Source organism: Morganella psychrotolerans (genome assembly GCF_965118875.1).
Lineage (GTDB): Bacteria > Pseudomonadota > Gammaproteobacteria > Enterobacterales > Enterobacteriaceae > Morganella > Morganella psychrotolerans_C.
Genome location: NZ_CBCPJD010000017.1, coordinates 1 through 56,949, shown reverse-complemented (window position 1 = coordinate 56,949; position 56,949 = coordinate 1). Strand labels below are relative to the sequence as shown.

Sequence of the window (56,949 nt, the reverse complement as noted above, 5' to 3'; positions counted from 1 at the left end):
CTTTACCAGGCAGCGATGATATCAGCCGGGCGTATGAAGAGGGCTGGATTGGTAAGGACGGATATATAAAACCTGATGGTACACATCAGCGCCGGGCTATCGCGTTTATCGGTGATACGCTGGCTGATAATGGCGATGTCATCCCGGAAATCTTCCGTCTTGATCTGCCGGAAGCTGCCGGGGATTATGCAAAGCCCGGTTCGTCCCCTCTTGAGGGCACAGAGTATACAATGCCGGCACCACCGGCAGGCGTGACTCAGACCCGCCTGACATTTACTCATGACCGCGTATATCCCGGGCTGGCAAAGCGTCCGCGGTTCTGGCTGCGCAGTTCACCGCAGGGTGATAAAATCGCGTTTCTGATGCAGGACGGGCAGGGTGTGGCTCAGCTCTGGACACTCTCTCCTGATGGCGGCGATATGCATCAGATAACCTCCGGGGCAGAGGGTATTGGATCGGCTTTCAACTGGGACAGCAACGGAGAGTATCTGACTTTTATCCGGCAGGGGCAGGTGGTGGTGTGCTGTGTTGAAACAGGAGTATGCCGGGCAATTACCGCACATTCAGAGGCACGAATTTCCGGTGATGCAGTGGTATTTTCACCGGATAACCGGCAGGTGGCTTTTTTGCGAAACACTGATGGCTGGCAGCAAATCTGGGTGGCAGATACCGGGTTGCTGTAACCGGTACAGTATCAGAACCCGGTGGCAGGATATTATATTTATCTCTGGCAACTCCGGGCTGTTTTAGTCCTGCACCGGCTGCGCATCAGTCTGATGCTGTGCTGTTTTCGCGGCTTCAAGTTGTTTTACCCGCGCGGCCGGGGATGTCAGGCTGTTATCTTTACCTTCCAGCGCATAATCGACCGGGGCAAGCAGCGTATCCAGCGCAGCTGACAGGGGTAAATCGATGGCGATAACGGGTTTCATCACCCAGCCGGTTTCGTCATCCTGCAACATCGCAATACTGTTTTTTGTTCCTGCATAGTAGCCCTCAGTAGGACCGGTCCGGGTCATGATGCTTGAGCAGCCGCTGAGTGCAGTGCTTAAGCTCAGTAATCCACTTACTATTATGCAGTTATGTATATAGGTACGTGTCATTATATATCCCTGTATATACTCGTCATACTTCAGAATGACTGGTCGTTGACTATGCTCACCCAGCCGGGTCATATAGCTTATCTATGTTTCCCCGGCGATCGGAGCTTGTCGCCTGCACGCATCCCGAATTATTCAGACTATAGCAGATGGTAGTGATGCTTCATTACCACACCGGCGTACTATTCCATAAATAGATCGCACTGAAAAGTCTTTGTTTTTTATTGCCGTATTTATACCCTTATTCATTCAAACTGCAGGTTCGTTGCCTGCAATTTGAATGAATAAGGGTATATATCTGTAAGAAAGTATTCATTTATTTGTTAATAAGTGAAGTTCATTGGCGTTAATACATTGATAAAATAAGGTATACCAACGGCATTGTATATCGCAGCACCGGGTAAAATAGGTATTGTTAGTTGACGATATGAGCCACATAAGCCTTGTGATGCATATTTAGTAATTGTGTAAATTAACAGATCCGAAGTCCTCGTTATACTTTTGCCCCTTTGTGTTCTTACTGCACAACAGGGGCATTTTTTTAATGGCGGTTGCGGCAGTGTGGGAGGTGATCGTCAATCATGCCTATGGCCTGCATGAAAGAGTAGCAAATCACAGGTCCGCAAAACTTAAATCCACGTTTTTTCAGTGCCTTAGCCAACGAGTGTGAAAGCGGGGTATCAGTCGGAATACTGCCACTGTCTGAATGCTTGTTGATGAGAGGTGTATTACCGACAAAATTCCACACAAACCGGCTGAAATCTTCCCCTTTTTCCGCCATCGCCAGATAGGCTGCGGCATTGCTGATAATGGCTTTAATTTTTATGCGATGACGGACTATACCGGGGTTTTGCATCAGTCTGTCCACATCATCTTCAGTCATTGCTGCGACCTTTACCGGATCGAAATTAAAAAAGGCCTGCCGGTAATTTTCCCGTTTTTTCAGAATAATCAGCCAGGAAAGCCCTGCCTGCTGACCCTCCAGGCAGATCATTTCAAATAATTTGTGATTATCCCGTTCCGGCACACCCCATTCATTGTCGTGATAATGAATATAGAGCGGATCATCAGTAACCCAGGCGCAGCGCACCAGTGAAGCGGCTGATAGTGTCATTTATTTTCTCCTGTGGAGAGAGGCTTCCCTGTAACTTATACTGTATATGCATACATGTAAATGAGGTGTTTACTCTTTTTTCCTTTTGTGCGGAAAAATGATCGGGTAAGCGCTGTCCCGTCAGGCGGTCAGAGGGTATACTGAATGACTTTTATTTTTTTAACTCTCTCGCGTGCGGATCTAACATGCAAAAGTTTGATACCAAAACCTTCCAGGGGCTTATCCTGACATTACAGGATTACTGGGCGCGTCAGGGCTGTACCATTGTTCAACCACTGGACATGGAAGTCGGCGCTGGCACTTCACACCCGATGACGTGCTTAAGAGCCTTAGGGCCGGAGCCAATTGCGGCAGCCTATGTTCAGCCATCCCGTCGTCCGACGGATGGCCGTTACGGGGAAAACCCGAATCGCCTGCAACACTATTATCAGTTTCAGGTCATCATCAAACCGTCTCCGGATAATATCCAGGAACTGTACCTTGGCTCACTGAAAGAGCTGGGTATTGACCCGACGGTTCATGATATCCGTTTTGTTGAAGATAACTGGGAAAACCCGACGCTGGGTGCCTGGGGATTAGGCTGGGAAGTCTGGCTGAACGGAATGGAAGTTACCCAGTTTACCTATTTCCAGCAGGTCGGCGGCCTGGAGTGCAAACCGGTTACCGGCGAAGTCACTTATGGTCTGGAACGGCTTGCAATGTACATTCAGGGCGTGGACAGTGTCTATGACCTGGTCTGGTGCGACGGCCCGCTGGGTAAAACCACCTATGGCGATATCTATCACCAGAATGAAGTTGAGCAATCTACTTATAACTTTGAATACGCGGATGTGGATTTCTTATTCACCTGTTTTGAACAGTATGAAAAAGAAGCACAGTCGTTATTAGCGCTGGAAACACCGCTGCCGTTACCGGCTTACGAACGTATTCTGAAAGCCGCTCACTCTTTCAACCTGCTTGATGCGCGAAAAGCGATTTCGGTGACTGAACGTCAGCGTTATATCCTGCGTATCCGTACCCTGACCAAATCCGTTGCAGAAGCCTATTATGCCTCCCGCGAGGCAATGGGCTTTCCGATGTGTAAAAAGAACTGAGAGGCCGTCATGACACAACAGACTTTCCTGGTGGAAATCGGCACCGAAGAGTTACCGCCGAAGGCGCTTCGTTCTCTTGCTGAGTCATTTGCAGCGAATTTAACATCTGAACTGGCAGCCGCCAATCTGACACACGGTGATGTGGCATGGTATGCCGCACCACGTCGCTTAGCGGTAAAAATTGCTGCATTAGCGGATTCTGCCGCTGATCGTGAAGTTGAAAAACGCGGTCCTGCCGTTGCACAGGCATTTGATGCGGAGGGTAAACCAACCAAAGCGGCTGAAGGCTGGGCGCGCGGCTGTGGTATTACTGTCGGTCAGGCTGAGCGCATGGTGACGGATAAAGGCGAATGGCTGCTTTACCGTGCGGTGGAAAAAGGGAATAACGCCAAAGAATTACTGGCTGATATGGTCAGCCGCGCGCTGGCAAAATTGCCGATCCCGAAACTGATGCGCTGGGGTGATAAAGACACGCACTTTGTGCGTCCGGTTCATACAGTCACAATGCTGATGGGCGCGGATATTATCCCGGGCGAAGTCCTGGGAATTAAATCTGATCGTATTATCCGTGGTCACCGTTTTATGGGTGAGCCGGAATTCACGATTGCTCACGCGGACGAGTATCCGGCTGTGCTGGAAAGCCGCGGCAAAGTGATGGCAGATTACGATGCACGTAAAGCCATTATTAAGCGTGATGCGGAAAAAGCGGCACAGGCGCTTGGCGGTGTGGCTGATCTGACAGACAGTTTACTGGAAGAAGTGACCTCGCTGGTGGAATGGCCGGTTGTTCTGACGGCCAAATTTGAAGAGAAATTCCTGGCGGTTCCTTCAGAAGCACTGGTTTACACCATGAAAGGGGACCAGAAATATTTTCCGGTGTATGACAAAAACGGCAAACTGATGCCGAACTTTATTTTTGTCGCCAACATCGAATCCTCTGATCCGATACAGATTATTTCCGGTAATGAAAAAGTGGTTCGCCCGCGTCTGGCGGATGCGGAATTCTTCTTTAAAACCGACTGTAAAAAACGCCTTGAAGATAATCTGCCGCGCCTGAGTACTGTGCTGTTCCAACAGCAACTGGGTACCCTGCGTGATAAAACAGATCGTCTGGAAGCCCTTGCCGGCTGGATTGCCGGTCAGATTGGCGCAGATGTTAATCATGCGACCCGTGCGGGTCTGCTGGCAAAATGTGACCTGCTGACCAACATGGTCTTTGAATTCACTGACACGCAAGGTGTGATGGGTATGCACTATGCGCGTCACGACGGTGAATCTGAAGATGTGGCACTGGCACTGAAAGAGCAGTATCAGCCGCGCTATGCCGGTGATACTCTGCCGTCCACACCGGTTTCCGCTGCGCTGGCGATTGCCGAGAAAATGGATACCCTCGCGGGGATCTTCGGTATTGGTCAGCACCCTAAAGGGGATAAAGACCCGTTTGCTCTGCGCCGTGCTGCATTGGGCGTGCTGCGTATTATTGTTGAGAAAGGGTATAACCTTGACCTCGATACGCTGACACAGGAAGCGGTTCGTCTGTACGGCGATAAACTGACCAATAAGAATGTGGTCACGGATGTCACTGACTTTATGTTAGGCCGTTTCCGCGCATGGTATCAGGAGCAGGGTTATGCGATTGATACTATCCAGGCGGTTCTGGCGCGTCGCCCGACCCGTCCGGCGGACTTTGATGCCCGCATGAAAGCGGTGACGCATTTCCGTTCTCTGGAAGAGGCGGCGGCACTGGCGGCGGCAAACAAACGTGTGTCTAATATTCTGTCCAAGAGTGGTGATGTATTGAATGATGCTGTTCAGGCATCTCTGCTCAATGCCCCGGAAGAGATCAGGCTGGCTGCATATGTTATTGATCTGAAAGCACAGCTGACACCGCTGTATGCTGAAGGTAAATATCAGGAAGCACTGACTGAGCTGGCATCCCTGCGTGAAGCCGTGGACGCATTCTTTGATAGTGTGATGGTGATGGATAAGGATGACAATATCCGCCGTAACCGCCTGACTTTATTAAATGAATTACGTAATCTGTTCCTGGAAGTAGCAGATATTTCGCTGTTACAGTAATACGTCATTTTTAATAAGATAAAAAGCCCGGTCTGTCTGATGACAGTACCGGGTTTTATTTTTTACTGAAGTGGTTTTTTTATTTTGTATTCAAATGCAGGCCGGGATGTGATTTTCCCGTTACCGGAATGATAAAGCACATCAGCTCTGAACTTTGCAGTTTCATTCATGATCTCACCATTATTAATATAGGCAAGAACATCACTGTCAGTTGATATATCTAATGCTTCCAGATATTTTTGATTGTTAAATGCGATTTCATTTGCCCTAACCAATAAACCGCCTGTCAGATTGCCATAGTTATTAATACCGACACCAGATTTAACTTCATCTGACCCGGTAATTTCAGTAATGTCTGAAGACATACTACCTTTATTATTAATAACAGCGTTACCTATTGAGAGCATTTTATGGTTATTGTCAATGTTAATAGTGCCATTGTTGGTGATGTCACTATTTTCCAGTATTGAGTTTACCGCAGTTGTCTGTATATTACCTTTGCTACCATTGATTAATTTGGAATTTACTAAATCCATTGCTAAATGGCTGTTCATGTATTTTTGTTTCTGCGGGTAACCAACAGGACCAACTTCAATATTACCATGGTTTTTTATGTTGGTGTTATTTGCACGGATATACATATTATCAGTTTTAATATGACTATCCTGACTAATAGTCAGTTTGCTTTTTTGAGCACCATCTGTGCCAGGCAACGCTTCCAGACCACGTACCGTATTTGGTGAATATTTTACTAATTCATGACCTGTAAATACAGTCAGATTAGGTGTGTTTATATCACTGTTGCGAACAATAATATTTTCAGCAATAACATTGAATCTGTTTACGGAGGAAAAGTCATCTTTATTTGTGTTGTTAATACGAATGTTGCTTTTATGATTTTCATTGTGATAACCCAGCAATGCATCATTCTGAGATAATATAATTTTCCCGCCTGTCAATGTTAATTGATCTGCACCGGAAACACTGCAACCATTGCAGGTGATTCCGTTAGGATTAGCAATAACAAGATGTGCTTTTTGGCCATCTATATGCATATTACCATTCAGATGTGATTTTTGATCAGTTACCACTTCATTAATAATAAGGCCGGCACCTGCTGTTCGATTATTGAATGTTACACCATTCTTATCTACATTAAATGCATTATAACTATTATAAGAAACACCATGATTATTTGCCAGTGCAATATCAACAGTGATTTTATTATTCTGAGTAACAATACGGGTTGTATTCGCAGACGCCGGATTAACAATAATATTATTGTGAGGTGCTGCCAGCGCGAACTGACTGATTAAAAGTGTACTGCTGATAACGGAGAGCTTAAAAATAGTTTGCATAACCTTTCCCTGGTTCTGATTGATGAGTAAAAACACAAGTACAATAAATGAAGTAGCAAAGGTCCGATATAAATCCGTGGTTATTTTTTGTCAGTTTTACGCATTTTGATAGCAAATAAAAAACATATATTTTACGAATAAGCAGATTAAAAACATCAATTTGGATAATAAAGCGACAAAGTGAAAATAAAGCGTCGGAAAGTGAATATTTTCGGTTTCTTACCTTGACGTTTTACCTTTCCGGCAGTAATATCCCTCCCGCTTCGGCGAGTAGCGCAGCTTGGTAGCGCAACTGGTTTGGGACCAGTGGGTCGTAGGTTCGAATCCTATCTCGCCGACCATATTCAAGAAAAGCCCTGCCTTATGGCAGGGCTTTTTGCTTTTCAGCTTCCGGTGCGTTCTTTTTATCCTTCCGCCTTATTATCTCCTGTAAAATTACGGTGTTTTTTGATATCACCGTTCTTCTGTTTCCGCTTAACTACCTGTTCAAAATGGATATATCGTCAAGCGGACTGACACATGATAAAGAGAACAGCTGCTGCTATTGTGATAGCAGTCAGCACTTGTGCGTGGAGCACGGAAAATACCCCATCTATACCTTCAGCAGAACCTTGCGCCACACTTTCAGCGGTGGTTATTGAGCAGCGTGAATTAATAATACCTTCTCATCCGGTAGATGAATTTGAGCATCAGGTGACAGGACAGTGCCTGACATCAGAGCAGATGGCAGAAGCTATCATGAGCCTGGAATCTGGTATCCATCAGGCTGGCTTTATTACCGCGCAGGTCAATGTGCCGCCACAAAATGTCAGTGACGGGATACTGACTCTGCAATATAAGCCCGGTTATCTGAGCGGCTACCGTAATAAAGAGAGCGGACAGTCCCGTTTTGCGATGGGGTTGGTTTTTCCGCAGAGAGCAGACAGGCAACTGAATATCCGTGATACTGAACTGGGAATGAATCACCTGAATCAGATAGCGGGTTTGGGTGCGCGGGCTGTGGTTGTGCCTGATCCTGATAAGCCCGGCAGCTCGGTTATTATGATCTCTCAGCAGAAAAAACGCAGCGTGAGCGGCTCACTCGAAATAAATAATCATGGAAACCGGTCAACCGGCAGCAGACAAATCAATAACCGGCTCAACATTGAAAATCCACTTCAGTTATATGATCGCCTGTTTATTTATACAATGCGGGATATAGATAAAGACCATTCTGCCGGAACAAAGTTTGTCTATGCTCAATACCGGATGCCTTATCAGCACTGGGAATTTACGGCAGGCGGCAGTTACAGCGAACAGAAACAGCAATACCCGGTGGTAAACGATACGCTGGATTATTTTATCCGCAGCAAAATGCTGGATATCAATATTGCCCGCAAACTGTTTCTGACACCAGAGCATGATATGACGCTCAGCAGCGGAATATCTGCGGTGGCGCGCAATGTCACCCTTGCAAATAATCCGTTGTCGGTGATGGCTCGTCGCTCGGTATACGGAAATATTATGCTGAATCACCGTTATCTTCACCCGGCGTTTACCTTTCAGTACCAGTTGCAATACAAGCATTCACTGACGTTGTTCGGGGCTATGCCCTTATCGCCTAAAAAAATTGCACCGACGAGGCAAGTGATCGCAGAAACAACCATGACAGTGCCCTTTCGCGCCGCCGGGCAGGCTTTTTATTATGAAGGTATCATCCGGGGTATTATTAATGCCGATAAAACAGACCAAATGGATCATGTGCCATTAGGTGATCGCAATTCTGTTCGTGGCTATCCGTTCCATTATAGTATTAATGCACCACGCGCATTCATCAATCGTAATGAAATGGTATGGCAGCAGGCGCTGCCTTATCACAACCTTTATATCGCGGCAGATATTGCTGTACCCGGTACGGATATTATAAGCAGGGCTTATTCTCCGCGCTGGCTGGCAGGCAGTGAAATAGGTATTAAAGGCCATTATAAACCGCTTAATTACCAGTTATTTACCGGGGTTCCCTTTAAAGCAACAGAGAATGTGGCTGCATTCTCCGCGTATGTCGGGGTTTCTGTCAGTTTTAATTACTGAGTATTTTTCTGTTTACCGGATATTGCCGCGATATGCGCGGCAATAATATGTTATCCGGCCTTTTTATCTGCCGCATACTTTTGCTGCGTGATAATACCGCGCTGACGCAGATGAGATGCGGATTATGTATCGCGGTGTGATGAAATGGGCAACGGAAAACCCTGGTTCAGGGAGAGCAGGCAAAATAATCGGATAGTAATTAAGCATCCAGTCACAAAAATCGTATAATTTTTAACAGTTGTTTGTTCTGCCCCTTTTTTCTCAACCGGATTAATTAACGCGCTAATGTGCGCTGATTCAAACATTTTACCTGTTTTTGTTATAAAACCGTTTAGTTTATGTGCCTTATGTGTTGTCGGGGTCTACAGTCAATAGTATTGACTGCCTGTGTGACAGTTGATTTAGTGAAGAGTCAAAAAATAATAATCAAACTGAAATCTGTGGTACGCACTGCTTTACCGGACTGCAGATAAACACAACATACAATGACAGGCGGAGATAACGATGATGAAAGTCGCCAAACGTAAGACAGGGTTGATGAAGCTGAGTGTCACACTGATTGCACTGGCAGTATCTGCAAGTGTTAACGCGGCAGGCACGCTGGTTTTCTGTTCTGAAGGGGCACCGGAAGGGTTTAACCCGCAGTTGTTTACCTCCGGAACAACCTATGATGCTAGCTCGGTTCCGCTCTATAACCGGCTGGTCGAGTTTAAAGCCGGAACGACAGAACTGGAACCTGGTCTGGCAGAGACCTGGGACGTGAGTGCGGATGGTAAAACGTACACTTTCCATTTGCGTAAAGGGGTTAAATTCCACACCACTAAAGAGTTCAAACCAACCCGTGATTTTAATGCTGATGATGTGATTTTTACGTTTGATCGTCAGAAAAATACGGAGAATCCGTATCACAAAGTGTCCGGCGGCAGTTATGAATATTTCAGCGGCATGGATATGGATAAGATCATCGAGAAAATCGAGAAAGTCGATGATAACACCGTCCGTTTTCAGCTGAGTCGCTCAGAAGCACCTTTCCTGGCAAACCTCGGGATGGATTTTGCCTCCATTCTTTCTGCTGAATATGCGGATCAGATGCTGAAAGCCGGAACGCCGGAAAAAGTAGATCTGAACCCTGTTGGTACCGGACCGTTTGTATTACAGCAGTATCAGAAAGATTCCCGCATCCTGTATAAAGCTAATGATGATTACTGGAATGGTCGTCCGCAACTGGATCGCCTGGTGTTCTCTATAACGCCTGATGCCTCTGTCCGCTATGCTAAATTGCAGAAAAACGAATGTCAGGTAATGCCGTACCCGAACCCGGCGGATCTGGATCGCATGCGCGCGGATAAAAACATTGTACTGAAAGAGCAGCCTGGTCTGAATGTTGGCTATCTCTCTTATAACGTTGAGAAAAAACCACTGGATAATGTCAAAGTCCGCCAGGCGCTGAGTATGGCAGTGAATAAAGACGCTATTATCGAAGCGGTTTATCAGGGCGCAGGACAAAAAGCGAAAAATCTGATCCCGCCAACCATGTGGGGCTATAACAAAGACTTACAGGACTATCCGTACGATCCTGAAAAAGCAAAAGCCTTGCTGAAAGAAGCCGGAATGGAAAACGGGTTTGAAATTGACCTGTGGGCAATGCCGGTTCAGCGTCCGTATAACCCGAATGCACGTCGTATGGCTGAGATGATCCAGGCTGACTGGGCGAAAGTCGGCGTGAAAGCCAAAATCGTAACCTATGAGTGGGGTGAGTACCTCAAGCGCGCGAAAGCGGGTGAGCCTCAGACAGTGATGATGGGCTGGACAGGCGACAACGGGGATCCGGATAACTTCTTTGCGACACTCTTTAGCTGTGCCGCGAAAACTCAGGGATCGAACTACTCGAAATGGTGTGATCAATCCTTTGAAAATATCATCCTGCCGGCGCGTACCACCGCTGATCCGAAAGAGCGCGCCAAGCTGTATGAGCAGGCTCAGGTCGTGATGAAAGAGCAGGAACCGGCGCTGATTGTTGCGCACTCCACAGTGTATGAGCCTGTCCGTAAAGAAGTGAAAGGCTATGTGGTTGATCCGCTGGGCAAACATCACTTTGATAAAGTTTCAATCGAAAAATAATAAGTCAGTAATTAGTGTCTCCGGTTCGCCGTCTCTGTAAGGGCGGCGAACCCTGTATCGCACCGCATAGTACGGTTGATGCAGAACATATAATTAAAATAATATTATTCATGGTGTGAGTATACTCGTCATACTTCAGTATGCCTGGGTGTTGACTGCGCAAAGCCCGCCGGGTCACATAGTTTATCTATGCTCCCCGTCAGTCTTCGCTTGTCGCCTGCACGCATCCCGAATTATTTAGAGTATATAAGGGAAAGTCCTCCCTTTCGTCCGGTCTTTATGACCTGAGCGCTGTCAGCGGGCATTACAAGGGAATCAGGGATATGCTGCAATTTATCCTCCGACGGGTAGGGATGGTTATACCGACATTTATCGGTATAACATTACTGACGTTTATATTTGTTCATCTGATCCCGGGCGACCCGGTCACTATTATGGCGGGTGAGCGCGGGATTTCTCCGGAGCGTCACGCACAGTTAATGGCGGCACTCGGATTAGATCAACCTTACTGGAAACAGTACCTTCATTACATTAATGGTGTCCTGCACGGCGACCTCGGTATCTCATTAAAGAGCCGTCAGCCGGTGTGGGATGAATTTGTTCCCCGCTTTAAAGCCACACTGGAACTTGCCACCTGCGCAATGATTTTTGCTATTGCGGTCGGGATTCCGGCAGGTGTGCTGGCGGCGGTCAAACGCGGTTCGGTATTTGATCATACGGTTATCGGCGTTTCACTGACGGGCTATTCCATGCCGATTTTCTGGTGGGGCATCATGCTTATTATGCTGGTGTCGGTCAATCTTGACCTTACCCCGGTATCAGGAAGGCTTGCCGACAGTGTTTTCCTGGATGACACTCAGCCGCTCACCGGGTTTATGCTGATTGATACCCTGGTCTGGGGTGAAGACGGGGATTTTAAGGATGCCGTGATGCATCTTATTTTGCCGTCCATTGTCCTCGGCACTATTCCGCTGGCGGTGATTGTCCGTATGACGCGCTCCGCGATGCTGGAAGTCCTGGGTGAAGATTATATCCGCACCGCGCGCGCCAAAGGGCTGAGCCGTCTGCGGGTGATTGTGGTGCATGCGCTGCGTAATGCATTGTTACCTGTCGTGACGGTAATTGGCTTACAGGTCGGAGTGATGCTGGCTGGTGCGATTCTGACAGAAACTATTTTCTCCTGGCCCGGTATCGGGCGCTGGCTGATTGATGCACTGCAACGCCGTGACTATCCGGTGGTGCAGGGCGGCGTACTGCTAATCGCCATTCTTATCATCCTGGTTAATCTGTGTGTGGATTTACTCTACGGTGTCATTAATCCGCGGATCCGCCACAAAAAATAAGAGGAGCGCACGATGTCTGATTCAACGAACAATGTTGTTACCCGCGCGCCTGAGCCTCTCTCTCCGCTGCGTGAATTCTGGGTTTATTTCAGCCGCAACAAAGGTGCATTAATCGGATTGATTTATATCCTGCTGATGCTGCTGATTGCGATTTTCGCCCCGTTGCTTGCCCCGCATCTGCCGGATGAGCAGTTCCGAACACATTTATTGCAGCCGCCTGTCTGGCAGGAGGGCGGTTCGTGGGAATTTATGCTCGGTACTGATGATATCGGACGGGATATATTGTCCCGCCTGATGTTTGGTGCCCGTCTCTCTCTTCTGGTGGGCTGTCTGGTGGTTGCGCTCTCATTACTGATGGGCGTGGTTGTGGGATTGGTCGCCGGCTATTTCGGCGGCTGGATTGATGCCCTGATCATGCGCATCGTCGATATCATGCTGGCACTGCCGAGCCTGCTGCTGGCGCTGGTACTGGTGGCTATCTTCGGACCATCGATTGTGAATGCCTCGCTGGCACTGACCTTTGTCGCACTGCCGCACTATATCCGTCTGACGCGGGCAGCGGTACTCACTGAGGTCAGCCGTGATTATGTCACGGCTTCCGGCGTGGCAGGTGCAGGTGCTGCACGCCAGATGTTTGTGAATATTTTGCCGAACTGTCTCGCGCCACTGATTGTGCAGGCATCTCTGGGCTTTTCCAATGCCATTCTGGATATGGCGGCGTTAGGTTTTTTAGGAATGGGCGCACAACCGCCGACACCGGAGTGGGGAACGATGCTCTCCGATGTTTTACAGTTTACGCAAAGTGCCTGGTGGGTAGTGACCTTCCCGGGACTGGCGATTTTACTGACGGTACTGGCGTTTAACCTGATGGGCGACGGATTGCGTGATGCCCTTGATCCTAAGCTGAAGCAGTAGAGGTGCAGACATGGCGTTATTAACAGTTGATAAATTATCTGTTCACTTCGGTGAAAAAGAGATGCCATTCCGCGCTGTTGACCGGATCAGCTACCAGGTTGATGAAGGTCAGGTGCTGGGCATTGTCGGGGAGTCAGGCTCCGGAAAATCGGTCAGTTCACTGGCTATTATGGGATTGATTGATTTTCCCGGTCGCGTGATGGCGGATAACCTGGAGTTTGACGGCCGCCATCTGCTGACGATTTCGGAAAAAGAGCGGCGTGAGTTGGTAGGCTCGGATGTGGCGATGATTTTCCAGGACCCTATGACCAGCCTCAATCCGTGCTACACCGTCGGCTTTCAGATAATGGAAGCCCTGAAAGTGCATCAGGGCGGTAACCGCAAAACCCGGTTACAGCGGGCCATTGATTTGCTGCTGCTGGTGGGGATTCCGGACCCGGCATCGCGGCTGGATGTGTATCCGCATCAGTTATCCGGCGGGATGAGTCAGCGGGTGATGATTGCGATGGCAATTGCCTGCCGCCCGAAACTGCTGATTGCAGATGAACCGACAACGGCGCTGGATGTCACTATCCAGGCTCAGATTATTGAGCTATTGCTTGAATTACAGCAGCAGGAAAATATGGCACTGGTGCTTATCACCCATGATCTGGCGCTGGTGGCGGAAGCGGCGCATCACATTATTGTGATGTATGCGGGGCAGGTGGTGGAATCCGGTAAAGCGGCGGATATCTTCCGTGCGCCCCGGCATCCTTACACTCAGGCACTGTTACGGGCGCTGCCGGAATTTGCGGGTAATAAAAGCCGGCTGGAATCACTGCCGGGCGTTGTGCCCGGTAAGTATGACCGCCCTGACGGGTGTCTGCTGAACCCGCGCTGTCCCTATGCAACAGAGGTCTGCCGTAAGACAGAACCGGCACTGCGTACTGTCGGGTCACGTCAGGTGAAATGTCACACGCCGCTGGATGATCAAGGGAGACCAGGCCATGAGTGAAATCATACAACCACTGCTGCACGTAAAAGATTTGAAAAAATATTATCCGGTGAAGAAAGGTTTTTTTTCACCGGAGCGGATGGTGAAAGCGCTCGATGGTGTCTCATTTGACCTTGCGCGCGGAAAAACGCTGGCGGTCGTAGGGGAATCCGGTTGCGGAAAATCCACCCTGGGGCGTTTACTGACTATGATAGAAAAGCCCACCGGTGGTGAGCTGTTTTATCAGGGACAGAATTTACTGGTTGAAGACAAGCAGGCAGAAAAACTGCGCCGTCAGAAAATCCAGATTGTTTTCCAGAACCCGTATGGCTCGCTGAATCCGCGTAAAAAAGTCGGGCAGATCCTGGAAGAGCCGCTGATTATCAATACTTCACTGAGTGCGGCACAGCGCAAAGAGAAAGTGCTGGCAATGATGGCAAAAGTCGGACTGAAAACAGAGCATTACAGCCGCTATCCGCACATGTTTTCCGGCGGACAGCGCCAGCGTATTGCTATCGCCCGTGGTCTGATGCTGGAACCCGATGTACTGATCGCCGATGAACCGGTTTCTGCGCTGGATGTGTCTGTCCGCGCGCAGGTATTGAACCTGATGATGGATTTGCAGGATGAATTAGGTCTGTCGTATGTCTTTATCTCTCATGATTTGTCTGTCGTGGAGCACATTGCCGATGATGTGATGGTGATGTATCTGGGGCGTTGTGTGGAAAAAGGGACTAAAGCGCAGATTTTTGAGAATCCGCGTCATCCGTACACGCAGGCATTGCTTTCTGCAACGCCGCGTCTGAACCCGGCGCAGCGGCGTGAGCGGATCAAGCTGACCGGCGAACTGCCCAGCCCGCTGAATCCGCCACCGGGCTGTGCGTTTGCCGCCCGTTGCCGTCATGCATTCAGTACCTGCACACAGTTTCAGCCGCAGTTGAAATCCTATGGCGGACAGCTTATTGCCTGCTTTGCGGTTGATAGGGAAGAGCAGGCAGAAATGGCGAAATAAACGCGCTGTTTTACAGCAAATTACAGAAAAACATGTTTTCCTGAAAGACAAAAGGCGATAATGAGAGGCCTCATTATCGCCTTTACTGTTAACGGGGTGAGATTAGCTCAGCAGAAAGCACAATGATGACGTATAATCACTGCGTATGACGAAAGATGTGATAACTGAATTGCAACGAAAGGCGTGAAATATGCGTGTAAAAGTCAAAAAGTCGCTGACAATTAAGCAGATGTCAGTTGTTGCAGTAGTGACTTTGGTGACTGTCGCACTTTTTATTACCCTTCAGTTATCGCATTTGATACAACAGCGGAAAGATGATTACACCAATCAGCTTTTTAATTCGTCAGTGCAGGTCAGAAAACCGTTGGCAGATGCATTGTTAGGATCTGATTTAAATGAAATTAAATCCATCCTGATAACATTGCGCGCCAGTGGTATTTTAGGCCGGGCAATCGTGATGACACCGGATAATATTCAGGTTATCAGCCTGGATTTTGCCACATACCGGCCTATTCCGGCTGCAGCAAAAATGATCTTCGGGATCCCGGTTGAAATCCGGGTTCCGCTTTACGCATACGGCGTGGCACATATTGCAAAACCCCCGCAGGGGTATCTTATTCTTCAGGTGGATGATAACCGGATATATCGTTTCGCAATGAATGTATTGGCACTGATGGTAACCAGTTATCTGTTACTGGTATTGGTCCTGGTGATCGCGATAAGTTGGTGTATTAACCGTCTGATGGTGCGCCCGTTACGTAATATGGCCCGTGAGCTGAACAGTGCTGAGCCGGCAGATATGCTCAGTTGTTCACCGTATCATGAAGATGATGAGATTGGTTTGTTAGCAAAAGGCTATCAAAATCAGCTTAATAAGCATAAATCAGGGCCATCATGAAAACTTCCCGGTCAGTTTGCTGTCTAAACCCAGACGAGTTGTAAGGACGTCCCGGAAGCCGGTCAGTTTTGCCAGCGCATTATCGCCTGACGTCATATTATTTCCGGCATCAGTGGTAAACCTCAGAAGAAGGCATACCAGGGATTCATATCAAAAGAGGTTAGTATGCAACGCTCTTATTTACGTGTTTTACTCGGTGGCATCCTGATTGCAGCCACATCACAGTTACACGCAGAAGCATTACAGCCTGATCCGGCATGGCAGCAGGGAAAGCTGGCAAACGGATTTAACTGGCAACTACTGCAAACCCCGCAGCGTCCGAATGACCGGGTCCAGTTGCGTCTTTCTGTACAGACCGGCTCGATGATGGAAAAATCCGCTGAAAAAGGGTTTTCTTATCTCATTCCGAAAGTGGTGATGTTCAACAGTCAGAGCCTGAATACTCAGCAACTTTCTCATTTGCTGAGTAATGCTATTGACCCGAATATGCCGCTGCCGCCGGCTATTGTCTCTTATGATTTCACCTTATATAACCTGAGTCTTCCGAATAATAATCCGGAACTGCTGAAAGAAGCATTGAGCTGGATGGCTGATGTATCAGGACACGGTATCTTTAATCAGGATACGGTTGCCGGTGCACTTGCCGCACCAAATTCACCAATTGCCACTTATCCGCCGAATATTAACGATCCTATCTGGAAAGTCCGGATAAAAGGCACCACATTACAAGGTTTTGATCCGCTGCCACCGGTTGCGGATAAAATTGATGTGGATGCACTGAATAGTTTTTATCAGCGTTGGTACACGCCGGACATGGTAACGCTGTATGTTGCCGGGCCGGTCGATAAACGTGCGCTGGAAGACGGTATCAATAAAGCATTTTCCGGGCTGGAAGGTAAGCGGCAAACTCCTGTCAGTGTGGCAACGCTGCCACCGATGAAGCCCCTGTCTGTCCATGCGGTAAGCGAAAATCAGAAAGAGGATGTTCTGTCACTGGTCTGGGATCTTAACTGGTCATCTGTCAAAGATTCCACGGCGCTCAACCGCTACTGGCTGAACGACCTGGCCCGTGAGGCGCTTTTCGGCACATTGCAACAGAGCATGGGCAAGAAAAACGAAAAATTCATGGCGATGAATATGGATTGCCGGATGCAATATCAGCGTGCCAGTTGCATGCTGAGTGTGCAGGCTCCGAATGAAAAAATGCCGGCGATTACGGCGGAGCTGGCAGGTGAGCTGGCAGTTCTGAAAGAAAAGGGCATTTCTGCCGACAGTTTTAACGGACTGATCGCCCTGAAACAGGCGCAGCTTCAGCAATTGTTTGCTATCTACGCCCGGACTACCACCGACATTCTGATTAACCAGCGTCTGATGTCTCAGCAGAGTAATATTATTGATATTCCGCCGGAACAGTATCAGCGTCTGCGTCAGTCATTTCTGAACAGCCTGACGCCGGAAGTTCTGAATGCTGAAATTCATGCGATTTTAGAGCAGGATACCGGGTTTATTTTCACTCAGCCGAAAGGGGAGCCGGAAATGAACGTGGAACAGTTACGTGAGCAGTTTGATAAAGTAATGCATCCGGGCAAAGCGGTTGCCGCAGCGGAGAAAGCCGCGTCAGCAGCTGAAAAAGCAGCTGCGGATGCAGAACAGGCTAAAGCGGAACAGGCAGAAAAAGTTGCTGAAGCAGCAGAGAAAGCTACCGCTGAAAAAATAGCCGCAGAGCAGGCACATTCACAGCCGGCACAGCCTGCTGAAGTGCAGGCACCTTTATCTGTCGTCAAACCGGCTGAACCGGAAAAACCGGCTGTCGCACCGGCAAAAAAAGGTGAGCAGCCCGGTAATGCTGAGCCGCCGGCCGCTGATAATGCAGGCGCCGATGGTGTCAGCGCCTGAGACTGAAAATATTGCCGGTTTACTGACGGCCTGAGGGGGCATCTGCGGATGCCCTTTTTTATTGTATTTTTCCGGGAAATCAGAGCGTTTAATCATCACTCCCGCACAGACGGGTTTCCAGCAGATTCATCAGCCACGGTCGGGTATCCCTGCTGTTAACAAACCCTGCGGCGGCAATCTTTTTCTGCGGATGGTAGTAGGCCGCCGTGCCCCAGAATCCCAGGTGATACCAGAGTGTCTGTCCTTCTCTTTTAGTGACCATCATTCCGGCGCGGTAATCTTCTGCGCCATCATGCGAACCTTGTTTCAGCATCTCTTCAAGTGTGCCGGGACTGTCAAAAATACGACCTTCAAACAGATGCGCCATAAACATGGCTAAATCTTTTACCGACATGACCAATCCGCCACCGCCGTAGAGATCCATTGTCGGGCTGATGGTATCGCCGTCGATACTACCGAGATACTGATGCGCCCGTGGCGGCAGCCCTGCCGGAACCGGCTCATACACTTCCCAGTATGCCGATGTCATTTCCAGCTCATCGAAGCGCAGCAGTTCGCGGACAGCCTGCGCCAGCGGCAACTGTGTGATGTGCTCAATAATATCCGCCAGTAATAAATAGCCGGTGTCTGAGTAGAGAAAACAGGTACCGGGTTCCATCAGCGGATATCCGCGGCTGATATAAAGGCAGATCTGCTCATCCCGCGTCCAGAGATGACAGGGATCGGCAAGCACTTCTTTAACATAGTGTTCGTCTGCATGGTCATACAGCCCGGCACTGTGGCTGAGAAGATGGTAGACAGTAATTGCTGTCAGGTCATAGCCTGCTTGTGTCAGCCACTGTGCATATTGCGGAGTGATGAGCGGCCCGACCGGGGTATTCAGTGTAAGTTTTTTCAGCTCATATAACCGCAGGATGGCTGCGGCGGTAAATGTTTTGGTATTGCTGGCTATCCGGATCGGGGTATCCGGTGTGACGGGTGTGTGGTCTGTTTTACTCAGACCGCCGTGTGCCAGCCCGTCAGGGAGTTCGCAACCTTCGCCGGTAAAATACATTGCCGTTGCAAAACCGGCGGGCTGAACATTCTGCAACAGAGCAGACAGATTTTGAGTCGGCATAGTCAGGTCACCTCAATCATTAACAAATCAAAAAATATGTGAGATGACAACAATATGACAGAAATAAAAAGGCGGGAATACCCGCCTCAGGATGGTACAGGCTATTTTTTCGCATCAGCACGCAATTGTGTCACTGTTTTTCCGCCGACACCCCAGTTGTCTGTTTCCACTTCATCAATAATCACAAATGTGGATGCCGGATTTTTCCCCAGCACATCAACCAGTAACTGAGTCGCACCTTCAATCAGTTTCTGTTTTTGTTCTTCTGTCGCACCCTCTTTGGTGATGCGGATGTGTACAAATGGCATAGTGGCTCCTGATGATAGTGTGGCTATTATTATCCCGGAGGATGTTTGCAATTGTCTGAATATCAGTCTGTAATGATTTATCATTATCCATAAAGCTGACTGATGCTCTCACCACATCATAGAGTGAAGCTGTGTCAGGTGCGAGCCTGAAATGCGGATTTTTTTGCCTGCGCAAATCAATAGCTTGTGCGCTGTGAATAAGCAGAATACTGAGTAATTCATAGCTGTTATCAACCTGCTGCTGTAAGCGGTCAATGACCAGCGGAGCATTGGTGGCGATATCTTCCAGCCCGCCGGCGACCGGCAGATAATCAAGGGAAACCGGAAGTGCGAGGCTTTTATTACGTATGGCGGCAGACATCATTGTTTTTTCCACGCCACCAAAAGCATGAGTGGTATTCTCAGTACCTAAAAAGCGGGTAAGGCCAGTGAATGCAGGCGTATTTAATACAACGAGTTGCTGAGCCTCCGCCAGAGAATAGCGGGCCATTGACATATTCAGTTGCTCAAACGCAGTTACCACAGGCAGTGATTCAAAGTTTGCAGAAGGGCGCACTGCTCCCGCAGGTGTCGCGGCATCCGGCAGGATAACAACCGGGTTGTCATCAGCACTGTTGAGCTGGATAAATAACTGACGGTAAGCCCGCCGATAACTGTCCAGCAGGTCTGCCAGAAGATATACACCGGAGCGGAAACTCAGCGGATCCTGTAACGGACGTGAAGTATCCGGCTCTGTCAGGGAAGAACCGTTCAGTAATGAACGGAGTATCGTTCCGCTTTGTATCACTTCCGGATAAGGCCGCTGTTGCAGTGTTTCAGACCTGAAGGGTGAAATATGACCATTAAGCGCTTCAAGACTGAGGGCGTAAGATAAAAAATTCAGGTTTATCAGACGGGAGATATCATGCAGGACCAGTGCGGCAAGGGCCGCGGAAAAGGCATTCGAGCTTATGATCGCAAGGGCATCTTTGGCAACCGGCTGCAGAGGCGGAATGGTGCTTTTTTTCAGGGCAATCAGGGCGGGCATCTGTTTTCCCTGATAATAAACATCTCCCTCACCTATCATTGCCAGTCCGATATGGCTGAGCAATGTGATATCAGCTTCCCCGATTGAGCCGGAGGAGGGGATCAGCGGCGTTACCTGCTGATTCAGAAAACGGATATATGTTTCTATCACATCAGGATGAGCACCGCTGCCGCCGGTCAGCAGCATATTCAGCCGTGTGACCATTACAGCCCGTGCTGCTCTGATACTGAGTGGTTTGCCTGTTCCGGCGGCATGGGCGCGCAGTAAATCCCGGTTAAACTGTGCGGCATCTTCTGCGGCTTTTTTATCTTTATTTAATCCGACACCGTGTGTCATCCCGTAAACCGGCTGACCGGCTGCCACAGACGCCATCAGGGTAATATAGGATTGATGTACAACCGCTTTTGTTTGCGGGGAGATACTTACCTGCCCGCCATCAGCTACGCGGGCTATCGCCTCCGGAGTCAGTGAGCGGCCGTCAAGCTCTGTTACTGCACTGGCCGCAAAGCTTAAAAACAGCAGTGCAGAGAATAATACTTTCATTATGACATTCCCGTTTCTTCAGAAAAATAAGCGGGATGACTATAGCCTGATAAATAAACAGCAAAAGCCGGTAAAAATAAGGAGAGACAAATAATAAATAGTTGGCGGGGCCGGACGGAGGAAACAGGATGTTTCCCCCGTAAAAAGTATCAGGCTATTTTATTTTTTTGAATATCGGTCGCAATCCAGGCCGCAGACACGAGGATCAGCCGGGCGAAGAAATAAAAGAACGCCATCAATCCGATAACCGAACCAAATGCTGCTCCGGAAGGGGATGCCGCCATATTCGGCAGCAGCCAGGTCATAATTGTTTTCAGGATCTCAAACCCGATTGCCGCCAGCAATGTTCCTTTCAGCAGTGATGTCCGGTTCAGCTTCATGCGGGGCAGGAACCAGAAAATCCACATAAACAGCAGGTAGTTTGCCAGAATCGAAATTGTCAGCCCGATAACTGTCCAGACCGGGCGCAGCCACTCAATCGAATCCAGCCCTAAAAACTGCACAATCGTTGCCTGTGCTGAGCCGGCAATCGATGTCAGTGAGAGGGTAATAATCAGAGCGACAAGCAGTCCGATGAGCGCCAGAAAATCCCGCAGGTAACGCAGGAGCATATTTTCTTTGATTTCCATATCCGGCTCCCATTGCTCATGGTACTGCGCGCGTATTGCCATCCGCAGATTACCGACCCAGTTCACCCCGGAATAGAGTGCCAGTGCCAGACCGGTTAACCCGACGGTTGCACGCTGACGGATAGCCGTATCAATACTGCGCTCAATAGTATTTGCGAGAGTCGGATCACTGATGCTGTTGGCAACACCACGGATAAGTTTTGTCAGCAGTTCCGGATTAAATGCAAGGGCATAACCGGCGGCTGCAAAAGACACCATCAGAATCGGGATCATGGATAAAAAGGAGAAATAGGTAATCGCCGCGCCAAACTGGCTTCCCATCCGGTCATTAAACCGGGTGGCGGTACGGAGCAGATGGGCGATAAACGGAATATCACGGATATAATTTCCGGCTTTCACACTCCATTTCAGGGCTTTTTTTCCCTGTTTTATTCCCTCATCAAAATTTTTGCGCAGGGGTTTTATTGATGATGTGTCGTTGCCGTTCTCCGGTATGTCATTTTCCCGGGTCATGTATCCTCGCTTGTTCAACAATTGATTCGGTTTAAGTTTACTACATGACAAACCCGATGAACAATTCAGGTTCGTACAGCAAATATAGAGATAAAAACACGATATGTTATATGGTTTTCACGGGCTTAAGAATTTCCCGATTGATTAGTGCACGTAAAAATACTTTATTATCCGCACTTATTCTTACGCAGAATAAGATGAATAAATATGACGTAATAATATGTTCACCGAATGAATAAGTAATGTGTATTTATCGGGCGTTATTATTTTTGTTTTTCTTTTACACTCACACAGAATAAATGAAAATGCATATCTTTAATAAAAAAACAGGGCGTGCACTGTTGATGGTGCTTGCCGGATTAAGTGCCGGTGCGTGCGTGTATAAACCGGATGGTCCGCATTTGCCTGCCAGGGTTATTATTGTATCCAATCAAGTGTGTATTATCACGTCCCCTGATGGGGATGAAAAACTAGCCAGGCTGGATATTGATGAAATCGGCAGTGAAAATAAGCGATTGCTGACGCATACATTTACACCACAACAGGCGGTTATCGGAAAGCACCGCTGTATTTCCACACTGAATTATCCGTTCAGAAGCGGAAAATCCTATACTGCGCTGATTACGGTGGAGTCAGATATTAAGCGCCGTCTTCAGATTATCCCGACCACACGAAACTTTGATGCCCGCTTTCAGCTGATTGATTATTTCGGGCAGTTACGGGCGACAGAATACTGATACAACAGTCGGCACAATATTTTTTGTGCCGACTATCATTTTTCTACTTTAATAATGCATCCAATTCTGACTGTGCTGTTTTTAATTTTGCTTCAGCCTCTGCCAGTTTTCGTTCCCGTTTGGCAATTTTTGCTTTATCGCCTTTATCGATGGCTTTTTGCAAATCTGCTTTTTGTTCCGCAACCTCTTTTTTCCGGTCATTAATTTCGTCGCGGGCATCATTACGTAAGCTGTCAGGTGTGCAGTAAGTTTCTATATTTTGCAATGCGCGCTCGAGCCCCTGCACCTGATAAGTATTACCGTGTGCTTTGGCGTAGCGGATCTGTTCTGTCACTTTATCTTTTTTGATTTCACAGCCATTCTGCGCACTTATTGCAGATGTACTCATCAGTAACGCGCCCAGTCCGAAAGCCAGAACCGGCAGGGCGGCAGATTTAAATCGTGTCATATTTACCTCGTGATTAATTCCATTCATCTTTTTATGACCTTTAATATTGTTAACGGTTCACTGTGCATCTGCACAGATGAGGAAAGGGCGTTGGTTCTTTCCTGCTGAAATCAGGTTATACTGAACAATTAAATTTGTACTGATATTCTTGTTCCGGGTGGTTCACACCCGACCATCTGAGGCCCATGTATGCTTAGTTACCGCCACAGCTTTCACGCCGGCAATCATGCGGATGTGTTAAAGCACACCGTCCAGAGTCTGATCATTGAGTCATTAAAAGAGAAAGACAAACCGTTTTTGTATCTGGATACGCACGCAGGCGCCGGGCGTTATCAGCTCAGTGGTGAGCATGCCGAACGAACCGGGGAATACCTGGAAGGGATTGGACGGCTCTGGGCACAGGAAGCCTGTCCTGAAGAACTGACCGCCTATCTGGAGGCCGTCAGTGCGTTGAATCCGCGCAAAGAACTGCGTTTTTATCCGGGCTCACCGCTGATCGCCGCACATTTGTTGCGCTACGATGACAAACTAAGTCTCAGTGAACTGCATCCGTCTGATTTTCCGCTGCTGCGCAGCGAATTCAGTGGTGATTACCGCGCCCGTGTTATCCGCGAAGATGGTTATCAGCAACTGCGCTCACAATTACCGCCGCAGTCCCGCCGTGGTCTGGTTCTGATTGATCCTCCGTATGAAATGAAAACGGATTATCAGGATGTGGTAAAAGGTGTCCAGGAAGGTTACCGCCGTTTTGCAACCGGTACTTATGCAATTTGGTATCCGGTTGTGATGCGCCAGCAAATCAAGCGTATGGTAAAAGAGTTTCAGGCAACAGGTATCCGCAAGATTCTGCAAATTGAGCTGGCGGTACGCCCTGACAGTGATCAGCGCGGCATGACAGCGTCCGGCATGATTGTTATCAATCCGCCGTGGAAACTGGAATCACAAATGAAAGCCGTGTTACCGTGGCTGCATAATGTACTGGTGCCGGAAGGTACGGGTCATACACGGGTTGAATGGATTACGCCGGAATAATTAGTTTCCGCCGCCTGTACAACTCTGCGGCGGGTGTTTATGTATTGACTGATAAATGGAACGAGCCAACTATGAGCAAACATTACGACTATATTGCAATCGGCGGCGGCAGTGCCGGGATTGCCTCTGTGAACCGTGCAGCGATGTACGGGCAGAAATGCGCCCTGATTGAAGCGAAAGCACTCGGTGGTACGTGTGTTAACGTCGGTTGTGTCCCGAAAAAAGTGATGTGGTATGGCGCTCAGATTGCCGAAGCTATCCGCCAGTATGGTCCGGATTACGGATTTGATACCACGGTAAATCACTTTAGCTGGGAAAAGCTGCTGGAAAGCCGTTCTGCGTATATCGATCGTATTCACCAGTCTTATGAGCGCGTTCTGGGCAACAATAAAATTGATGTCATAACCGGTTTTGCTCGTTTTAAAGATGCGCATACTGTGGAAGTGAACGGCGAAACCTATACCGCGGATCATATCCTGATAGCGACCGGCGGGCGTCCTGTAGCGCCGCCATCTGTTCCGGGTGCGGAATACGGTATTAATTCTGATGGTTTCTTTGCGCTGAAAGCCCTGCCCAAGCGTGTGGCGATTGTCGGCGCGGGCTATATTGCGGTAGAGCTGGCCGGCGTTCTGAATGCCCTGGGCAGTGAAGCACATCTGTTTGTCCGTAAACATGCACCATTGCGTAGTTTTGATCCGCTGATTGTGGAAACGCTGGTGGAAGTCATGAATACGGAAGGACCGGCTCTGCATACGAATTCTGTACCGAAAGCGGTCGTGAAAAATGCAGACGGCAGCCTGACACTGCAACTGGAAAATGGTCACGAGCAGACAGTGGATTGCCTTATCTGGGCTATCGGACGTGAACCGGCAACGGATAACATTAATCTGGATGTCACCGGTGTAGCTCGCAATGACCGTGGTTTTATTCAGGTGGATAAATTCCAGAATACCTCTGTTTCCGGTGTGTATGCGGTAGGCGACAATACGGGTGCGGTTGAACTGACCCCGGTTGCGGTTGCGGCGGGTCGCCGTCTCTCCGAGCGTCTTTTCAATAATAAGCCGGATGAGCATCTGGATTACAGCAATATCCCGACCGTGGTATTCAGCCACCCGGCAATCGGTACTGTTGGTTTAACTGAGCCGCAGGCGATTGAGCAGTATGGCGCAGATAATGTGACATGCTACAAATCCTCTTTCACAGCAATGTACACTGCTGTGACCAACCACCGCCAGCCATGTAAAATGAAACTGGTCTGCGCCGGAAAAGAGGAAAAAATCGTCGGGATCCACGGTATCGGCTATGGTATGGATGAAATATTACAGGGCTTCGCGGTAGCACTGAAAATGGGTGCAACCAAAAAAGACTTTGATAATACAGTAGCAATTCACCCGACTGCGGCAGAAGAATTTGTAACGATGCGGTGATGTACTGCCTTTTTATAAAATATAGAAAACCGGAGAGAACTCCGGTTTTTTTATACCTTATTCTCTTATGCTGAAAATTAAATATTTTTTACATTTATATTCTAAGCTATATTAATTCATAAATATAAATTTGTATTTTGTACATATATTAATAATATGAAGTTATTATTAGATATAACCCACTATATAGGATGATGTTATTTATAATAAAACAATTAACGGAGAGTCTATGAACGTACAGTTTGATATTGACGATGAGATATTTAATTAAGTGCAGCATTAGCACAGGATGAGGCTATAGCGGGAGATAAAGCCAGGAAAAGAGCGGCGAAATCGGTGTGTTCAGTTCTCTGGCTGATAGTATTTCCTATATTTATTTCATTTTTATTACTGTTTTATATAAATTTACCCACTGCAGTACGAATTATCCGTAACAGCCAGTTATCATTATGGAATTTTAATGTTGATAGTACATTGTACGTCTTTGTGGTACTGGCATTACTAATATTTGTACTTTATAACCTATGGTTGATTATCCGGTTAATACGTAAACAAACTAAATTAAAATGATTCTTTTTCTTAAAGCCGGTAGTTCGGTATTAACCTTACGCCGGGATTTCAGGTGTGATTTTTTTACCGGTTTTTTCCAAAATCACTTTAAACCACTCTGCAAACTGCTCAGGATGATTTTTCACTTCGTTATCCAAATCCGGCAGTGAGATCCAGCGTACAGCGGAGACTTCTTCCGGGTTCAGGGCAAACTCTCCGTTATAGTGTCCGGTGAACAGGTGATCGTATTCATGCTCAATCAGCGCAGGCGGAACATCTGCGCGGTAAATAATATGTCCCGCAGCGTGAAGCGGGCAGGTGATCCCCAGCTCTTCCTGTAAACGACGCTGTGTTGCCTGCGCCAATGTTTCTCCCCGGCGCGGGTGACTGCAACAGCTGTTTGCCCATAATCCGCCTGAATGGTATTTGGTGAGTGCGCGCTGCTGGAGAAGTAATTCACCGGCGTCATTAAATAAGAACACAGAAAATGCGCGGTGCAGCAGACCAAGCTGGTGCACCCGGAGTTTTTCGTCATGCCCGGTAACGACATCATGCTTATCAACCAGAATCAGTTCGTCACTCATTAATTTATTCTTCCGGGAAAAGTATTATCAGAGGGACGTACTTTATCAAATCTGTAAAGGAAAGGTTGTGGGAATAGTGGCAAAAAATACCGGAAGGTATTTTCCGGCGTTTTATACCCTTATTCATTCAAACTGCAGGTTCGTTGGCTACACTCAGATAGCTGGGTCACATAGTTTATCTATGCTCCCCATCTATCTTCCCTTGCCGCCTTCCTGCATCTTGAATGACGTTGGGTATATAATTTAGTGGCAGGGATTATTTATTACGGGCAGCTAAGTAGTCCTGTAAGGTGCCTTCAGGGTATTTTTTACAGAATTCAACGATTTTCGGTGCTTCTGCGACCCCTTTTTCAGACAGTGCGACGAAGTCACCGCCCGGATATTGTGTATCTTTGCTGATAACCCACAAGGCAACAGGTGCCCAGCTTTGCGGGTTCAAATCGACAAACTGTTTGCAGGTCATTTTATCAGGCACCTGAATATCAGCAGGCTCTGCGAGTGCCACAGACGAAAACGCACTTGCTGCAACCAGGCATGCGGTAACAAAATACTTTTTCATAATAAATAAACCTCATTTTTATTTTCAGGAAACAGAATAAAGACGTTATTAAGAATAGATCAAATCCGGCCTTATTCAATATTCCGGATTTTTTAAAATGAAAATAATAATATTAAAGGGTTATTTTAAAATAAAAAGCATGTGACACAGAGAAACACTCATATCGGGCCGGCAGACACCATTTTGTATCAGTCCCGATATGAGTAATGGTTACGGATTAAGCGGATTCTCCGTCAGCCAGCGCACAATAAAATCCCGGATAGCTGCTATGTCATTGATATCCAGCTGTGGTACTGAAACATCGCTCCGGTGAATATCTGAGGCAAATGCAATCACAAATTCATCAAGCAGTGTCTGATACGGACGGTCAACCACATCACGGTACAGGGCTATTTTCGGCACCGCTTCGCCTTTAAACCCTTCCACCAGGATAAGATCTAACTGCCTGCTGTCAAACCGTGCAGCAAGCTGTGTGAGATCAGGCGACGCACCGCCCGGGGTTTCCGTCATCAGCGCAAAACGTTCCTGACTGACCACCAGGGTTTGGTACGCGCCTGCTTTGCGCAGCTCGTAACTGTCTTTCCCCGGGGTATCCACATCCATATCGTGATGCGTGTGTTTAACCAGACCAATCCGCAGATCGGCATCCCGCAACAGCGGAATAAGTTTTTTCAGCATTGTCGTTTTGCCGGTACCGCTGTAAGCCGTGACAGCCAGTAACGGAACCGGGTGGGGTAACTGATGTTGTTTTTCCCATTCACGGCACTCTGCAAGAGTATTGAGATTAACAAACTGGTCAGCAGATGTATCGAATGTGACGGCTTTCGCGCCGATCATCTCCATAAACAGCAATAATTTCCGGTCACCGCTGGTGAGGTAATTTCTCAGTGGTTCCGCCAGCGAGCGGTGACACAGCGCAAATGTCGGGTGCGCGCGGGTGGTATCACAGGCGTAGGTGCACAGCGAATCCCCTTTTTGCTGCCAGAGCGTGCGGGCAAGATTTTCCGGAAAAACCGGGACATCACACGGCACAAATAATACCCAGTCGTGGCGGGCATTTTCTAATCCTGCGAGCATACCGGCAAGGGGACCCGGAAAATCAGGCAGAGTGTCACTGACCACGCGCAGACCGGTGGCGTGATACGCCGGTATGTGGCGGTTTGCATTGATAAAAATGTCATCCGCCTGGGGAGCCAGGAGCTTCACACTGTGCTGATAAAGCGGGATACCGCCCAGTAAAACCAGGCCTTTATCCTGCCCCTGCATCCGGGTTGCCCGGCCGCCGGCAAGGATACAGCCGCTGAGTTGCGTCATCATTTTTAATTTCTCTGACTATCTGCGATAAAAATTCTGATCTTATCTTAACAATGATTCCGGTATATACCCAACGTCATTCAAATTGCAGCCAACGAACCTGCGGTTTGAATGAATAAGGGTAAAGTGAGCGCGAATATAAATGCAATGAACGCCATAATCGCGGATAATATGTCCGCTGTTATTACAACGCGTCAATATTTACGCATACTGACAGTCCTGTTCTTTCCGGGACTGCGGATAATTGGTAATGTGTTACGTCTTGCTTATAAGGAATTTATTATGAAATGTCATCGTCTTAATGAAGTTATCGAACTTCTGCACCCTGTCTGGCAGCAGCACTCTGATCTGAATCTGATGCAGATGTTGCAAATGCTGGCAGATGAAGCCGGGTTTGAGGGCGAACTATCTGATCTGACGGATGATATTCTGATTTACCACCTGAAAATGCGTGGATCTGATGCAACGGCTGAAATTCCGGGGCTGAAAAAAGATTACGAAGACGATTTTAAAACCGCACTGTTACGTGCGCGCGGCATTATCAAAGAGTAATGCAGACTATCACACCGCCGGTTTTTACCTTTCAGGATTTCCGGCCTGATCGCCTGATAGACAGCCTGAGCCGCTACGGTATCTGGCTGGACTCCGGTTTAACCGAGCTGAACAGCTACGAAAACCGGGTCTATCAGTTTATGGATGAAAACCGCACCCGTTATGTGGTGAAATTTTATCGTCCGGCGCGCTGGAGTGAGCAGCAGATCCGCGAGGAACATGAGCTGACACTGTCTTTGGCTGATGCCGGGCTGCCGGTTGCTGCCCCGCTGGTGTTTGATGGCGAAACCTTACTGTCACAGGACGGGTATATGTTCGCACTCTTTCCGTCGATAGGCGGGCGGGCGTATGAAACGGATAATATTGATCAGCTGGAAAGTACCGGGCGTTTGCTGGGACGACTGCATCAGATCGGACGGGAGCGTGAGTTTCAGTATCGCCCGTCGATTACGCCGCAGGAGTATTTGATAGCCCCCCGTGACATCCTTGCCGGGTGTCCGCTTATTCCGAAAAAAGTACGGGATAGTTTTTTACAGGCGCTGGATACCCTGATCCGGGAGGTAACTGCCCGCTGGACCGGCGAATGGCAATCTATCCGGTTACACGGCGATTGCCATCCGGGGAATATTTTGTGGCGTGATGAGCCGTGGCTGGTCGATTTTGACGATGCCCGCAATGGTCCGGCAGTGCAGGATCTCTGGATGCTGCTTAACGGGGATAATGATTCACGCCGTTATCAGTTAGATATTTTGCTGGAGGCGTATCAGGAATTTTGTGATTTTGATACGCGGGAACTGGCATTAATCGAGCCGCTGCGCGCCATGCGTATGGTTCACTTTTTATCCTGGGTAGCACGCCGCTGGCAGGATCCCGCTTTTCCGAAAGCTTTTCCATGGATGGCGGATAGTGATTTCTGGTCACAACAGCAGTCACTGATTACTGAACAGATAGCCGTACTGGCGGAACCACCGCTGACGCGTTATCAGCCTTATTGATTTTCAGGAGAAATAATGATGAAGAAATTTTGGTTAGCAATGATGGGATTCGCGATGACATTCAGTGTGTTCGCCTCACCAGTTGCCGGCAAACAGTATACTGAACTTAAAACCCCGGTTGCGAATCAGCCTGAGGTAGTGGAATTTTTCTCTTTCTACTGCCCGCATTGCTACCAGTTTGAAGAAAATTTTAAAGTACCGGAAGCCATCAATAAAAACCTGCCGGAAGGAACTAAACATGAACGTTATCATGTTGATTTCTTAGGCGGCCCTATGGGTTCTGAACTGACTAAAGCCTGGTCTGTGGCGATGGCGATGGGTGTGGAAGATAAAGTGACCCCGATTCTGTTCAAAGGTATCCAGGAAACCGGCACCATCAAAAATGCAGATGATGTGCGTGCAGCGTTCATTCAGGCGGGTATCACCGGCGATGATTATGACGCCGCCGCGAACAGCATTTTTGTTAAATCCCTGATTGCCAAGCAGCAGAAAGCGGCCGCTGATTATAAATTGCGTGGCGTTCCTGCGGTCTTCGTCAAAGGTAAATACCAGATCAACAATGGTGGTCTGGAAGTAAAAGACGTGTCGCAATACGGTAAAGCATTCTCTGACACTGTGAACTACCTGCTGAAACAGAAGTAATTCTCTGTTGCAGGCCGTAAAAAGAAGAAGGAAACCGGGCGACCGGTTTCCTTCTTCTTTTTACAACGTGTGCGGCATTAAAGAACAATGCAAAAATAATACAAGAATAATGCAGAGAGCAAAAAGGCTATCCACATTAATCAATTGATTAGCGCGATAGATTATCTTGCGGTATTAGTTTATAACCTATTGATTTTTTTGAGTGTGATTTTAGTGATCTGCGCTGCCGCCCGCGATTTACATAGCATTCATAAATTTATGCACAAAGTTATCCACAGCTTTTCCCTTTTTATGCTGCAAGTGGAAGTGTCTTAATCTGATGCATTTCTGAATTTCCGGTGACGGGCAATAAATGTCGTCTAATGCGGCGGTCTGTGGCATCCTACCCTCCGGACATTCATTCAATATCGTGAAGGCAATTATGGCTCAGATTGCAGACAACCCGTTGATTTTAGTCGATGGTTCATCCTACCTCTATCGTGCATATCATGCATTTCCTCCTCTGACAAACAGCGCAGGGCAGCCCACCGGCGCCATGTACGGCGTCCTGAACATGTTGCGCAGCCTGGTGATGCAGTATGAATCCGGGCATGTGGCGGTCGTGTTTGATGCGAAAGGAAAAACATTCCGTGATGAACTGTTTGAAGACTATAAATCACACCGCCCGCCGATGCCGGACGATCTGCGTGAGCAGATAGCGCCGCTGCATGAAATGGTGGTGGCGATGGGAATGCCGCTGTTGTCTGTCCCGGGAGTTGAAGCGGATGATGTTATCGGTACGCTGGCAAAACAGGCCGCAGCACAGGGTTGCCCTGTGCTTATCAGTACCGGTGATAAAGATATGGCGCAGTTAGTTACGCCGGATATCACGCTCATCAATACCATGAACAACACTATTCTCGGGCCGGAGGAAGTGGAAGCCAAATATGGCGTGCCGCCATCACTGATTATTGATTATCTGGCACTGATGGGTGACTCCTCGGATAATATCCCGGGTGTACCGGGTGTCGGTGAAAAAACCGCACAGGCGCTGTTACAGGGCATGGGCAGCCTGGATGATATCTATAAAGACCTGGATAAAATCGCGACACTGAGCTTTCGTGGTGCGAAAACCCTGGCACCGAAAATGGAAGCCAATAAAGAGATGGCTTATCTCTCTTATACACTGGCGACCATTAAAACCGATGTCGGGCTTGATCGCACCTGGGATTCTCTGACACTTGCCGAGCCGGATTTGGATAAGCTTCATGCATTATTCACGCAGTATGAATTCAGACGCTGGATTAGTGACCTGGAAAACGGCGGCTGGCTGGCGAAGAAAAGCGTCCGCAGCACACCATCCAAAGCGGCAGCGTCTGCAGTTGCTCCCTTACAACCGGTGGCAGTTGCTCCGGCGGCAGATATCCCGGATATCAGCCGTGAGAACTATGAAACAATTCTCGATGAAGCCGCGCTAAACCGCTGGGCAGATATTCTGCGCAGTGCCGGTGAATTTGCGTTTGATACCGAAACTGACAGCCTGGATAATCTTTCCGCGCGCCTGGTCGGGATGTCATTTGCCGCCAAAGCCGGACACGCTGCCTATCTGCCGATAGCGCATGATTATCTGGATGCACCGGATCAGCTCTCTCCTGAGCAGGTTCTGGCGGTAATGAAGCCGATTCTGGAAGATGCAAATTTACGCAAAATCGGGCAGAACCTGAAATTTGATCGCGGTATTATGGCGAATTATGGCGTCGAATTGCGCGGGATTGCGTTTGATACTATGCTGGAATCCTATGTGCTCAACAGTGTCGCCGGGCGCCATGATATGGACAGCCTCGCAGACCGCCATCTGAATTATAAAACCACGACATTTGAAGAGATTGCCGGAAAGGGCAAAAAACAGCTGACGTTTAATCAGATCCCGCTGGAAGAAGCCGCCAATTATGCAGCGGAAGATGCCGATATTACGCTTATCCTGCATCAGGCACTCTATCCGCAGCTGGAAGCAGAAAAAACGCTGCTGCATGTGTATCGTGATATCGAAATGCCGCTGGTGCCGGTTCTCTCACGTATGGAGCGCACCGGGGTACTGATTGATGCTTCTGTACTGGCGGTACAGTCTGTGGAAATTACCGCGCGTCTGGATGAACTGGAAAAACAGGCGTTTGCTATTGCCGGCGAAGAATTTAATCTCTCTTCACCAAAGCAATTGCAAACCATTTTGTTTGAAAAACTCAGCCTGCCGGTTGTCAAAAAAACACCGGGTGGCGCGCCATCAACCAATGAAGAAGTATTGGAAGAGCTGGCAGATAATCACGAATTACCGCGCGTAATTCTGGAGCACCGCAGTCTGTCCAAACTGAAAACGACTTACACGGATAAACTGCCGCAAATGGTAGATCCGAAAACCCGCCGTGTTCATACCTCTTATCACCAGGCGGTGACGGCAACCGGGCGCCTTTCTTCCCGTGATCCGAATCTCCAGAATATCCCTGTCAGAACAGATGAAGGCCGCCGTATCCGTCAGGCATTTATTGCCCGTGAGGGCTACCGCATCCTGGCGGCGGACTATTCACAGATTGAGCTGCGCATTATGGCGCATTTATCACAGGACAAAGGCTTACTGAAAGCATTTGCCGAAGGTAAAGATATCCATCGCGCGACAGCCGCAGAGGTATTTGGTGTACCGCTTGAGCAGGTCACCGGCGATCAGCGCCGCAGTGCAAAAGCGATTAACTTCGGGCTGATTTACGGCATGAGTGCCTTTGGTCTGGCGCGCCAGCTCGGTATTGCGCGCAAAGAAGCGCAGCGCTACATGGATCTCTATTTTGAGCGCTATCCGGGCGTGCTGGATTATATGGCACGCACCCGCGAACATGCCGCTGAAAAAGGTTATGTTGAAACCCTCGAAGGGCGTCGTCTGTATCTGCCGGAAATTAATTCCCGCAACGGAATGCGCCGTAAAGCCGCAGAGCGCGAAGCGATCAATGCTCCGATGCAGGGCACCGCAGCCGATATCATCAAAAAAGCGATGATTGCAGTAGATGACTGGTTGCAGAAAGAGAAAGTCGATGCGCTGATGATCATGCAGGTACACGATGAATTAGTGTTCGAAGTCCGCGAAGATCAAACCGAAAGCATGGCAGAGAAGATAAAAGCACTGATGGAAGCGGCTATGACGCTGGATGTGCCGTTAAAAGTAGAGGCAGGAGTGGGTTTCAATTGGGACGAAGCCCATTAATGCGTCATCTTTCAATCTGTGGTGGTGTTGGCTGCGCTCAAAAATCGGGTCACATACTTATGTATGCTCCCTTACGCGTCATCTTTCAATCTGTGGCGGCGTTGGCTGCGCTCAGAAATCGGGTCACATACTTATGTATGCTCCCTTACGTGTCATCTTTCAATCTGTGGCGGCGTTGGCTGCGCTCAGAAATCCGGGTCACATACTGATGTATGCTCCCCGGATTTCTTCACTTGCCGCCTTGCCACAAATTGAAATCTATAGCGTAAAGGTACTGTGGAATGATAAAAAAACCGGCGCTGATTTCAGCGCCGGTTTTTATTTGTGAAGAGTAACTGAGGTATCAGTCGTTAGTATCTTCTGCTCTCATTTTCAGGATTTTTTTTACTTTCTTTTCAATGCGCTGGCGTTTCATTGGAGAGAGGTGATCAATAAACAACATGCCGTTGAGGTGATCTGTCTCATGTTGCAGGCAGCCCGCCTGTAATCCTTCTGCTTCTAAAGTGTGCGTATCACCGCAGATGTCCTGGTAACGCACTGTTACTGCTGAGTAGCGCTGTGTTTCGGTGTAACTTTCCGGTAATGACAGACAACCGTCCATCATCATCATTTCGCCGTCACACCGGATAAATTCCGGATTGATCAGCGCCATTGGCTGATCACGGTTCTCTGAAACATCCACAATAATCACGCGCTGACAAACGCCGACCTGGGGCGCGGCAAGACCAATACCGCGCTCGGCATACATTGTCTCTGTCAGATCCGCGACAAATGCTTTCAGTTCATCACCAAAAACAGTGACCGGTTTGGACGTTTCCCGCAGACAAGGGTCGGGAAAATGCCGTAGTGTCAGTAATGCCATTGCTAACTCACTAATATATACCCAAGGTCATTCAAGATGCAGGAAGGCGGCAAGCTCTGATTGCCGGGGAGCATAGATAAACTATGTGACCTGGCGAGCGTAGCGAAGCCAACGAACCTGCAGTTTGAATGAATAAGGGTATAAATAAATTTAATGGGGAGGGTTATTCCCCGGATATGCTCAGACTATCATAACAATGCCCTGAGAAAACGGCACCATTTGTGCTGTTTTGTTGCTATTTTGTGCGGCATAGCGGAATGTAACTATAGATCCAGATCGCATTAATATGTAATTAAATAACATTACAGGGGCGTATGTCAGGATGATGACTAGCTGAATCGTGAGTAAACTGAAAATAAACTACAAAAAAGGTTTTTTTGCCGGATGATTTACGGTAAAGTTATTCGCGTAGGGTACAGAGGTAAGATGTTCTATCTTTCAGACCTTTTACTTCACGTAATCGGATTTAGCTGAATATTAGCTGCTCCGGTCAGATATTCTCTGACCGGAGCATTTTTTTTGTATAAAGAAAAGTACGGGACGGAATGTGTCACCGGAAATAAAGATATCCGGAGTGACTATCTGAGGCGGCTGTTATGACGAAAGAAAACAGATGGCATATCAGGTAGCCATCTGTCCGCAGAGTTGTTATCCGGGGGATCAGCTTTCTGTTTGTATATCGTTGTCTGTCTGCCCGCTGAACCAAAAATCCAGTTTCTGACTTAACTTATCGATACCAATTTTTTTCGGGGCTGAAAAATATTCGACCTGAATATCTCCTGTCTCGTTCAGCTCCGCCAGTGCATCTCTGACTGCCATTAACTGTTTTTTACGTGCGCCGTTTGCCAGTTTATCGGCTTTGGTCAGCAGTGCCAGAACCGGAACCTCCATTGCCACCGCCCATTCGATCATCTGCATATCCAGATCTTTCAGGGGATGACGGATATCCATCAGAACCACCAGACCGCGCAGACAGTCGCGTTTCTGAAGGTATTCACCCAGTGCGGCCTGCCATTTACGTTTCATTGCTTCCGGGACTTCGGCATAGCCATAACCCGGCAGGTCGACAACCCGGCAGCCTTCGCTGACTTCAAACAGGTTGATCAACTGAGTACGTCCGGGCGTTTTACTTGTCCGCGCGAGACTTTTTTGCTGTGTAAGTGCGTTCAGTGCGCTTGATTTTCCGGCATTGGAGCGTCCGGCAAACGCCACTTCGATCCCCGTATCTTCCGGTAAATGGCGGATGTCCGGTGCGCTGATGACAAAGTGGGTCATATGATAGTTGTGCGTTTTAATAGTCAAAATCCGTCTCCTCAGATCGAAAGCGTGACGATTATAGCCTAATGCCTGCCGTTTAAGAACTGCGGTACACAGATTACCCGGCGGGTTTATTATCAGAAATGAAAAAGAAACAGTAAAAATGCAACACGCAACAGACCCGGATATAAATAAGCACAATGATGCCGCTTTTCCTCTGGTCAGGCTAATATGCCGAATCGCTTAAATAATAAAGCATAATTACGTATTTTCAGGCGATGTATATACCGGATATTTTCTATTTGACATAAGTAAGTAGTAACGAGCCGTTATTAATAATAGTAAATAAAATCAATGAAATAGTGATACTGTATCCGATGACGGTACTCATGGCTGAAAACAGGGAATTATTTCGTCGTATTTTGATAAATTAATGACAACCGACAGAATATCATTAGTGGAAATACGTGAAAAATCCATGCCATAATCAGTAATATCTATTGTGAAGGTAAATTAAGGTAAATCGGTGGCACTTCCTGTCATTGCCCATTAAAATCGATAAGAACAGTGTCAGCATATTTCGTTGAAAGGAATTTGGAATGTTAAAACGTGTTTTAGTTTCACTTGTGGCGGCTTGTACTCTCAGTGCGTCTTCGCTCGCTTTTGCTGCGGAGCAGACTCATATTCAATTTGTTACCTCAGCGGGTAATTTTGAAATTGCACTGGATGATGAAAAAGCGCCAGAGACAGTAAAGAATTTCAAACAATATGTTACCGACAAATTTTATGACGATACAACATTCCATCGTGTTATCCCGGGCTTTATGGTGCAGGGCGGTGGTTTTACCGCTGATCTGACCCAGAAACCAACCCGTCCCCCTGTTAAAAATGAAGCGGATAATGGTTTACGCAATGTGCGCGGAACGCTCTCGATGGCACGTACTGCCGATGTAAACAGCGCAACCAGCCAGTTCTTTATCAATGTGGCGGATAATGCATTCCTGGATCACGGACAGCGCGATTTTGGTTATGCCGTATTTGGTAAGGTTGTGAACGGTATGGATGTCGTTGATAAAATGTCAAAAGTGAAAACAGATGACATCGGTCCCTATCAGAATGTCCCTTCTGTACCAATCAAAATTATCTCTGCAACTATCATAAAATAAGCCTTATTTTATCGCAGACTAAGGGGAATATTTCCTTATATTCCCCTTGGAATGAACAGGCTTCCTGATAGTCTGAATATGATGAGATCTGCCTCTGCGGCTGCGTGCCGCATTCGGGCTATTTTCTCTGTCCGGCTGTGGTATGATAGCCGACTTCTTGAAACCACGGTGTGATCGTGATGATCACAGGGTATTGTCAACCGGTACCCGGTACCGCAGTTTAAAATAATAAAGACAAGAATATCAGTCGGATATAGATAATCATGCTATTAATTATCGATAATTATGACTCATTTACTTATAACCTGTATCAATACTTCTGTGAGTTAGGTGCAGATGTACAGGTTAAACGAAATGATGCCGTCAGCCTCCGTGACATTGAACAGCTATCGCCCACTCATCTTGTGATTTCGCCCGGTCCGTGTACGCCATCGGACGCCGGTATTTCACTGGATGCCGTCAGCCATTTTGCAGGGGATATTCCGATCCTCGGCGTGTGTCTGGGCCACCAGGCGATTGGCCAGGCATTTGGTGCGCAGGTTGTTAAAGCACGTAAGGTGATGCATGGCAAAACTACCGCTATCCATCACAATCAACAGGGTGTATTTAAAGGGCTGAATCGTCCGTTGACGGTTACCCGCTACCATTCCCTGGTTATCGCGCCTGAAACACTGCCCGCTTCTTTTGAGGTCACCGCGTGGAGTCTGCATGATGGTAATGTGGATGAAATTATGGGCATCAGGCATAAAACGCTGCCGATCGAAGGTGTGCAATTTCACCCGGAAAGTATTCTCAGTGAACAGGGTCATGAACTGTTGAATAATTTTCTTAAATATTAATCCGTTAGCTCTTACTTTGTCCCCGGTTCTGTTTTTTTTATTTATTTGTATTTGATTTTTTATTCATATTTAGTGATTATGTTTTCACTTGTGGATGGATCAGGTATGGAAAGATGACAAAACAGAACCCTGTAACGCGCAGCACCTATGACGATGTCATGCTGCCAATTTATGCACCGGCAGAGTTCATTCCTGTGAAAGGAAAGGGCAGCCGGGTGTGGGATCAGAATGGTACTGAGTATGTGGATTTTGCCGGCGGTATCGCTGTGCTGGCGCTGGGGCATTGCCATCCGGCGCTGGTTGCGGCACTGAAAAATCAGAGCGAATCTCTCTGGCACGTTAGTAATATTTTCACAAATGAACCCGCACTAACCCTGGCACAGAAGCTGATAAAGCATACTTTTGCGGATCGGGTTTTTTTCGCCAACTCCGGTGCGGAAGCTAACGAAGCCGCATTCAAACTGGCGCGTCATTATGCACTGACCTGCCATCATCCCTATAAAACAAAAATAATTGCCTTTCATCACGGCTTTCACGGGCGGACACTCTTTACGGTATCTGTCGGCGGACAGCCTAAATATGCCGATGGTTTCGGACCTAAACCGGCGGATATTATTCATGTACCATTTAATGACCTTGATGCCGTCAAAGCGGTGATGGATGACCACACCTGTGCTGTTGTGCTGGAGCCGATTCAGGGCGAGGGCGGAATAACACCTGCAACTCAGGCGTTTATGCAGGGGCTGCGGGAACTGTGTGATAAGCACAAGGCACTGTTAGTATTTGATGAAGTGCAGAGCGGCATGGGGCGCTGCGGGAAACTGTTTGCGTATATGGATTACGGTATTGAGCCGGATATCCTGACCACTGCCAAGGCGCTGGGCGGCGGCTTTCCGATCAGTGCGATGCTGACGAAAGAAACGATTGCACAGGTGATGGGTCCCGGAACACACGGCACAACATACGGCGGTAATCCGCTGGCCTGTGCTGTCGGCAATGCTGCATTTGATTTGATCAACGACCCTGCATTACTTTCCGGGGTAAATGAGCGCCATCAATGGTTTACCGATGCACTGCAATCACTGAATAAAACATATCAGGCATTTGGTGAGATCCGTGGAAAAGGTTTGCTGATCGGTGCAGAACTGACGGGTATTTACCGGGACCAATCTAAAATCCTGCTGGGACTGGCGGCAAAAAATGGTCTGATGCTGCTTAATGCCGGCACAAATGTACTGCGCTTCACGCCGTCACTTATTATTGAAAAAGCGGATGTAGAAGAAGGGATGATACGCCTGGGGAAAACCTTGGCTGATTTTCAGAAAATGCAGTAAATCAGAAAATAAAACAGGCGCAAAATGCGCCTGTTTTGGTGATATGGGCAATCCGGATTAACGGGTGCCGTATACCACAATTGTTTTACCGTGTGCAGAGATCAGGTTTTGATCTTCCAGCATTTTCAGAATACGGCCGACTGTTTCGCGGGAACATCCCACAATCTGACCAATTTCCTGACGGGTAATTTTGATCTGCATACCATCCGGGTGCGTCATGGCATCCGGCTGTTTAGCCAGGTTCAGTAACGTCTGAGCAATACGACCTGTCACATCAAGGAATGCAAGGTTTCCGACCTTTTCTGATGTCGTTTGCAGGCGGCTTGCCATCTGCGCGGAGAGGCGCATAAGGATATCCGGGTTAACCTGGATAAGCTGGCGGAACTTTTTATATGAAATTTCTGCAACTTCGCAGGGACTTTTTGCCCGTACCCACGCGGTACGTTCCTGTCCTTCCTCAAATAATCCGAGTTCCCCGATGAAATCCCCCTGGTTAAGGTAGGATAAAATCATCTCTTTGCCTTCTTCATCTTTGATAAGCACCGCAACAGAACCTTTTACAATATAGTAGAGTGTTTCTGCTTTCTCACCCTGGTGGATAAGGGTGCTTTTTGATGGATATTTGTGGATATGGCAGTGAGACAAAAACCATTCAAGCGTGGGGTCTGTTTGTGGCTTGCCGAGAACCATTCGCGTTATCCTCTGTTGTTGTTATTGCAAATTGTTGTTTACACTCTGCAATTATATAAAGTCTTAGCTTATCATATTAACTTGCTGAATTTCCGGCAAGTTAGTTTATTAAAATAGTATAATAATCTACATTAAAAGATATTGATCTTAGCCATAGATAAATCCTTGCCGTGTTTTTAGCATAGGAAAGGCGTCCTGTCTTCTACTGTCTCGGTTCAGCATAATAAACTATGAGGGAGATTGCCAGCCTGTGAATGAAAGGGTAGGCTATCTCCAATTATAATGATGATGAGGATATAAAAATGGAAGCGCGTGTAAAGTGGGTTGAAAACATGACTTTCTTAGGGGAATCCGCCTCAGGACACCAGATTACAATGGATGGTAATGCCGGTGAAAAAGCCCCGAATCCGATGGAGATGGTACTGATGGCAACCGGCGGATGCAGCGCGATCGATGTTGTTTCCATTTTGCAAAAAGGTCGTCATCAAGTCATTGATTGTGATGTAAAACTTACCGCAGAGCGCCGTGAGGTTGCACCGCGTTTATTTACGCATATTAATCTGCATTTTATTGTCACCGGCCGTGATTTGAAAGAGAGTACAGTTGAGCGTGCTGTGGCGTTATCCGCTGAAAAATACTGTTCTGTTTCATTAATGTTAGGTGAGAGCGTTAACATTACACATAGTTTCGAAGTGAAGAATATTGAATGATTTTTTGAATTATTATTTTTATTTTTGAGAATAAACCGGGCAATGATAATTACCCGGTTTTTTTATAGCTTATTTATTTGTTTACCTTGTAATAATTGTTCTACAAGTGGCGCCATAATTAATTCCATCGCCAGTCCCAATTTTCCGCCGGGCACAACAATGGTATTTGAGGCAGAAATGAATGAGCCTTGTAACATTGACAATAAATAGGGAAAATCAATTTTTTTCAGACCGCGGAAACGGATCACAGTAAAGCTTTCATCCTGTGTCGGGATGGCTTTGGCAGAGAACGGATTTGACGTGTCTACGGTCGGCACCCGCTGGAAATTAATATGGGTACGGGAAAACTGTGGCGTAATATAGTGAATGTAATCATCCATTGAGCGCACTACAGAGTCCATCACTGCTTCCCGTGAGTGTCCCCGGTCTGATGTATCGCGGATAAGCTTTTGGATCCATTCCAGATTAACAATCGGCACCACGCCGACCAGTAAATCCACATGACCGGCAATTTTATGATCCGGCGTGACCACTCCGCCGTGCAAACCCTCGTAAAACAGAACATCGGTATTTTCCGGCAGCGGTTCACGCGGGGTAAACGTACCGGGCAACTGGTTATAAGGCACGGCTTCATCGTATGTGTGTAAGTACTTTCTGCGTTCTCCGCTCCCGTTTTCACCGTACTGGCGGAATGCGGTTTCCAATAGCCCGAAATCATTCGCTTCCGGACCGAAGTAGCTGATATGACGGCCCTGTTCCCGCGCTTTACGGATAGCCGCGTCCATTTCCGGGCGGGTGTAGCGGTGAAAGCTGTCGCCTTCCAGGGTTGCCGGTGTCGCGGAAAGTTGCTGAAATATCTTCCTGAAAGCCTGACTGGTGGTTGTTGTACCGGCTCCGCTGGAGCCGGTAACCGCAATAATCGGGTGAATCCGGGACATGGGTCAGTTCCTCCGGGCGTATCAGCCGCGGAATTCCGCCGACGGCATGATATTGAGTGTTTCGTGTAATTCCGACCAGACAATCACAATCTCGCCGTTTTTCAGTTGGTTGCACAGATCAGTCACTTTATCACTGAGTGACTTCTCATATTCACCGTAATCGGTGCCTTCGCGCAATACAATACTTTCCAGGATATTTTGCAATGTTTGTGCATCAATCTCCTGCCAGGGAATAATCATTTTGTATCCTTAGCCGCCAGATGAGGTGCCAGCCACTCAGGTATGCGTTCTTCGAGCCATAAGCGGGGATGACGCCAGCTGCCGGTAACAAACCCGACATGTCCGCCGTGCTCAGTCATCTGATACTCCACACACGGCGGCAGCAAAGAGAGATCCGGCACCACTTCCTGTGCCATAAACGGATCATCTTTTGCATGAATGATCAGCATCGGCTTACGGACGTCGGGCAGTTTCGGCAATGCGCTGCACTGACGGTAGTAATCTGATGCATCACGGAAGCCGTGGATTGGCGATGTGATCATATCGTCAAATTCCCTGATCCGTTTAATGGCGCGGATGTGCAGTAAATTTGTCGGTAACGAGTTAGGGTAACGCACCAATTTTCGGGTGGCGTTGCGTTTCAGCCCTTTCAGCAGATACCACTGATAGAAACGGGAAAATCCTCTCTCCAGCTTAAATGAGCAGGGCTCCAGCATCAGGGGGGCAGAAACAATAATTCCGGCATCGATTGCCGCCTGTTCGCCCTCTTCAGCCAGATAACACGCCAGCATATTACCGCCGAGGGAATAGCCGACAGCACCGGTCGGGACTTTGCCGTAGGTGTCCTGTAACCAGTTCAGCATGTAACGGGCATCTTCAGTTTCACCGGAGTGGTAAATACGTCTGGAGCGGTTTGGTTCACCGCTGCACCCGCGAAAATGCATAACAACGCCCAGCCAGCCCTGACGGGCAGCCGCTGCCAGCATCCCGTGAGCGTACGGGCTGCGAAAACTGCCTTCCAGCCCGTGAAAAATCACCAGCCGGGGTTTATGGCGTGCTGTGTCCGGATCTTCGCTCCACGCGAGATCAATAAAATCATCGTCCGGCAGCGTCAGGCGCTGCCAGAATGGTTTTATCATCGGTTTCCGGCGGAAAATCCGGGGCAGCAGTGTTTGCAGGTGCGGATTTGTCGCCCAGGAAATCGGTTCAAAATGACTAGACATAGTTGAATTCGTAATGAAAAAACGTCTCTTGTTTAATTAATAACATACTGATAATTTTGTGGAAAGAAAATGTCCACTTTTGCGCAAGGCTGCAAATGACTACTCATCTTTTACTTTCGCTTTCGGTATTCATGTTTATCGCAGCAGTTACGCCCGGTCCTAATAATATGTTACTGACTGCCTCCGGTGCGCAGTTCGGGATCCGTCGGACACTGATCCTGATGGCGGGTATTATGCTTGGAATGCAGACAGTATTATACCTTTCAGCTTTCGGTGTCGCGGCTATTTTACTGATTTATCCGAAATTGCATACTGCTATGAAAATTGCCGGCAGTCTTTACCTTCTGTGGCTGGCAAAAAAACTGGCTACCGCGCCGTATGAGCACCTTGATAAACCGCAGGTCAGTAAAGCCATCACCTGGTATCAGGGCGCCCTGTTGCAGTTTATTAATCCCAAAGCCTGGCTGATGGGATTGGGTGCTGTTGGTAGTTACAGCCTGAGCGGTGATGCATATATGATGTCCGTCGGGGTGATGAGCATTGTAATGATCACCGTGAATCTGGTCGCCGGGCTGCTCTGGATAAGTTTTGGGGCATTTATCGGGCTTTTTCTGCGCAGCCGTAATGCCTGGTTTACGTTCAATATTGTTATGGGATTACTGACGGCTGCATGTGTCCCGCTGATTTGGCTGGAATAATGGGTACCGGAATCGCGGACATAGTATAGCCTGCGGAACAAAAACAAAAGCTGAACGAAAAACAGACCGCACTGCGGTCTGTTTTTGTATACGCTGCGGGGTAACTAACGTAAATCCACATTTTTGCTGCCGAACAGCAATGTCAGCAGGAAACCCGCCAGATACGCGACCAGCAGACCGGCAACATATACACCCATTCCGGCAAAGATCCCGCTGTTTGATGTCATCAGCGGAATAGCAACCAGACCGGATGGTCCGAATACCGTATTTAACCCGACCGGTAATCCCATCCAGGCAACCAGCCCGATAAAGAAACCACCCGCAGCGCCGCCGAGACACGCAGTCACAAACGGTTTCAGGCGCGGTAATGTCACGCCGTAAATCAGCGGTTCACCAATGCCGAGAAAGCCCGGAATAATCGCACCTTTGATTTGTGTGCGCAGCAGTGAATCTTTTTTAGCTTTCATATAGAGAGCGAGTGCCGCACCCACCTGACCGGCTCCCGCCATAGCGAGGATCGGGAACAGTGAGTTGAATCCCTGCGCATCGACCAGGGCGAAATACACAGGGATAAAGCCCTGATGCACGCCGAACATCACCGCTATCAGAAACAGACCCGCTAACACCGCGGTTCCGAACGGGTTTCCGTTGAGATGCGTGAACAGCCATGACATGCCGTCAAACAGATAAACGCCGACCGGCATGATGACGACAAAGGTTACTGCCCCCATAATCAGTAGCGTGATTGCTGATGTCAGAATAATATCAAGAGTGGCGGGGATGACTTTCCGGACATTCCGCTCCACCCATGCGCCGAGGATCGCGGCGATCAGTACGCCGATAATATTTCCGCGCGGATCGATAGCATGACCGAAGAAGGTTTCCATGCCGGAATAGAATCCCTTGGTTACCTGCGGATCATAACCGAATACAAACAGTGCCGCGATGATTGCCCCGTTCACGCCGGAGCCGCCAAAGGCTTTTTGCGCGTTGTAACCAATCAGAATACTCAGGAAGGTAAACATCCCTTTACTGAAGAGTTTCATATAGGCGAGCACTTCCGCCAGTGTCTGGCTCGGCGCATCGTTGCCGGTTATCCAGAGTTGCTCACCGAGCGTTGCCAGCCCCAGTAACAGACCAACACCAATAAATCCCGGGATCAGCGGTGTAAAAATAGTGGCAAATTTTGCCAGAAAGCGCTGTACCGGGTTAGTTTGCTTCTCTTTCAGATGTTGTTTTTGTTCTGCTGCGATCTCTTTCAGACTACGGTTTTCATTACCGTTTTCTGAATGGTTACCGGGGGTGTATTCATCCAACTGATGCTGCATCAGCTCTGCTGCGGTTTGTGCTTTGCCCGGCCCGAGGACTATCTGGAACTGCTCATCACTTTCAATAACACCCAGTACACCCTCAATTTTCTTGATAGCTATCTTGTCAGCGAGCTGTGAGTTGTTCAGTGTCAGACGCAGACGGGTCATGCAGTTACCGCTGTGTGCCACATTACCCGGACCGCCGATGGCGGTCAGGATCTGTATAATTGTTGATTGCGTGATTTTTGCCATGGTTATTACCTTGTGTTAAGCGTGTGCCGTACCGGCGAGAGCATCACGGATAAATCCCTGATTCTGTGCCAGCAGGGCGGTGGCATCACCGGCACTCAGGTGCGCCAGTATCATAACAATGGCGGTTTTGCAGTGTCCGTTACAGGCAGATAACGCCTGCTCCGCAGTCTCTCTGTCGCATTCCGTTGCTGCCATCACAATACGTTTTTGCCGTTCAACCAGTTTGGCATTAGTCGCTTCAACATCCACCATCAGGTTGCCGTACACTTTGCCGGAGCGGATCATCGCCCCTGTGGTGATCATATTGAGCACCAGTTTCTGAGCGGTTCCCGCTTTCATCCGTGATGAGCCGGTCACGACTTCCGCGCCGACAACCGGGGTTATCGCGATATCTGCCAGGCGGCTCATTTCACTGTCCGGGTTGCAGCTGATTGCCGCCACGGTTGCGCCGAGAGAACGTGCGTATTCCATTCCGCCCAGCACATAGGGTGTCCGCCCGCTGGCGGCTATCCCGGTTAAAATATCTTTCTTACTGAAATTCAGCGCTTTTAAGTCACTGACAGCAAGTTCCCGGTTATCTTCCGCATTTTCAACGGCTTTCAGGATAGCTTTGTGTCCGCCTGCAATCAGACCGACGACAAGCTCTGCCGGGGTGCCGAACGTCGGCGGGCACTCGCTGGCGTCAAGAATACCAAGCCGCCCGGAGGTTCCCGCACCCATATAGATAAGGCGTCCGCCGTGTTGGAAAGCATCAGCAACTGCATCCACCAGCAGCGCGACCTGCGGCAGTGTTTTTTCCACGGCAAGTGCCACGGATTGGTCTTCGTGGTTGATGACCCGCAACATGTCAAGGGTCGGCAGGCTGTCGATTTCTGCACTGGCGGGGTTGCGGCTTTCGGTAACAAGTGTGGTTAAGTCAATCTTCATACGTAATCCTTTGAACCAGATATAATCTGCATGCTAAGGAATTAAATATTCTTTTTATGTGAGGGTTATCACAGGCTAATCTATTCTCCTGTGATGGTATGTGAGGAATATTTCTATGACATTTAACTTGTTTGTTTAATTATTATATTGAATTTAATTGTATTTATCTTTTTTATAACAAATTATTCCAGAGGGATAATTTAACCAGGCTTATATAAATAATTTATTCTTTCATGGCGGTTTTCCTGACGGAGAAAGCAAAAACAGATGGCGATCCTGACAAAAATTAGCTGGGCAAGATCCGAACTGGCGACAAATCAGCAATATATTGCTGATTTCATTCTGGCGCAGCCGGAAATGACGGTAACGCTCTCCTCTCAGGCACTGGCGGAGCGTGTGGGTGTCAGTCAGTCCGCTATTGTGAAATTCAGCCAGAAAATGGGTTTTAAGGGATTTCCGGCACTAAAAATGGCGATCAGTGAAGAGATTGGCCGCAACCGGGTTTTGGCGGTAAATCAGCAAAATGCACTGCATAACCGGATCGAAACACATGATTCGCTGTTGGTTATTTCGCAAAAACTGGCTCAGGAAAAACAAAATTCAATTGCGGAAACCACGCGGCGTCTTGATTTTGAACAGGTTGCCCATATTGTTGCCTGTCTGGACAGCGCCCGCTGTATTCAGGTTGCCGGGATCGGCGGCTCAGGGCTGACGGCGAAAGATTTGGCGTATAAACTCCAGAAAATCGGGCTGATGACGCTGGCGGAAGCCGATCACCATGTGCAGATTGCCTTTTCCCAGACGCTGACTGAAAAGGATGTACTGGTGGTGCTCTCTTTCAGCGGAAAGCGCAGAGACATGCTGGTGACAGCAGCGACGGCAAAAAAGCAGAATGCAACGCTGATCGCCATCACCGGTAACCGTTTGTCACCGCTGGCAAAAATGGCCGATTATGTACTGGAAACTGTTGCTGAAGAAAATGAATGGCGCAGCTCATCCATTTCATCACGGACGGCGCAGAATACAGTGACAGATTTACTGTTTATGGCGCTGTTACAGCGGCGGGAAGAGCAGGCGCGGCAGTTGGTGAACAATGCGCGGACCATGATTAACAGCCTGGATGGCTGATAAAAAAGGCGGTACATGATTGTACCGCCTGAGATAACTTATGGGTTTTCTAATGATTGCGTCATGGCTTCGAGGTTTTCCTGTATCTCCATCCAGGCCATTTCGGTTTCTTCGAGTTCTGCTTTGAGCTGCGCCTGTTCCTGAAGACAGGTTGTCAGCTCAGCCTTGCGCGCTTGGTCATACAACCCGCTGTCGCTGAGTTTTTCTTCAACCGCGGCAATGGCATCAGATAACCGGCTCATGGTTTTTTCCAGTTTCTCTGATTGCTTGCGTAGTGGCTGAGTCTGCTGACGAAATTCTGCTTCGCGGCGTTTTTGTTCTTTACGATCCTGCGCGGTGACAGTGGTTTTCTCTTCGTCATTATCACCGATTGCAGTTTCTGTTGACTGGCGCTGCTGCTTTTGGCTGCCGGACAGCCAGCGCTGGTAATCGTCCAGATCGCCGTCAAACTGTTCGACCTGACCATCATGCACCAGATAGAGATCATCTGTTGTTGAGCGCAGTAAATGACGATCATGGGAAACCACCACGATCGCACCTTCAAATTCGATCAGCGCTTCTGTCAGTGCCTGGCGCATATCCAGATCCAGGTGGTTGGTCGGTTCATCGAGCAGCAACAGGTTCGGGCGCTGCCAGACAATCATTGCCAGTACCAGGCGCGCTTTTTCACCGCCGGAGAAACGGGCGGTAACATCAGTCACCTGGTCGCCTTTGTATCCGAAGCCGCCGAGGTAATCCCGCAGTTGCTGTTCTGTTTTTTCCGGCGCGAGGCGCACCATGTGTTGCAGCGGGGATTCATCTGCACGTAAGAATTCCAGCTGATGTTGTGCGAAGTAGCCGAGCTTAATGCCTTTCGCCAGCCCGATTTCGCCGTGCAGTGGTTTTAATTCCCCTGCCAGCATTTTTATCAGAGTGGACTTACCTGCGCCGTTGCGCCCGAGCAGACCAATACGTGAGCCGGGTACCAGGTTGAGTTTAATGGCATCGAGGATAATTTTATCACCATATCCCGCGGTGACTTTTTCCATCTTCAGCAATGGATTTGGCAGGGTTTCCGGCGGGCGGAAGCTGAAATGAAACGGGTTATCCACCAGTGCGGGCGCGATTTTTTCCATCCGCTCCAGCATTTTGATCCGGCTTTGTGCCTGCTTGGCTTTTGTTGCCTGTGCGCGGAAACGATCCACATAATGTTGCAGATGTGCGCGGCGCAGTTGCTGGCTCTCATATTGTGCCTGCTGCTGGGACATTTTTTCAGCGCGCTGCAATTCAAATGAGGAGTAGTTTCCGGTATATTCAAACATCGTATCCTGCTCAATATGCAGGACTTTATCAATTATCGGGTCAAGGAAATCACGGTCATGAGAGATAAGAATCAAGGTGCCGGGATAACTCTTCAGCCATTTTTCCAGCCAGATCACGGCATCGAGATCCAGGTGGTTGGTGGGTTCATCCAGCAGCAGCAGATCAGAGCGGCAGATCAGTGCCTGCGCCAGGTTCAGACGCATCCGCCAGCCACCCGAAAATGAACGGACAGGCGTTTCGAGCTGTTCCTGTGAAAAGCCGAGGCCGCTGAGCAGCGTGGCTGCGCGTGCGCGGATGGTCCAGGCGTCCAGCGTATCAAGCTGACCGTGGATCAGGGCAATCTCATGACCATCATTGTGTTCATTCGCCTGATGCAGTTTTGCTTCCAGTGCGCGGAATTCACGATCCCCGTCAATCACATAATCAATCGCCGGGACATCCAGAGCCGGTGTTTCCTGGTTAACCCAGGCCAGTGACCAGTTACCGGGAAAGGTGACACTGCCGGCTTCTGCCTGCAATTCGCCTTTCAGCAGTGCCAGCAGGGTGGATTTGCCGCAACCATTTTTTCCCACTAATCCGACTTTGTGTCCGGGATTGATGGTAGCCGTTGCGTTATCGAGTAAAACCCGGACTCCGCGGCGGACTTGAAGTGAAGAGAAAACAATCATAAATATCGATAGGGTACGCAATTGAGAGTAAAATTAATGTAATTCGTGCGTTGTCGGCAGCAAATCACCCGGCAGCAGGCGTGGAGGTATCGTTGCAGCAGGCATAGTAGCGAAAATCACAGCAATTCTCACGTGTTTAAGAGGAAGTGATGACAAATAATCCGACTATATTACTGCTTTATGCCCATCCGGAGCCGCATCACTCCATCGCAAACAAGGCGCTGATAAGCGGCGCGTCTGAGCTGGAACATGTTACTGTTCATGACCTTTATGGAGCCTATCCGGATTTTTTTATTGATATCCGCCATGAGCAGGCATTGCTCAGTCAGCACGATATCATCGTATTTCAGCACCCGCTGTATACTTACAGTTGCCCCGCATTACTGAAAGAGTGGTTTGACCGGGTGCTCACCCGTGATTTTTCCGGTGAGCAGGGCGGAAAACAATTATCAGGTAAATATTGGCGGCAGGTTATCACCACCGGCGAGCCGTCAGATGCCTATCAGCCCGGCGGCTATAATCGTTTTCCGCTGAGTGATTTACTGCGCCCCTTTGAACTGACCGCATCCATGTGTGAAATGCACTGGCTGGCGCCGGTGGTAATTTATGAGGCGCGTCGTCAGGAAAAGTCGGTATTACATGAACAGACTCAGGCATGGTGTGACTGGCTTCGCACCCCGCAACTGACAGGAGGGCGCACGGATGACAATGGATGACGGTAACTTACTGCATGCAGGGATTATTTTTCTGGCGGCGGCGGTCATTATGGTGCCGGTGGCACAACGGCTGCGCATCGGCGCTGTCCTGGGGTATTTGCTGGCGGGGATCGCTATCGGCCCGTGGGGATTGGGCTTTATTAAAAACGTCAATGAACTGCTGCACTTCTCAGAACTGGGTGTGGTTTTCCTGATGTTTCTTATCGGGCTGGAACTGAATCCGCGTGAGTTGTGGAAACTGCGGCGCTCTATTTTCGGCACCGGGACGGCGCAGGTTGTTTTTTCCGCGCTGATCCTGGGTGTTCTGTTGTATCTGACCGATTTTTCCTGGCAGGCGGCAGTCGTCGGCGGTCTGGGAATGGCGATGTCCTCCACTGCGATGGCATTACAGCTGATGGATGAAAAAGGCATGACCAACAATGAAAGTGGTCAGCTGGGTTTCTCTGTCTTGTTATTTCAGGATATGGCGGTGATCCCGATTCTGGCGGTTATTCCGCTTTTGGGCGGGGAAGCGGCGGGCAGTGACTGGTATCGCATCGGTATAAAAATCCTGGCTTTCGCCGGGTTGTTGGTCGGCGGGCGGTATCTGCTGCGTCCGTTGTTCCGGCTGGTGGTGAAATCGGGTGTCAGTGAAGTGTTTACCGCCGCGTCACTGCTGGTGGTTATCGGGTCGGCGGTGTTTATGGAGCAGCTCGGGTTTTCCATGGCGCTCGGCACATTCATCGCGGGGGTGATGCTGGCGGATACGGAATACCGGCATGAGCTGGAAATCACCATTGAGCCGTTTAAAGGTCTGCTGCTGGGGATGTTTTTTATCTCTGTCGGCATGTCGCTGAATATCGGCGTGTTGTGGCAGTATCTCCCGCAAATTTTGCTGGGTGTGATTGTGCTGGTGAGTGCCAAAATGCTGGTGCTGTATGTGCTGGCGCGCCTCAGTTGCCGCCGGAGCGGGCGATTACAGTTTGCCGGGGTGCTGAGCCAGGGCGGGGAATTCGCCTTTGTACTCTTTTCCGCCGCACTGGCGAGCCGCGTGATTACAGATCACCAGATGGCTCTGCTGCTGGTGGTGGTCACTCTCTCCATGATGACCACGCCGCTGCTGATGCAGGGAATCGATCTGATTCTGGCACGTCGTTACAATGCGGGCGCGGGCACAGACGAAACGCCGTTTGTGGAGGATAATCATCCGCATGTGATTCTGGTCGGATTCGGGCGGATGGGGCAGGTTGTCGGCCGCCTGCTGATGGCAAATAAAATCCACCCGACCGTGCTGGAAAAAGATGTCAGCGCGGTCAGTTCTATGCGCCGCTATGGCTATAAAGTGTATTACGGTGATGCCACTGAACTGGCACTATTGCGCTCTGCCGGCGCAGAAACCGCAAAAATCATTGTACTTACCTGTGATAAACCGGAAGACACGATGACGATTGTGCAATTGTGTCAGGAGCATTTCCCGCATCTGCAAATTATTGCGCGTGCCAGGGGACGGGTAGAGGCGCATGAGCTGTTGCAGCATGGTGTTACGCAGTTCAGCCGTGAAACATTTTCCTCGGCACTGGAGCTGGCACGCAAAGCCCTGACGGGGCTGGGTGTGCATCCGGCAGAAGCTTACCGGGCGCAGCAGTTATTCCGCCGCCTGGATATGCAGCTGCTGCGTGAGCTTATCCCGCCGGCAGAGGAAGAAATCGCACAGATTTCCCGTGTGAAAGAAGCCCGCCGGGAGCTGGAAAATTTGTTCAGCAATGAAATGAAGCGGGAGCAAGGTCAGCCGGACGGCTGGAACAGTATTGACGATTCTCCGGGTAAAACACGGATTGATGACAGGAGCTGAGTGTGAAAAATCGTAAACGGTTTATTGCGGGGGCAGTATGCCCTGAGTGTCAGTCACCGGATACCCTGGCGATGTGGCGTGAGGACAGTGTGGATGTGGTGCAGTGTGTGCAGTGCGGGCACATGCAGCGGCAGACTGATGCCCGTGTTGACCCTCATGTGCGCAAAGATGAACAGGTAATTGGTATTTTCACTCCGCAGGAATAATAAACAGCCATTTTTCTCACGGAATTTGGGGGAATTTGTCCCAAAACAGATACAGTGCCCGGAAATTCCGCTACAATCGGCGCGTTAATTAAAATTTATCCCCGCAGATGTAGGAGATACCATGAAAGTAGCAACAGACCTGGTGGTGAGCTTAGCTTACCAGGTAAGAACAGAAGACGGCGTATTAGTTGATGAGTCTCCGGCAAGTGCTCCGTTAGACTATCTGCACGGTCGCGGCTCGCTGATCAGCGGGCTGGAAAGTGCACTGGAAGGCCGTATTGCCGGTGATGTTTTTGATGTTGATGTAGGCGCAAATGACGCTTACGGTCAGTATGACGAAAACCTGGTTCAGCGCGTTCCGAAAGATGTCTTTATGGGCGTTGAAGAGCTGGAAGTCGGCATGCGTTTCCTGGCTGATACCGATATGGGTCCTGTACCGGTTGAAATCACCGGTGTTGAAGGCGACGAAGTTATTGTCGACGGAAACCATATGCTGGCAGGTCAGAACCTGAAATTCCACGTCGAAGTGATGGGTGTGCGTGAAGCAACAGCGGAAGAGCTGGAGCACGGACATGTTCACGGCGAAGGTGAAGAAGGCGGTTGCTGCGGTGGTCACGGTCACGGTGAAGAGGGCGGTTGCTGCGGCGGCGGTCATCACGACCACGATCATGAACATGGTGAAGAAGGCGGTTGCTGCGGCGGCGGTCATCATGACCACGATCATGAACATGGCGAAGAAGGCGGTTGCTGTGGCGGTGGTCAGGGTAAAGGTCACGGTAACGGCGGTTGTGGTTGTCACTGATAACCCGCGACTGAACCGGATAAAAAAAGCGCACTCTGATGCGCTTTTTTTTCGACTGTAATTTACTCAGTAGTGCGGTGGCGGAACTTCTTCTGACTGTGGTGCGACATTTGAGCCGGGTGTTGCTTTCAGGCGTTCAGTCAGCAGGCGGAGCGTTTCATTCAGCCGGGTGATATCCATCTGTTGTTGCGTGACAACCTGGTTCAGCTCATCAATAGTAAGATCCTGAAATGCCATTTTACTCTCAAGCTGTTCAAGGCGCTGTTCTAATTCGTGAAAATCCATGGGGGTTTCTCCTGTCTGAGACGGGGCTGACTGTGTAAAAATATGTAATATCCCTGTGAAATACGCTTAGTGTGAGAGGATATCTTTTATTGGGGGGTTACTATGAAACCTCTTTTTGCTAAGGTTGTCTCAGCATCACAAAACTGTGACATTATGATGTCGCCCGGTGGCGGCTGCAACTACTCTCTGGCGTGCTTCGCTAAGCAGTACCTCTTGCAACTGTTGCAAAATTGATTGGAGAAAAGAATGAAATCATTGTTTAAAGCGACTGTTGTCGCGACTTCGCTGGCGATGACATTAGGCATGTCGCAGGCTTATGCGGACACCGCGCCAAAAAAAGAAGACGTAAAACTTAACAGCGCATTTAAAACAGCAGGTCAGCAGAATGCTTATGCACTGGGTGCGTCCCTGGGCCGCTATATGGAAAATGCACTGAATGAACAGAAAGCCATTGGTCTGGATCTCGATCGTGACCAGATGCTGGCGGGTGTTCAGGATGCCGTTAATAATAAAAGCAAACTGAGTGATGACGAGATCAATCAAACGCTGCATGGCTTTGAAGAGCAGGTGAAAGGTGCTGCTCAGGAAAAAATGGCGCGTGAAGGATCTGAAAATAAAGCGGCCGGTGACAAATACCGTGCAGCATTCGCCAAAGAAAAAGACGTAGTGAAAACCAAAACCGGTCTGCTGTATAAAACAGAAAAAGACGGTAACGGGGCATCACCGAAAGAGACCGATACCGTTGTTGTCCATTACAAAGGGACGTTAATTGACGGTACACAGTTTGACAGCTCTTATGATCGCAAAGACCCGCTGACTATCCGCCTGGACAGCGTGATTAAAGGCTGGACTGAAGGATTGAAGCAGATGAAGAAAGGCGGTAAAGCGCAATTAGTCATCCCGCCGGAGTTAGCTTACGGTGCTGATGGTGTTCCGGGTATCCCTGCGAACGCCACACTGATTTTTGATGTTGAATTACTGGATATCAAACCTGCATCAAAATAAGTATTCTGATAGTCATTTTGTAAGATACCCGCACATTGTTGTGCGGGTTTTTATTTTTGATATATCCTTATTCATGAAATATTTGCAAGACCTTTAGTTTTTTTTATATTTTTTACCAGAATTTGATCACCTCAGGCGCAAAACTGTCTGTTTTTCGCTATAACACTATAGCGGGTATCTGTGCAGTACGGGAAACCCGTCATTTGCCGCCTTCCTGCACCCGGACAAATTCGGGTATATAATTTATAACATGTTGACAGGGTAATCCTCCTCCTGCGGTGAAAGATTACAGATGAGTAAAACCAACGACGTTCACACGTTACAAAGAGTGGTGTATTAAATGTCTAACCCAGTATTATTTAATGACAATGATTCGGATTACATTGTAAATCATCCGTTTACTGAAACGGACTATGAAATCCTGAAATCCTATGAAGCGGCTGTTGATGGCCTCGCGCTACTCATCGGTGAGCACTGTGAAATCGTTCTCCACTCTCTGGAAGACCTGAAGCGCTCAGCGGTGAAAATCGCAAATGGTCATCATACCGGACGTAAAGTCGGTTCTCCGATAACGGACCTTGCTTTGCGCATGCTTCATGATATTACCGATGAAGATTGCAGTACGTCAAAAGCGTATTTCACGCGGGCAAAAACCGGTGCGCTGATGAAATCGCTGACTATTGCTATCCGCAATAAATCACGACGTATCATTGGGTTACTGTGTATCAATATGAACCTGGATGTTCCGTTTTCACAAATTGTGCAGACGTTTATGCCAAAAGAACTGGCAGAAGAGACATCCAATGTGAACTTTGCTTCTTCTGTTGAAGACCTGGTTGCCCAGACGCTGGAACAGACCATCGAAGAGGTCAATGCTGACCGCAATGTGGCGAATAACGCAAAGAACAAACAGGTTGTACTGAACCTGTATGAAAAAGGAATATTCGATATTAAAGATGCTATCAACCTTGTTGCGTTGCGTCTGAATATTTCCAAGCACACCGTTTATCTGTACATCCGTCAGTTTAAAAACGGCGAGTAAGGCGTGCAGACAACATGACTCCGCTATCTTACTGTCTGCTGGTTACCGGTCCGGCTTACGGCACTCAGCGTGCCGGCAGCGCATTATTGTTTGCGCAGCATCTTCTGGCAGCGGGACACCGTATTCAGTGCGTGTTTTTTTATCGCGAAGGGGTCAGTAATGCTAACGGACTGACCTCACCGGCGAATGATGAAACTGACATGGTGCGCCGGTGGCAGCAGCTTGCCGCTGAAGGGCAGTTTACGCTGTCCGTCTGTGTGGCGGCAGCGCTGCGACGTGGTGTGACGGATGAAGCACAGGCACAGACTCAGGCACTGGCCGGTGCTAACATTGCCGGTGGATTTACACTCAGCGGCCTGGGTACACTGGCGGAAGCGATGATAACCTGTGATCGCGTGATCCAGTTTTAAGGAGAGCCGGTGAAACGTATTGCGTTTGTTTTCAAAAATGCACCTCACGGCAGCAGTGGCGGCAGGGAAGGGCTGGATGCATTGCTGGCAACCAGTAATTATACTGAGCAGGTTGCCGCTTTTTTTGTCTCTGATGGTGTCTGGCAATTATTACCCGGTCAACAGCCTGATCAGATCCTGGCCCGTGACTATATTGCGACATTCAAAGTGCTGCCGCTCTATGATATTGATGAGTATTATGTGTGTGCTGAGGATATGGCCGCTCGCGGATTATCACCGGAAACGCCGTATATTCTTCCGGTAATCTGTCTGGATTCAGCAGAGTTTGCCCGTAAACTGGCGACATTCGATATCGTTCTGTCATTTTGATCTACTTACGGTGAGCAAGATGCTATATACTGTCAGTCAATCGCCATTTCGTACTGATATTCAATCATTACTGAATTTGTTATCCCCTGAGGATGACATCCTGTTTACCGAAGATGGCGTAATAGCAGCAACGAACGAAAACCCGTTGTTGCTGGCGCTTATTCAGTCGGGTCATATTCCCTGTGTGCTGCGGGAGGATGCGCAAGCACGCGGTTTACTACCGTTCCTCTCCGGCAAAGTAAAAATCATAGACTATAATGGTTTTATTGAACTTACTGTCACACACTCGCAGCATTTTGCGTGGGAATAGCAAATATCATTGTATATTTCTTGACACCCTGTTGCGTCAGCAATAAAATTTCGCGTCCTCGTGTTTTGTCTCTGACAGATACGAGGTACAAATCCGTGTTTACGAAGCAAAAAACCAGGAGCTTTTTTTATAATGGCAACGATTAATCAGCTGGTTCGCAAACCACGTAGCTCGAAAGTTGTGAAAAGCAACGTTCCGGCACTGGAAGCCTGCCCGCAAAAACGTGGCGTATGTACCCGTGTATATACCACCACACCTAAAAAACCTAACTCAGCACTGCGTAAAGTCTGCCGTGTTCGTTTAACCAACGGTTTTGAAGTTTCTTCATACATCGGTGGTGAAGGCCATAACCTGCAGGAGCACAGCGTGATCCTGATCCGTGGTGGTCGTGTTAAAGACTTACCAGGTGTTCGCTACCACACAGTTCGTGGCGCACTGGACTGTTCAGGTGTTAAAGACCGCAAACAGTCTCGTTCCAAGTACGGTGTGAAGAAGCC

At 48.6% G+C, this 56,949-nt stretch carries 56 protein-coding genes, 1 tRNA gene and 1 pseudogene (1 of these 58 only partly in view); 36 read left to right on the top strand and 22 right to left on the bottom strand.

Annotated elements, in window-relative coordinates; all coding sequences use genetic code 11:
- Positions 1-683 carry the 3' portion of a DUF3748 domain-containing protein gene (locus ACMHKJ_RS15515; RefSeq protein WP_413495269.1) on the top strand. The gene continues 601 nt to the left of window position 1, outside the view, so 683 of the gene's 1,284 nt are visible here — the last part of the coding sequence; the start codon falls outside the window, past its left edge; its stop codon occupies positions 681-683.
- A gap of 63 nt (positions 684-746) precedes the next feature.
- Here the strand turns inward: ACMHKJ_RS15515 and ACMHKJ_RS15510 are convergent, their stop codons facing one another.
- Both ACMHKJ_RS15510 and ACMHKJ_RS15505 read right to left on the bottom strand, forming a co-directional pair.
- Positions 747-1,100 (bottom strand): YceK/YidQ family lipoprotein, encoded by a 354-nt coding sequence (locus tag ACMHKJ_RS15510; protein ID WP_413495268.1) that lies wholly within the window; start codon positions 1,098-1,100, stop codon positions 747-749.
- A 538-nt stretch (positions 1,101-1,638) separates the two neighbouring features.
- Positions 1,639-2,190, bottom strand: coding sequence for a DNA-3-methyladenine glycosylase I (locus ACMHKJ_RS15505; RefSeq protein ID WP_413495370.1), 552 nt, complete (start codon positions 2,188-2,190; stop codon positions 1,639-1,641).
- 206 nt (positions 2,191-2,396) lie between these two features.
- Here ACMHKJ_RS15505 and glyQ point away from each other — a divergent pair, with 206 nt between their 5' ends.
- Entirely contained in the window at positions 2,397-3,305 is a 909-nt protein-coding gene (gene glyQ / locus ACMHKJ_RS15500; RefSeq protein WP_067405667.1) for a glycine--tRNA ligase subunit alpha, read from the top strand.
- Between the two features lie 9 nt (positions 3,306-3,314).
- Positions 3,315-5,384: a glycine--tRNA ligase subunit beta gene (gene glyS, locus ACMHKJ_RS15495; protein WP_413495266.1), complete on the top strand. Its 2,070-nt coding sequence runs from the start codon at positions 3,315-3,317 to the stop codon at positions 5,382-5,384.
- 62 nt (positions 5,385-5,446) lie between these two features.
- Here the strand turns inward: glyS and ACMHKJ_RS15490 are convergent, their stop codons facing one another.
- The gene (locus tag ACMHKJ_RS15490; protein WP_413495264.1) at positions 5,447-6,742 is read right to left on the bottom strand and encodes a two-partner secretion domain-containing protein; all 1,296 of its coding nucleotides are present in this window, start codon (positions 6,740-6,742) and stop codon (positions 5,447-5,449) included.
- 264 nt (positions 6,743-7,006) lie between these two features.
- On the opposite strand from ACMHKJ_RS15490, the gene ACMHKJ_RS15485 reads away from it, so the two are divergent.
- From ACMHKJ_RS15485 to ACMHKJ_RS15445, 9 genes are all read left to right on the top strand, one after another.
- Positions 7,007-7,083 (top strand) — tRNA-Pro (locus ACMHKJ_RS15485).
- A gap of 178 nt (positions 7,084-7,261) precedes the next feature.
- Entirely contained in the window at positions 7,262-8,812 is a 1,551-nt protein-coding gene (locus tag ACMHKJ_RS15480; RefSeq protein WP_413495263.1) for a ShlB/FhaC/HecB family hemolysin secretion/activation protein, read from the top strand.
- 507 nt (positions 8,813-9,319) lie between these two features.
- The gene (gene dppA / locus ACMHKJ_RS15475; RefSeq protein ID WP_413495368.1) at positions 9,320-10,933 is read left to right on the top strand and encodes a dipeptide ABC transporter periplasmic-binding protein DppA; all 1,614 of its coding nucleotides are present in this window, start codon (positions 9,320-9,322) and stop codon (positions 10,931-10,933) included.
- Positions 10,934-11,256: 323 nt separating this feature from the next.
- The gene (dppB, locus tag ACMHKJ_RS15470) at positions 11,257-12,276 is read left to right on the top strand and encodes a dipeptide ABC transporter permease DppB (protein ID WP_413495261.1); all 1,020 of its coding nucleotides are present in this window, start codon (positions 11,257-11,259) and stop codon (positions 12,274-12,276) included.
- 12 nt (positions 12,277-12,288) lie between these two features.
- Positions 12,289-13,191, top strand: a complete 903-nt coding sequence (gene dppC / locus ACMHKJ_RS15465) for a dipeptide ABC transporter permease DppC (protein ID WP_067368784.1) — start codon at positions 12,289-12,291, stop codon at positions 13,189-13,191.
- Between the two features lie 10 nt (positions 13,192-13,201).
- The gene (gene dppD, locus ACMHKJ_RS15460) at positions 13,202-14,185 is read left to right on the top strand and encodes a dipeptide ABC transporter ATP-binding protein (protein WP_413495259.1); all 984 of its coding nucleotides are present in this window, start codon (positions 13,202-13,204) and stop codon (positions 14,183-14,185) included.
- Positions 14,178-15,176 carry a dipeptide ABC transporter ATP-binding subunit DppF gene (dppF, locus tag ACMHKJ_RS15455; RefSeq protein WP_413495257.1) on the top strand — a complete coding sequence of 333 codons (999 nt, stop codon included), beginning with the start codon at positions 14,178-14,180 and terminating at the stop codon, positions 15,174-15,176. The genes dppD and dppF overlap by 8 nt, the downstream gene beginning before the upstream one ends.
- A 190-nt stretch (positions 15,177-15,366) precedes the next feature.
- Complete coding sequence (locus ACMHKJ_RS15450; protein WP_413495255.1) at positions 15,367-16,074, top strand: HAMP domain-containing protein; 708 nt, start codon at positions 15,367-15,369, stop codon at positions 16,072-16,074.
- A gap of 165 nt (positions 16,075-16,239) precedes the next feature.
- Complete coding sequence (locus tag ACMHKJ_RS15445; RefSeq protein WP_413495253.1) at positions 16,240-17,970, top strand: M16 family metallopeptidase; 1,731 nt, start codon at positions 16,240-16,242, stop codon at positions 17,968-17,970.
- An 88-nt stretch (positions 17,971-18,058) separates the two neighbouring features.
- Here ACMHKJ_RS15445 and ACMHKJ_RS15440 read toward each other — a convergent pair whose 3' ends face one another.
- The 4 genes from ACMHKJ_RS15440 to yhjD form a co-directional block, all read right to left on the bottom strand.
- Positions 18,059-19,087, bottom strand: a complete 1,029-nt coding sequence (locus tag ACMHKJ_RS15440) for a serine hydrolase domain-containing protein (protein ID WP_413495251.1) — start codon at positions 19,085-19,087, stop codon at positions 18,059-18,061.
- A 101-nt stretch (positions 19,088-19,188) separates the two neighbouring features.
- Complete coding sequence (locus ACMHKJ_RS15435) at positions 19,189-19,395, bottom strand: 2-hydroxymuconate tautomerase family protein (RefSeq protein ID WP_413495249.1); 207 nt, start codon at positions 19,393-19,395, stop codon at positions 19,189-19,191.
- Entirely contained in the window at positions 19,328-20,965 is a 1,638-nt protein-coding gene (locus ACMHKJ_RS15430) for an HAL/PAL/TAL family ammonia-lyase (RefSeq protein ID WP_413495247.1), read from the bottom strand. The genes ACMHKJ_RS15435 and ACMHKJ_RS15430 overlap by 68 nt, the downstream gene beginning before the upstream one ends.
- A 149-nt stretch (positions 20,966-21,114) precedes the next feature.
- Positions 21,115-22,107, bottom strand: a complete 993-nt coding sequence (yhjD, locus tag ACMHKJ_RS15425) for an inner membrane protein YhjD (RefSeq protein ID WP_413495245.1) — start codon at positions 22,105-22,107, stop codon at positions 21,115-21,117.
- Positions 22,108-22,412: 305 nt separating this feature from the next.
- On the opposite strand from yhjD, the gene ACMHKJ_RS15420 reads away from it, so the two are divergent.
- Positions 22,413-22,844: a putative T6SS immunity periplasmic lipoprotein gene (locus tag ACMHKJ_RS15420; RefSeq protein ID WP_413495243.1), complete on the top strand. Its 432-nt coding sequence runs from the start codon at positions 22,413-22,415 to the stop codon at positions 22,842-22,844.
- Positions 22,845-22,887: 43 nt separating this feature from the next.
- On the opposite strand, the gene ACMHKJ_RS15415 is transcribed toward ACMHKJ_RS15420, so the two are convergent.
- Positions 22,888-23,292, bottom strand: a complete 405-nt coding sequence (locus ACMHKJ_RS15415) for a DUF1090 domain-containing protein (protein ID WP_413495241.1) — start codon at positions 23,290-23,292, stop codon at positions 22,888-22,890.
- Between the two features lie 189 nt (positions 23,293-23,481).
- Between ACMHKJ_RS15415 and ACMHKJ_RS15410 the strand changes: the two genes are divergently transcribed.
- Positions 23,482-24,324, top strand: a complete 843-nt coding sequence (locus tag ACMHKJ_RS15410; protein WP_067368815.1) for a 23S rRNA (adenine(2030)-N(6))-methyltransferase RlmJ — start codon at positions 23,482-23,484, stop codon at positions 24,322-24,324.
- A gap of 71 nt (positions 24,325-24,395) precedes the next feature.
- A complete protein-coding gene (gene gorA, locus ACMHKJ_RS15405) occupies positions 24,396-25,751 on the top strand; it encodes a glutathione-disulfide reductase (protein WP_413495239.1) in 1,356 nt (451 codons plus the stop codon).
- Positions 25,752-26,356: 605 nt separating this feature from the next.
- Here gorA and idi read toward each other — a convergent pair.
- The 4 genes and pseudogenes from idi to mobA form a co-directional block, all read right to left on the bottom strand.
- The gene (gene idi / locus ACMHKJ_RS15400) at positions 26,357-26,884 is read right to left on the bottom strand and encodes an isopentenyl-diphosphate Delta-isomerase (protein ID WP_413495237.1); all 528 of its coding nucleotides are present in this window, start codon (positions 26,882-26,884) and stop codon (positions 26,357-26,359) included.
- A 256-nt stretch (positions 26,885-27,140) separates the two neighbouring features.
- Positions 27,141-27,443, bottom strand: coding sequence for an HdeA/HdeB family chaperone (locus ACMHKJ_RS15395; protein WP_067405610.1), 303 nt, complete (start codon positions 27,441-27,443; stop codon positions 27,141-27,143).
- Positions 27,444-27,653: 210 nt separating this feature from the next.
- A complete protein-coding gene (gene mobB, locus ACMHKJ_RS15390) occupies positions 27,654-28,160 on the bottom strand; it encodes a molybdopterin-guanine dinucleotide biosynthesis protein MobB (RefSeq protein ID WP_413495366.1) in 507 nt (168 codons plus the stop codon).
- A 57-nt stretch (positions 28,161-28,217) separates the two neighbouring features.
- A pseudogene (gene mobA, locus ACMHKJ_RS15385) lies at positions 28,218-28,757 on the bottom strand (molybdenum cofactor guanylyltransferase MobA); the annotation flags it as partial.
- 282 nt (positions 28,758-29,039) lie between these two features.
- Here mobA and ACMHKJ_RS15380 point away from each other — a divergent pair.
- The 4 genes from ACMHKJ_RS15380 (at position 29,040) to polA (ending at position 34,172) form a co-directional block, all read left to right on the top strand.
- Entirely contained in the window at positions 29,040-29,309 is a 270-nt protein-coding gene (locus ACMHKJ_RS15380) for a YihD family protein (protein WP_067368938.1), read from the top strand.
- A gap of 8 nt (positions 29,310-29,317) precedes the next feature.
- A complete protein-coding gene (locus ACMHKJ_RS15375; protein ID WP_413495364.1) occupies positions 29,318-30,304 on the top strand; it encodes a serine/threonine protein kinase in 987 nt (328 codons plus the stop codon).
- A gap of 18 nt (positions 30,305-30,322) precedes the next feature.
- Entirely contained in the window at positions 30,323-30,946 is a 624-nt protein-coding gene (gene dsbA, locus ACMHKJ_RS15370; RefSeq protein ID WP_413495363.1) for a thiol:disulfide interchange protein DsbA, read from the top strand.
- A 421-nt stretch (positions 30,947-31,367) separates the two neighbouring features.
- Entirely contained in the window at positions 31,368-34,172 is a 2,805-nt protein-coding gene (polA, locus tag ACMHKJ_RS15365; protein WP_413495235.1) for a DNA polymerase I, read from the top strand.
- Positions 34,173-34,515: 343 nt separating this feature from the next.
- Here the strand turns inward: polA and def are convergent, their stop codons facing one another.
- The gene (gene def / locus ACMHKJ_RS15360) at positions 34,516-35,034 is read right to left on the bottom strand and encodes a peptide deformylase (protein WP_413495233.1); all 519 of its coding nucleotides are present in this window, start codon (positions 35,032-35,034) and stop codon (positions 34,516-34,518) included.
- 426 nt (positions 35,035-35,460) lie between these two features.
- Between def and spfP the strand changes: the two genes are divergently transcribed.
- Complete coding sequence (gene spfP / locus ACMHKJ_RS19405; RefSeq protein ID WP_438361642.1) at positions 35,461-35,508, top strand: small protein SpfP; 48 nt, start codon at positions 35,461-35,463, stop codon at positions 35,506-35,508.
- Positions 35,509-35,694: 186 nt separating this feature from the next.
- Here the strand turns inward: spfP and yihA are convergent, their stop codons facing one another.
- Entirely contained in the window at positions 35,695-36,336 is a 642-nt protein-coding gene (gene yihA / locus ACMHKJ_RS15355; protein ID WP_413495231.1) for a ribosome biogenesis GTP-binding protein YihA/YsxC, read from the bottom strand.
- Positions 36,337-36,890: 554 nt separating this feature from the next.
- On the opposite strand from yihA, the gene ppiA reads away from it, so the two are divergent.
- The 3 genes from ppiA (at position 36,891) to ACMHKJ_RS15340 (ending at position 39,630) form a co-directional block, all read left to right on the top strand.
- The gene (gene ppiA / locus ACMHKJ_RS15350; RefSeq protein ID WP_067368838.1) at positions 36,891-37,457 is read left to right on the top strand and encodes a peptidylprolyl isomerase A; all 567 of its coding nucleotides are present in this window, start codon (positions 36,891-36,893) and stop codon (positions 37,455-37,457) included.
- Between the two features lie 263 nt (positions 37,458-37,720).
- Positions 37,721-38,296 (top strand): aminodeoxychorismate synthase component II, encoded by a 576-nt coding sequence (locus tag ACMHKJ_RS15345; RefSeq protein ID WP_067405598.1) that lies wholly within the window; start codon positions 37,721-37,723, stop codon positions 38,294-38,296.
- A gap of 113 nt (positions 38,297-38,409) precedes the next feature.
- Complete coding sequence (locus ACMHKJ_RS15340; protein ID WP_413495229.1) at positions 38,410-39,630, top strand: aspartate aminotransferase family protein; 1,221 nt, start codon at positions 38,410-38,412, stop codon at positions 39,628-39,630.
- Positions 39,631-39,687: 57 nt separating this feature from the next.
- Here ACMHKJ_RS15340 and crp read toward each other — a convergent pair whose 3' ends face one another.
- A complete protein-coding gene (gene crp / locus ACMHKJ_RS15335; protein ID WP_067368848.1) occupies positions 39,688-40,320 on the bottom strand; it encodes a cAMP-activated global transcriptional regulator CRP in 633 nt (210 codons plus the stop codon).
- Positions 40,321-40,622: 302 nt separating this feature from the next.
- Here crp and ACMHKJ_RS15330 point away from each other — a divergent pair, with 302 nt between their 5' ends.
- Entirely contained in the window at positions 40,623-41,030 is a 408-nt protein-coding gene (locus ACMHKJ_RS15330) for an OsmC family protein (RefSeq protein WP_413495227.1), read from the top strand.
- Between the two features lie 62 nt (positions 41,031-41,092).
- Here ACMHKJ_RS15330 and ACMHKJ_RS15325 read toward each other — a convergent pair whose 3' ends face one another.
- Genes ACMHKJ_RS15325 through ACMHKJ_RS15315 form a run of 3 tightly spaced genes read right to left on the bottom strand, consistent with a single transcriptional unit; the run spans position 41,093 to position 43,191 of the window.
- Positions 41,093-41,968: a phosphoribulokinase gene (locus ACMHKJ_RS15325; RefSeq protein ID WP_413495225.1), complete on the bottom strand. Its 876-nt coding sequence runs from the start codon at positions 41,966-41,968 to the stop codon at positions 41,093-41,095.
- Positions 41,969-41,989: 21 nt separating this feature from the next.
- Positions 41,990-42,208 carry a YheU family protein gene (locus ACMHKJ_RS15320; protein ID WP_067368856.1) on the bottom strand — a complete coding sequence of 73 codons (219 nt, stop codon included), beginning with the start codon at positions 42,206-42,208 and terminating at the stop codon, positions 41,990-41,992.
- Positions 42,205-43,191: a hydrolase gene (locus ACMHKJ_RS15315; protein ID WP_413495223.1), complete on the bottom strand. Its 987-nt coding sequence runs from the start codon at positions 43,189-43,191 to the stop codon at positions 42,205-42,207. Before ACMHKJ_RS15315 ends, ACMHKJ_RS15320 begins: the two co-directional genes overlap by 4 nt.
- 95 nt (positions 43,192-43,286) lie before the next feature.
- Between ACMHKJ_RS15315 and ACMHKJ_RS15310 the strand changes: the two genes are divergently transcribed.
- A complete protein-coding gene (locus tag ACMHKJ_RS15310) occupies positions 43,287-43,889 on the top strand; it encodes a LysE family translocator (RefSeq protein WP_413495221.1) in 603 nt (200 codons plus the stop codon).
- A gap of 104 nt (positions 43,890-43,993) precedes the next feature.
- Here ACMHKJ_RS15310 and murP read toward each other — a convergent pair whose 3' ends face one another.
- Complete coding sequence (gene murP / locus ACMHKJ_RS15305; RefSeq protein ID WP_413495219.1) at positions 43,994-45,451, bottom strand: PTS N-acetylmuramic acid transporter subunit IIBC; 1,458 nt, start codon at positions 45,449-45,451, stop codon at positions 43,994-43,996.
- A gap of 15 nt (positions 45,452-45,466) precedes the next feature.
- Positions 45,467-46,378: an N-acetylmuramic acid 6-phosphate etherase gene (gene murQ / locus ACMHKJ_RS15300; RefSeq protein ID WP_413495217.1), complete on the bottom strand. Its 912-nt coding sequence runs from the start codon at positions 46,376-46,378 to the stop codon at positions 45,467-45,469.
- A gap of 267 nt (positions 46,379-46,645) precedes the next feature.
- On the opposite strand from murQ, the gene ACMHKJ_RS15295 reads away from it, so the two are divergent.
- Positions 46,646-47,506, top strand: coding sequence for an SIS domain-containing protein (locus ACMHKJ_RS15295; protein WP_413495215.1), 861 nt, complete (start codon positions 46,646-46,648; stop codon positions 47,504-47,506).
- A gap of 38 nt (positions 47,507-47,544) precedes the next feature.
- Here the strand turns inward: ACMHKJ_RS15295 and ACMHKJ_RS15290 are convergent, their stop codons facing one another.
- Positions 47,545-49,476, bottom strand: coding sequence for an ABC transporter ATP-binding protein (locus ACMHKJ_RS15290; protein WP_413495213.1), 1,932 nt, complete (start codon positions 49,474-49,476; stop codon positions 47,545-47,547).
- A 149-nt stretch (positions 49,477-49,625) separates the two neighbouring features.
- Here ACMHKJ_RS15290 and kefG point away from each other — a divergent pair, with 149 nt between their 5' ends.
- The 4 genes from kefG to slyD all read left to right on the top strand — a co-directional run bounded on the left by kefG (position 49,626) and on the right by slyD (position 53,031).
- Complete coding sequence (gene kefG / locus ACMHKJ_RS15285) at positions 49,626-50,192, top strand: glutathione-regulated potassium-efflux system ancillary protein KefG (RefSeq protein WP_413495211.1); 567 nt, start codon at positions 49,626-49,628, stop codon at positions 50,190-50,192.
- Entirely contained in the window at positions 50,185-52,023 is a 1,839-nt protein-coding gene (gene kefB, locus ACMHKJ_RS15280; protein ID WP_413495362.1) for a glutathione-regulated potassium-efflux system protein KefB, read from the top strand. Before kefG ends, kefB begins: the two co-directional genes overlap by 8 nt.
- Positions 52,020-52,229 carry a YheV family putative zinc ribbon protein gene (locus tag ACMHKJ_RS15275; RefSeq protein ID WP_413495360.1) on the top strand — a complete coding sequence of 70 codons (210 nt, stop codon included), beginning with the start codon at positions 52,020-52,022 and terminating at the stop codon, positions 52,227-52,229. The genes kefB and ACMHKJ_RS15275 overlap by 4 nt, the downstream gene beginning before the upstream one ends.
- A 121-nt stretch (positions 52,230-52,350) precedes the next feature.
- On the top strand, positions 52,351-53,031 hold the full coding sequence (slyD, locus tag ACMHKJ_RS15270) for a peptidylprolyl isomerase (protein WP_413495210.1): 681 nt from the start codon (positions 52,351-52,353) through the stop codon (positions 53,029-53,031).
- Positions 53,032-53,097: 66 nt separating this feature from the next.
- On the opposite strand, the gene ACMHKJ_RS15265 is transcribed toward slyD, so the two are convergent.
- A complete protein-coding gene (locus ACMHKJ_RS15265; RefSeq protein WP_067368889.1) occupies positions 53,098-53,316 on the bottom strand; it encodes a SlyX family protein in 219 nt (72 codons plus the stop codon).
- Between the two features lie 246 nt (positions 53,317-53,562).
- Here ACMHKJ_RS15265 and fkpA point away from each other — a divergent pair, with 246 nt between their 5' ends.
- The 6 genes from fkpA to rpsL all read left to right on the top strand — a co-directional run.
- Complete coding sequence (gene fkpA / locus ACMHKJ_RS15260; RefSeq protein ID WP_413495208.1) at positions 53,563-54,321, top strand: FKBP-type peptidyl-prolyl cis-trans isomerase; 759 nt, start codon at positions 53,563-53,565, stop codon at positions 54,319-54,321.
- 340 nt (positions 54,322-54,661) lie between these two features.
- The gene (locus ACMHKJ_RS15255) at positions 54,662-55,363 is read left to right on the top strand and encodes a helix-turn-helix transcriptional regulator (RefSeq protein WP_067368893.1); all 702 of its coding nucleotides are present in this window, start codon (positions 54,662-54,664) and stop codon (positions 55,361-55,363) included.
- A 14-nt stretch (positions 55,364-55,377) separates the two neighbouring features.
- Entirely contained in the window at positions 55,378-55,773 is a 396-nt protein-coding gene (tusD, locus tag ACMHKJ_RS15250) for a sulfurtransferase complex subunit TusD (protein ID WP_413495206.1), read from the top strand.
- Between the two features lie 9 nt (positions 55,774-55,782).
- Positions 55,783-56,142, top strand: coding sequence for a sulfurtransferase complex subunit TusC (gene tusC, locus ACMHKJ_RS15245; RefSeq protein ID WP_413495204.1), 360 nt, complete (start codon positions 55,783-55,785; stop codon positions 56,140-56,142).
- A gap of 19 nt (positions 56,143-56,161) precedes the next feature.
- Complete coding sequence (gene tusB / locus ACMHKJ_RS15240; RefSeq protein ID WP_413495202.1) at positions 56,162-56,452, top strand: sulfurtransferase complex subunit TusB; 291 nt, start codon at positions 56,162-56,164, stop codon at positions 56,450-56,452.
- 132 nt (positions 56,453-56,584) lie between these two features.
- Positions 56,585-56,949 (top strand): 30S ribosomal protein S12 (gene rpsL, locus ACMHKJ_RS15235; RefSeq protein WP_413495200.1); only part of this gene is annotated, 365 nt, incomplete at its 3' end.

What these genes read in the sequence shown, in the direction of transcription:
- ACMHKJ_RS15255 (WP_067368893.1), top strand. Translation starts at nt 54,662, where the DNA reads ATGTCTAACCCAGTATTATTTAATGACAATGATTCGGATTACATTGTA.
- ACMHKJ_RS15480 (WP_413495263.1), top strand. Translation starts at nt 7,262, where the DNA reads ATGATAAAGAGAACAGCTGCTGCTATTGTGATAGCAGTCAGCACTTGT.
- gorA (WP_413495239.1), top strand. Translation starts at nt 24,396, where the DNA reads ATGAGCAAACATTACGACTATATTGCAATCGGCGGCGGCAGTGCCGGG.
- ACMHKJ_RS15310 (WP_413495221.1), top strand. Translation starts at nt 43,287, where the DNA reads ATGACTACTCATCTTTTACTTTCGCTTTCGGTATTCATGTTTATCGCA.
- tusD (WP_413495206.1), top strand. Translation starts at nt 55,378, where the DNA reads ATGACTCCGCTATCTTACTGTCTGCTGGTTACCGGTCCGGCTTACGGC.
- yhjD (WP_413495245.1), bottom strand. Translation starts at nt 22,107, where the DNA reads ATGACCCGGGAAAATGACATACCGGAGAACGGCAACGACACATCATCA.
- ACMHKJ_RS15315 (WP_413495223.1), bottom strand. Translation starts at nt 43,191, where the DNA reads ATGTCTAGTCATTTTGAACCGATTTCCTGGGCGACAAATCCGCACCTG.
- tusB (WP_413495202.1), top strand. Translation starts at nt 56,162, where the DNA reads ATGCTATATACTGTCAGTCAATCGCCATTTCGTACTGATATTCAATCA.
- ACMHKJ_RS15415 (WP_413495241.1), bottom strand. Translation starts at nt 23,292, where the DNA reads ATGACACGATTTAAATCTGCCGCCCTGCCGGTTCTGGCTTTCGGACTG.
- dppC (WP_067368784.1), top strand. Translation starts at nt 12,289, where the DNA reads ATGTCTGATTCAACGAACAATGTTGTTACCCGCGCGCCTGAGCCTCTC.
- glyS (WP_413495266.1), top strand. Translation starts at nt 3,315, where the DNA reads ATGACACAACAGACTTTCCTGGTGGAAATCGGCACCGAAGAGTTACCG.
- dsbA (WP_413495363.1), top strand. Translation starts at nt 30,323, where the DNA reads ATGAAGAAATTTTGGTTAGCAATGATGGGATTCGCGATGACATTCAGT.
- dppB (WP_413495261.1), top strand. Translation starts at nt 11,257, where the DNA reads ATGCTGCAATTTATCCTCCGACGGGTAGGGATGGTTATACCGACATTT.
- def (WP_413495233.1), bottom strand. Translation starts at nt 35,034, where the DNA reads ATGGCATTACTGACACTACGGCATTTTCCCGACCCTTGTCTGCGGGAA.
- ACMHKJ_RS15320 (WP_067368856.1), bottom strand. Translation starts at nt 42,208, where the DNA reads ATGATTATTCCCTGGCAGGAGATTGATGCACAAACATTGCAAAATATC.
- ACMHKJ_RS15295 (WP_413495215.1), top strand. Translation starts at nt 46,646, where the DNA reads ATGGCGATCCTGACAAAAATTAGCTGGGCAAGATCCGAACTGGCGACA.
- ACMHKJ_RS15380 (WP_067368938.1), top strand. Translation starts at nt 29,040, where the DNA reads ATGAAATGTCATCGTCTTAATGAAGTTATCGAACTTCTGCACCCTGTC.
- ACMHKJ_RS15445 (WP_413495253.1), top strand. Translation starts at nt 16,240, where the DNA reads ATGCAACGCTCTTATTTACGTGTTTTACTCGGTGGCATCCTGATTGCA.
- fkpA (WP_413495208.1), top strand. Translation starts at nt 53,563, where the DNA reads ATGAAATCATTGTTTAAAGCGACTGTTGTCGCGACTTCGCTGGCGATG.
- ppiA (WP_067368838.1), top strand. Translation starts at nt 36,891, where the DNA reads ATGTTAAAACGTGTTTTAGTTTCACTTGTGGCGGCTTGTACTCTCAGT.
- ACMHKJ_RS15290 (WP_413495213.1), bottom strand. Translation starts at nt 49,476, where the DNA reads ATGATTGTTTTCTCTTCACTTCAAGTCCGCCGCGGAGTCCGGGTTTTA.
- crp (WP_067368848.1), bottom strand. Translation starts at nt 40,320, where the DNA reads ATGGTTCTCGGCAAGCCACAAACAGACCCCACGCTTGAATGGTTTTTG.
- ACMHKJ_RS15330 (WP_413495227.1), top strand. Translation starts at nt 40,623, where the DNA reads ATGGAAGCGCGTGTAAAGTGGGTTGAAAACATGACTTTCTTAGGGGAA.
- ACMHKJ_RS15410 (WP_067368815.1), top strand. Translation starts at nt 23,482, where the DNA reads ATGCTTAGTTACCGCCACAGCTTTCACGCCGGCAATCATGCGGATGTG.
- kefG (WP_413495211.1), top strand. Translation starts at nt 49,626, where the DNA reads ATGACAAATAATCCGACTATATTACTGCTTTATGCCCATCCGGAGCCG.
- ACMHKJ_RS15490 (WP_413495264.1), bottom strand. Translation starts at nt 6,742, where the DNA reads ATGCAAACTATTTTTAAGCTCTCCGTTATCAGCAGTACACTTTTAATC.
- ACMHKJ_RS15435 (WP_413495249.1), bottom strand. Translation starts at nt 19,395, where the DNA reads ATGCCATTTGTACACATCCGCATCACCAAAGAGGGTGCGACAGAAGAA.
- murQ (WP_413495217.1), bottom strand. Translation starts at nt 46,378, where the DNA reads ATGAAGATTGACTTAACCACACTTGTTACCGAAAGCCGCAACCCCGCC.
- ACMHKJ_RS15420 (WP_413495243.1), top strand. Translation starts at nt 22,413, where the DNA reads ATGCATATCTTTAATAAAAAAACAGGGCGTGCACTGTTGATGGTGCTT.
- ACMHKJ_RS15345 (WP_067405598.1), top strand. Translation starts at nt 37,721, where the DNA reads ATGCTATTAATTATCGATAATTATGACTCATTTACTTATAACCTGTAT.
- polA (WP_413495235.1), top strand. Translation starts at nt 31,368, where the DNA reads ATGGCTCAGATTGCAGACAACCCGTTGATTTTAGTCGATGGTTCATCC.
- ACMHKJ_RS15340 (WP_413495229.1), top strand. Translation starts at nt 38,410, where the DNA reads ATGACAAAACAGAACCCTGTAACGCGCAGCACCTATGACGATGTCATG.
- dppF (WP_413495257.1), top strand. Translation starts at nt 14,178, where the DNA reads ATGAGTGAAATCATACAACCACTGCTGCACGTAAAAGATTTGAAAAAA.
- kefB (WP_413495362.1), top strand. Translation starts at nt 50,185, where the DNA reads ATGGATGACGGTAACTTACTGCATGCAGGGATTATTTTTCTGGCGGCG.
- dppA (WP_413495368.1), top strand. Translation starts at nt 9,320, where the DNA reads ATGAAAGTCGCCAAACGTAAGACAGGGTTGATGAAGCTGAGTGTCACA.
- ACMHKJ_RS15440 (WP_413495251.1), bottom strand. Translation starts at nt 19,087, where the DNA reads ATGCCGACTCAAAATCTGTCTGCTCTGTTGCAGAATGTTCAGCCCGCC.
- slyD (WP_413495210.1), top strand. Translation starts at nt 52,351, where the DNA reads ATGAAAGTAGCAACAGACCTGGTGGTGAGCTTAGCTTACCAGGTAAGA.
- ACMHKJ_RS15510 (WP_413495268.1), bottom strand. Translation starts at nt 1,100, where the DNA reads ATGACACGTACCTATATACATAACTGCATAATAGTAAGTGGATTACTG.
- dppD (WP_413495259.1), top strand. Translation starts at nt 13,202, where the DNA reads ATGGCGTTATTAACAGTTGATAAATTATCTGTTCACTTCGGTGAAAAA.
- ACMHKJ_RS15265 (WP_067368889.1), bottom strand. Translation starts at nt 53,316, where the DNA reads ATGGATTTTCACGAATTAGAACAGCGCCTTGAACAGCTTGAGAGTAAA.
- ACMHKJ_RS15430 (WP_413495247.1), bottom strand. Translation starts at nt 20,965, where the DNA reads ATGAAAGTATTATTCTCTGCACTGCTGTTTTTAAGCTTTGCGGCCAGT.
- ACMHKJ_RS15450 (WP_413495255.1), top strand. Translation starts at nt 15,367, where the DNA reads ATGCGTGTAAAAGTCAAAAAGTCGCTGACAATTAAGCAGATGTCAGTT.
- ACMHKJ_RS15325 (WP_413495225.1), bottom strand. Translation starts at nt 41,968, where the DNA reads ATGTCCCGGATTCACCCGATTATTGCGGTTACCGGCTCCAGCGGAGCC.
- glyQ (WP_067405667.1), top strand. Translation starts at nt 2,397, where the DNA reads ATGCAAAAGTTTGATACCAAAACCTTCCAGGGGCTTATCCTGACATTA.
- ACMHKJ_RS15395 (WP_067405610.1), bottom strand. Translation starts at nt 27,443, where the DNA reads ATGAAAAAGTATTTTGTTACCGCATGCCTGGTTGCAGCAAGTGCGTTT.
- murP (WP_413495219.1), bottom strand. Translation starts at nt 45,451, where the DNA reads ATGGCAAAAATCACGCAATCAACAATTATACAGATCCTGACCGCCATC.
- idi (WP_413495237.1), bottom strand. Translation starts at nt 26,884, where the DNA reads ATGAGTGACGAACTGATTCTGGTTGATAAGCATGATGTCGTTACCGGG.